The sequence below is a fragment of the Streptomyces millisiae genome (genome assembly GCF_031845425.1).
In the GTDB taxonomy this organism is placed as follows: domain Bacteria; phylum Actinomycetota; class Actinomycetes; order Streptomycetales; family Streptomycetaceae; genus Streptomyces; species Streptomyces millisiae.
The window spans coordinates 114,008-171,678 of sequence record NZ_JAVREM010000003.1 but is presented as its reverse complement, the minus strand read 5'-3'; the positions used below and the strand labels follow the sequence as shown (position 1 = coordinate 171,678).

Annotated in this window: 44 protein-coding genes (2 of these 44 running past the window's edge); 8 read left to right on the top strand and 36 right to left on the bottom strand. The window is 75.5% G+C overall.

All coding sequences use genetic code 11. The annotated features are described in order from the left end of the window. Together RNC47_RS04850 and RNC47_RS04845 are read left to right on the top strand one after the other, a co-directional pair. Window positions 1-3,223, top strand: the 3' portion of a protein-coding gene (locus tag RNC47_RS04850; RefSeq protein WP_311595791.1) for a DUF6531 domain-containing protein. 1,265 nt of this gene lie to the left of the window's left edge; only the last 3,223 of its 4,488 coding nucleotides appear in the window; its start codon lies beyond the left edge, outside the window; its stop codon occupies window positions 3,221-3,223. Then, entirely contained in the window at window positions 3,220-3,645 is a 426-nt protein-coding gene (locus RNC47_RS04845) for a hypothetical protein (protein ID WP_311595789.1), read from the top strand. Before RNC47_RS04850 ends, RNC47_RS04845 begins: the two co-directional genes overlap by 4 nt. 27 nt (window positions 3,646-3,672) lie before the next feature. On the opposite strand, the gene RNC47_RS04840 is transcribed toward RNC47_RS04845, so the two are convergent. Further along, complete coding sequence (locus RNC47_RS04840; protein WP_394814708.1) at window positions 3,673-4,722, bottom strand: LLM class flavin-dependent oxidoreductase; 1,050 nt, start codon at window positions 4,720-4,722, stop codon at window positions 3,673-3,675. A 111-nt stretch (window positions 4,723-4,833) separates the two neighbouring features. Between RNC47_RS04840 and RNC47_RS04835 the strand changes: the two genes are divergently transcribed. After that, the gene (locus RNC47_RS04835) at window positions 4,834-5,631 is read left to right on the top strand and encodes an alpha/beta fold hydrolase (protein WP_311595788.1); all 798 of its coding nucleotides are present in this window, start codon (window positions 4,834-4,836) and stop codon (window positions 5,629-5,631) included. A gap of 29 nt (window positions 5,632-5,660) precedes the next feature. Continuing rightward, window positions 5,661-6,323 (top strand): HAD family hydrolase, encoded by a 663-nt coding sequence (locus RNC47_RS04830; RefSeq protein ID WP_311595787.1) that lies wholly within the window; start codon window positions 5,661-5,663, stop codon window positions 6,321-6,323. On the opposite strand, the gene RNC47_RS04825 is transcribed toward RNC47_RS04830, so the two are convergent. From RNC47_RS04825 to RNC47_RS04805, 5 genes are read right to left on the bottom strand one after another with little or no spacing between them, the layout of a single operon-like run. Then, window positions 6,313-7,308 carry an alcohol dehydrogenase catalytic domain-containing protein gene (locus RNC47_RS04825; protein WP_311595786.1) on the bottom strand — a complete coding sequence of 332 codons (996 nt, stop codon included), beginning with the start codon at window positions 7,306-7,308 and terminating at the stop codon, window positions 6,313-6,315. The two genes, RNC47_RS04830 and RNC47_RS04825, sit on opposite strands and share 11 nt — an antisense overlap. Further along, window positions 7,305-8,594, bottom strand: a complete 1,290-nt coding sequence (locus RNC47_RS04820) for an aspartate aminotransferase family protein (RefSeq protein WP_311595785.1) — start codon at window positions 8,592-8,594, stop codon at window positions 7,305-7,307. Before RNC47_RS04820 ends, RNC47_RS04825 begins: the two co-directional genes overlap by 4 nt. Next, window positions 8,587-10,032, bottom strand: a complete 1,446-nt coding sequence (locus RNC47_RS04815; RefSeq protein WP_311595783.1) for a trehalose-6-phosphate synthase — start codon at window positions 10,030-10,032, stop codon at window positions 8,587-8,589. Before RNC47_RS04815 ends, RNC47_RS04820 begins: the two co-directional genes overlap by 8 nt. Continuing rightward, the gene (locus RNC47_RS04810) at window positions 10,029-10,940 is read right to left on the bottom strand and encodes an SDR family oxidoreductase (RefSeq protein WP_311595781.1); all 912 of its coding nucleotides are present in this window, start codon (window positions 10,938-10,940) and stop codon (window positions 10,029-10,031) included. Before RNC47_RS04810 ends, RNC47_RS04815 begins: the two co-directional genes overlap by 4 nt. Then, window positions 10,937-12,091, bottom strand: coding sequence for an MFS transporter (locus RNC47_RS04805; protein WP_311595779.1), 1,155 nt, complete (start codon window positions 12,089-12,091; stop codon window positions 10,937-10,939). The genes RNC47_RS04810 and RNC47_RS04805 overlap by 4 nt, the downstream gene beginning before the upstream one ends. 163 nt (window positions 12,092-12,254) lie before the next feature. On the opposite strand from RNC47_RS04805, the gene RNC47_RS04800 reads away from it, so the two are divergent. From RNC47_RS04800 to RNC47_RS04790, 3 genes are read left to right on the top strand one after another with little or no spacing between them, the layout of a single operon-like run. Beyond that, window positions 12,255-13,247 carry a BadF/BadG/BcrA/BcrD ATPase family protein gene (locus tag RNC47_RS04800; protein WP_311595778.1) on the top strand — a complete coding sequence of 331 codons (993 nt, stop codon included), beginning with the start codon at window positions 12,255-12,257 and terminating at the stop codon, window positions 13,245-13,247. Continuing rightward, complete coding sequence (locus RNC47_RS04795; RefSeq protein WP_311595775.1) at window positions 13,244-14,224, top strand: sugar phosphate isomerase/epimerase family protein; 981 nt, start codon at window positions 13,244-13,246, stop codon at window positions 14,222-14,224. The genes RNC47_RS04800 and RNC47_RS04795 overlap by 4 nt, the downstream gene beginning before the upstream one ends. Beyond that, on the top strand, window positions 14,221-15,339 hold the full coding sequence (locus RNC47_RS04790; protein WP_311595773.1) for a sugar phosphate nucleotidyltransferase: 1,119 nt from the start codon (window positions 14,221-14,223) through the stop codon (window positions 15,337-15,339). The genes RNC47_RS04795 and RNC47_RS04790 overlap by 4 nt, the downstream gene beginning before the upstream one ends. Before the next feature lie 2 nt (window positions 15,340-15,341). Here RNC47_RS04790 and RNC47_RS04785 read toward each other — a convergent pair whose 3' ends face one another. The 24 genes from RNC47_RS04785 to RNC47_RS04670 form a co-directional block, all read right to left on the bottom strand. Next, on the bottom strand, window positions 15,342-16,196 hold the full coding sequence (locus tag RNC47_RS04785) for a TIGR03619 family F420-dependent LLM class oxidoreductase (protein WP_311595772.1): 855 nt from the start codon (window positions 16,194-16,196) through the stop codon (window positions 15,342-15,344). Continuing rightward, on the bottom strand, window positions 16,193-17,728 hold the full coding sequence (locus tag RNC47_RS04780) for a GMC family oxidoreductase (protein WP_311595771.1): 1,536 nt from the start codon (window positions 17,726-17,728) through the stop codon (window positions 16,193-16,195). Before RNC47_RS04780 ends, RNC47_RS04785 begins: the two co-directional genes overlap by 4 nt. Before the next feature lie 23 nt (window positions 17,729-17,751). After that, window positions 17,752-18,678: a carbohydrate kinase family protein gene (locus tag RNC47_RS04775; RefSeq protein ID WP_311595770.1), complete on the bottom strand. Its 927-nt coding sequence runs from the start codon at window positions 18,676-18,678 to the stop codon at window positions 17,752-17,754. Next, window positions 18,675-20,609 carry a glycosyltransferase gene (locus RNC47_RS04770; protein WP_311595769.1) on the bottom strand — a complete coding sequence of 645 codons (1,935 nt, stop codon included), beginning with the start codon at window positions 20,607-20,609 and terminating at the stop codon, window positions 18,675-18,677. The genes RNC47_RS04775 and RNC47_RS04770 overlap by 4 nt, the downstream gene beginning before the upstream one ends. Continuing rightward, window positions 20,606-21,940 (bottom strand): phosphotransferase, encoded by a 1,335-nt coding sequence (locus tag RNC47_RS04765; protein WP_311595768.1) that lies wholly within the window; start codon window positions 21,938-21,940, stop codon window positions 20,606-20,608. The genes RNC47_RS04770 and RNC47_RS04765 overlap by 4 nt, the downstream gene beginning before the upstream one ends. Next, window positions 21,937-22,734 (bottom strand): ABC transporter permease, encoded by a 798-nt coding sequence (locus RNC47_RS04760; RefSeq protein ID WP_311595766.1) that lies wholly within the window; start codon window positions 22,732-22,734, stop codon window positions 21,937-21,939. The genes RNC47_RS04765 and RNC47_RS04760 overlap by 4 nt, the downstream gene beginning before the upstream one ends. Beyond that, window positions 22,731-23,537, bottom strand: a complete 807-nt coding sequence (locus RNC47_RS04755) for an ABC transporter permease (protein ID WP_311595763.1) — start codon at window positions 23,535-23,537, stop codon at window positions 22,731-22,733. Before RNC47_RS04755 ends, RNC47_RS04760 begins: the two co-directional genes overlap by 4 nt. Continuing rightward, on the bottom strand, window positions 23,534-24,568 hold the full coding sequence (locus RNC47_RS04750) for an ABC transporter ATP-binding protein (RefSeq protein ID WP_311595762.1): 1,035 nt from the start codon (window positions 24,566-24,568) through the stop codon (window positions 23,534-23,536). Before RNC47_RS04750 ends, RNC47_RS04755 begins: the two co-directional genes overlap by 4 nt. After that, the gene (locus tag RNC47_RS04745) at window positions 24,565-25,917 is read right to left on the bottom strand and encodes an aspartate aminotransferase family protein (RefSeq protein WP_311595761.1); all 1,353 of its coding nucleotides are present in this window, start codon (window positions 25,915-25,917) and stop codon (window positions 24,565-24,567) included. The genes RNC47_RS04750 and RNC47_RS04745 overlap by 4 nt, the downstream gene beginning before the upstream one ends. Further along, a complete protein-coding gene (locus RNC47_RS04740; protein ID WP_311595759.1) occupies window positions 25,914-27,830 on the bottom strand; it encodes a radical SAM protein in 1,917 nt (638 codons plus the stop codon). Before RNC47_RS04740 ends, RNC47_RS04745 begins: the two co-directional genes overlap by 4 nt. Before the next feature lie 73 nt (window positions 27,831-27,903). Then, window positions 27,904-29,052, bottom strand: a complete 1,149-nt coding sequence (aroB, locus tag RNC47_RS04735) for a 3-dehydroquinate synthase (RefSeq protein WP_311595757.1) — start codon at window positions 29,050-29,052, stop codon at window positions 27,904-27,906. 116 nt (window positions 29,053-29,168) lie between these two features. Beyond that, window positions 29,169-30,860 (bottom strand): 2Fe-2S iron-sulfur cluster-binding protein, encoded by a 1,692-nt coding sequence (locus RNC47_RS04730; protein ID WP_311595756.1) that lies wholly within the window; start codon window positions 30,858-30,860, stop codon window positions 29,169-29,171. Continuing rightward, window positions 30,857-32,014 (bottom strand): NAD(P)/FAD-dependent oxidoreductase, encoded by a 1,158-nt coding sequence (locus RNC47_RS04725; protein WP_311595754.1) that lies wholly within the window; start codon window positions 32,012-32,014, stop codon window positions 30,857-30,859. Before RNC47_RS04725 ends, RNC47_RS04730 begins: the two co-directional genes overlap by 4 nt. After that, on the bottom strand, window positions 32,011-32,682 hold the full coding sequence (locus RNC47_RS04720) for a GntR family transcriptional regulator (RefSeq protein ID WP_311595753.1): 672 nt from the start codon (window positions 32,680-32,682) through the stop codon (window positions 32,011-32,013). The genes RNC47_RS04725 and RNC47_RS04720 overlap by 4 nt, the downstream gene beginning before the upstream one ends. A gap of 78 nt (window positions 32,683-32,760) precedes the next feature. Then, window positions 32,761-33,762, bottom strand: coding sequence for a proline racemase family protein (locus tag RNC47_RS04715; protein ID WP_311595752.1), 1,002 nt, complete (start codon window positions 33,760-33,762; stop codon window positions 32,761-32,763). Further along, entirely contained in the window at window positions 33,759-34,667 is a 909-nt protein-coding gene (locus tag RNC47_RS04710; RefSeq protein ID WP_311595751.1) for a dihydrodipicolinate synthase family protein, read from the bottom strand. The genes RNC47_RS04715 and RNC47_RS04710 overlap by 4 nt, the downstream gene beginning before the upstream one ends. A gap of 107 nt (window positions 34,668-34,774) precedes the next feature. After that, the gene (locus RNC47_RS04705) at window positions 34,775-36,214 is read right to left on the bottom strand and encodes an aminopeptidase P family protein (protein WP_311595750.1); all 1,440 of its coding nucleotides are present in this window, start codon (window positions 36,212-36,214) and stop codon (window positions 34,775-34,777) included. Then, a complete protein-coding gene (locus tag RNC47_RS04700) occupies window positions 36,211-37,515 on the bottom strand; it encodes an alpha/beta fold hydrolase (RefSeq protein ID WP_394814705.1) in 1,305 nt (434 codons plus the stop codon). The genes RNC47_RS04705 and RNC47_RS04700 overlap by 4 nt, the downstream gene beginning before the upstream one ends. After that, window positions 37,512-38,363 (bottom strand): ATP-binding cassette domain-containing protein, encoded by an 852-nt coding sequence (locus tag RNC47_RS04695; protein ID WP_311595749.1) that lies wholly within the window; start codon window positions 38,361-38,363, stop codon window positions 37,512-37,514. The genes RNC47_RS04700 and RNC47_RS04695 overlap by 4 nt, the downstream gene beginning before the upstream one ends. Further along, window positions 38,360-39,220, bottom strand: a complete 861-nt coding sequence (locus RNC47_RS04690) for an ABC transporter ATP-binding protein (RefSeq protein ID WP_311595748.1) — start codon at window positions 39,218-39,220, stop codon at window positions 38,360-38,362. Before RNC47_RS04690 ends, RNC47_RS04695 begins: the two co-directional genes overlap by 4 nt. After that, entirely contained in the window at window positions 39,217-40,212 is a 996-nt protein-coding gene (locus tag RNC47_RS04685; protein ID WP_311595747.1) for an ABC transporter permease, read from the bottom strand. The genes RNC47_RS04690 and RNC47_RS04685 overlap by 4 nt, the downstream gene beginning before the upstream one ends. Continuing rightward, entirely contained in the window at window positions 40,209-41,165 is a 957-nt protein-coding gene (locus tag RNC47_RS04680) for an ABC transporter permease (protein WP_311595746.1), read from the bottom strand. The genes RNC47_RS04685 and RNC47_RS04680 overlap by 4 nt, the downstream gene beginning before the upstream one ends. A 1-nt stretch (window position 41,166) precedes the next feature. Continuing rightward, a complete protein-coding gene (locus RNC47_RS04675) occupies window positions 41,167-42,888 on the bottom strand; it encodes an ABC transporter substrate-binding protein (RefSeq protein WP_311595745.1) in 1,722 nt (573 codons plus the stop codon). An 83-nt stretch (window positions 42,889-42,971) separates the two neighbouring features. Beyond that, entirely contained in the window at window positions 42,972-44,915 is a 1,944-nt protein-coding gene (locus tag RNC47_RS04670; protein ID WP_311595744.1) for a glycoside hydrolase family 127 protein, read from the bottom strand. A gap of 219 nt (window positions 44,916-45,134) precedes the next feature. Here RNC47_RS04670 and RNC47_RS04665 point away from each other — a divergent pair, with 219 nt between their 5' ends. After that, window positions 45,135-45,683: a TerD family protein gene (locus tag RNC47_RS04665; protein ID WP_311595743.1), complete on the top strand. Its 549-nt coding sequence runs from the start codon at window positions 45,135-45,137 to the stop codon at window positions 45,681-45,683. Here RNC47_RS04665 and RNC47_RS04660 read toward each other — a convergent pair. The 6 genes in view from RNC47_RS04660 to RNC47_RS04635 are tightly spaced (at most 31 nt apart) and all read right to left on the bottom strand, a layout consistent with a single transcriptional unit that may run on beyond the window. Beyond that, a complete protein-coding gene (locus RNC47_RS04660; RefSeq protein WP_449657345.1) occupies window positions 45,646-47,502 on the bottom strand; it encodes an ABC transporter ATP-binding protein in 1,857 nt (618 codons plus the stop codon). The genes RNC47_RS04665 and RNC47_RS04660 overlap by 38 nt on opposite strands. Window positions 47,503-47,533: 31 nt before the next feature. Beyond that, a complete protein-coding gene (locus tag RNC47_RS04655; RefSeq protein WP_311595740.1) occupies window positions 47,534-48,730 on the bottom strand; it encodes a glycosyltransferase in 1,197 nt (398 codons plus the stop codon). Continuing rightward, window positions 48,727-49,539, bottom strand: a complete 813-nt coding sequence (locus tag RNC47_RS04650; protein ID WP_311595739.1) for an alpha/beta fold hydrolase — start codon at window positions 49,537-49,539, stop codon at window positions 48,727-48,729. The genes RNC47_RS04655 and RNC47_RS04650 overlap by 4 nt, the downstream gene beginning before the upstream one ends. A gap of 8 nt (window positions 49,540-49,547) precedes the next feature. Beyond that, entirely contained in the window at window positions 49,548-49,871 is a 324-nt protein-coding gene (locus RNC47_RS04645; protein ID WP_311595737.1) for an acyl carrier protein, read from the bottom strand. 1 nt (window position 49,872) lies between these two features. After that, window positions 49,873-54,240 carry a beta-ketoacyl synthase N-terminal-like domain-containing protein gene (locus tag RNC47_RS04640; RefSeq protein ID WP_394814704.1) on the bottom strand — a complete coding sequence of 1,456 codons (4,368 nt, stop codon included), beginning with the start codon at window positions 54,238-54,240 and terminating at the stop codon, window positions 49,873-49,875. After that, window positions 54,237-57,671, bottom strand: the final stretch of a protein-coding gene (locus RNC47_RS04635) for an SDR family oxidoreductase (RefSeq protein ID WP_394814716.1). Its footprint extends 3,471 nt past the window's final position; 3,435 of the gene's 6,906 nt are visible here — the last part of the coding sequence; the start codon falls outside the window, past its right edge; the stop codon is at window positions 54,237-54,239. Before RNC47_RS04635 ends, RNC47_RS04640 begins: the two co-directional genes overlap by 4 nt.

The following is a 57,671-nucleotide window of genomic DNA, read 5'->3' as shown; positions in this document are numbered from 1 at the left end:
CCCCCACCCCAAGCAGCCGGGCTTCGCCGTGCTGCCCGAGACCGGCCCCCGCTGGCCCCTCACCCGGCAGGAAGACGGCGGGTACACCCTCACCGACCCGCTCACCGGCCACACCCGGCACTTCCGCCGCCCCGACGAGGACGGCGACTGCCGGATCCTGGGGATATCGGACCGCAACGGCAACCGCGTCGACATCGACTACGACCCCCACGGCGCGCCCACCGCCATCCGGCACTCCGGCGGCTACCACCTCACCCTCACCACCGAACACGGCCGCGTCACCGCGCTCGCCCTCGGCGACACCCTCATCCGCCGCTACGCCTACACCGACGGCAACCTCACCGCCGTCCTCAACCCCGCCGGCCAGCCGCTCCAGTTCACCTACGACCACCGCCTACGCGTCACCTCCTGGACCGACACCAACAACCGCCGCTACGCCTACACCTACGACGACCGCGACCGCTGCGTCGCCGAAGGCGGCGAGGCGGGGCACATCGCGCTCACCATCGCCTACGACGGCACCCACCCCGACTGGCCGGACGCCCGCGTCACCACCCTCACCACATCGCAGGGAGCGGTCAGTCGGTTCGTCATCGACGACCAGTTCCGGGTCGTGGCCGAGGTGGATCCGGCAGGGGGCGTCACCCGCGTCGAGTACGGGACGGGGCAGCAGCCGGTGTCCCGGACCGATCCACTCGGCAACACCGTTCGCTTCGAGCACGACCAGGTCGGACGGCCCCTCAGCATCGTCTACCCGGACGGCGGCACCACCCGCTACGGCTACGACGAGGCGGGCAACCCCGTGGCGGCCACCCTGCCGGACGGCAGCACCTGGCGTCGGGCATACGACGGCCACGGCAACTGCACGGCGGTCACGGACGCCGCCGGAGCCACCACCCGTTACACCTACGACGGCGCCGGCCGTCTCAGTGCCATCACCAACGCCGTCGGGGACACCACCCGGGTGGTGTGCGATGCCGCCGGACTTCCCCTGGAGATCACCGACCCGCTCGGCAACCGCACGCTACGCAGGCGCGACGCGTTCGGTCGGGTCGAGGCGTACGTCGATCCGTTGGGCGCCCAGACCCGGGTGTGGTGGACGGTCGACGGCCGACCCGCCCGTCGGGTCGGCCCGGACGGGGGCGAGGAGAGGTGGGAGTACGACGGCGAGGGCAACTGCGTCTCGTACACCGACGCCAACGGGAGCACCACGCGATACGAGTACGGCCACTTCGACGTGTGCACGGCACGGACCGGGCCGGACGGCGTGCGCTATGAGTTTGAGCACGACGCCTTCCTCCGGCTGACCCGGGTCGTCCACCCGCGCGGCCTGGCATGGGAGTACAGCTACGACGCGGCAGGCCGGCTGACCGGCGAGAAGGACTTCGACGGCCGCCGTGTCAGTTACCGGCACGACGCCGCTGGCCGACTGACGGCGAGGACCAACCCGGCCGGCCAGACGGTCGCGTTCGAACACGACGCCCTGGGACGCCTGATCGGCAAGGTGGTGGACGGCAGCCGCTCCGCCTTCGAGTACGACGCGGCCGGCCGGATGCGGCGGGCCACGGGACCGGACTGCGAGATCGTCTGGGAACGCGACCCGGTGGGGCGGATCCTCAGTGAGACGGTCGACGGGGCTGTCACACGCTTCGACTACGACCAGGCCGGGCGGCGCGTGAGCCGGACGACGCCCACCGGGGCTCGGGCCGAGTACGGCTACGACGGGGTGGGGCGGCCGGTCGAGCTGACGACCTCGGGGCACCGCATCGCGTTCGGCTACGACGCCGCCGGGCGCGAGGTGGAGCGGCTGATCGGCGACTCGCTCACCCTCGTCCACGGCTGGGACCCGACCGGACGCCTCCTGGAGCAGACGGTCACCGCGGGCGACGACATGGTGCAGCGCCGCTCCTACACCTACCGTCCCGACGGGATCCCGACCGGCGCCGAGGACCGCCTGCGCGGCGCGAGCCGCTTCGTCCTCGACCAGGTCGGTCGGGTGACCGGCGTCGAAGCCCAGGACTGGCAGGAGACGTACGCCTACGACGCCGCCGGCAACCAGACCAGGGCCGTCTGGCCCGAGCACCACGCCGGAGTGGAGGGCCAGGGAGACCGCGTCTACCGGGGTACCCAGGTGACCCGGGCCGGCGCCATGCGCTACGAGCACGACAGGGCGGGGCGTGTCATGACGCGCCGCAAGGCCCGGCTCTCGCGCAAGCCCGACGTTTGGCACTACCGGTGGGACGCCGAGGACCGACTGACCTCGGCGACCACCCCGGACGGCACCGTCTGGCGCTACCTGTACGACCCGCTCGGCCGCAGGATCGCCAAGCGGCGACTCGGTGCGGACGGCTCGGTGGTGGAGGAGACCAGGTTCACGTGGGACGGCTCGCGCCTGGCCGAGCAGACCACGACGGGGGACGCCATGCCGCACCCCGTGGTCCTCACCTGGGACCACGACGGGGTGGTTCCGGTGGCACAGACCGAGCGGCTGCTCAACGCGGCCTCCCAGGAGGAGGTCGACGCCAGGTTCTTCGCCATCGTCACCGACCTGGTGGGCAGCCCGGCGGAACTCGTCGACGAGACGGGCGCCGTCGCCTGGCGCGCACGCAGCACCCTGTGGGGCGTGACCGCCTGGCCGAGTGACAGCGCCGCCTACACGCCGCTGCGGTTCCCCGGGCAGTACCACGACACCGAGACCGGCCTCCACTACAACCACCACCGGTACTACGACCCCGAGACGGCGCGCTATCTCTCGCAGGACCCGTTGGGCCTCGCACCGTCGCCGAACCCGCTCGCCTACGTGGTCAACCCGCACGTGCTGGCCGACCCGCTGGGCCTCGCGCCCTACCAGCGGTACCGGAGGGACAACCGTGCGCCCGACCAGATCTTCGACAACGGCTTGGCGCCTCTGGGCGACAACATGAATCTGGAGGAGCACGTCGCGGGTGTCACCGGCCAGTACGGGATCCCGGAGTCCGGGTTCGTGGCCACCACGGAGTCCATGACCCATGCGATGGACCGGCAGCGGAGGAGCGGCGGTTACGTCTACGACATCCGTGCGCGAGACGGTGGCCGCGACGTGAACGCCGAGATTCCCGACAACTCGAGCTTCGACGAGTTCGAGCACGCGTACCCTCGTTCGATCGATCCCTCCGAGATCGCGGGTGCGTGGGACACTTCGGGGAACTACACGGCCAATCCGAATTTCACAGGGGCGAGATGACAGAGCAGGTCCTTCTCGAAGCGGTGGGCGAAGACGGACGCACGGAGACCGTGCGGATCGACTTCTCCGAGACGCCGCCCTACGTGCTGCGTGTGCGGCGCGGGGCGGGGGATACCTCTGCCACCTATGAGGCGAATGACCTCTTCGCCGCCCTCATCAACCTGCGGCTCGCGCTGGAGGCCGAAGGACTGCTCCTCTGCTGCCAAGGGGCCAGGGTTGATGTGACGTCCTCGGGCATGGAGAAGCAGGCGGGTGGCCGGCATGTCTTCCCGTTCACGCTCGAGCCCCGCCAGGTGCACCATGAGCGGAGCGTCGACATCTTCGCTCCGGCCGCCCCCGACGAGGTGGTCACGGTGGAGGAGCAACGGAAGGCGATCTTCGCCCTTCACGGTCTGCGGGACACCAGGGGGAAGCCGTCCTGAGGTCCGGCTCCCCCGGACCGCGGCCCGTCAGGCGAGCGCCGGCATCAGGTGGTCGGCGATCAGGCGGAGTTGGGTGTCGACGTCGGCCGCCGCGGGGAGGTCGCGGCCGGTGAAGGCGTTGACCAGGGCGCGGTCGGTGATGGCGCAGATGAGGTGGTTGACGCCGGCGGGGGCGAGTTCGCGTTGGACCTTGGCCAGGCACTCCTCGGGGGTGCCGGCGATGGAGAGGCGGTCGGCGATGTCGGGGGTGGTGAGCTCGATGCCGCGGGCCAGGTCGCCGGCGGCGATGGCGTCGATGACGGGGGCCAGTTCCTCGGGCTCCACGCCGTTGCGGCGTAGCTGTTCGGCCGGCATGGAGGAGGCGTAGATGCCGACCATGCTGCGGGCGGCCTCCTTGGCGGCGGCCGAGTCGGGTCCGGTGGCGAAGACGACCCAGGCGCCGATGTCGAGGGTGCGCCAGTCGCGGCCGGCGCGTTCGGCGCCGGTGCGGAGGTGGGTGACGGCGTACTCGTAGGCCGCGCGGGTGTAGCTGAGGGCGTGGTGGACGCCGTCGGAGAGCTCGCCGGCGGCCTGGAAGGACTTCGGGCCCCGCATGGCGCCGAGGAGCAGCGGGACGCGGTCCTGGACGGGGCGGGCGAAGGTGAAGAGCCCGTCGTAGGTGTAGAAGTCGCCGCGGTGGGTGATGGCGCCCTCGTCGAGCAGGGTGCGGACGACGTGCAGGGCCTCCTTGACGCGGGTGAGGGGCCGGTCCTTGGCCCAGTCGATGCCGTACTGGGCGAGGAGCCCGAAGTTGCCGCTGGAGAGGACGCCCTCGGCGCGGCCGTCGGAGAGCTCGTCGAGGGTGGCGAGGGACTGGGCGATCAGGCTGGGCTCGCGCAGCGTGACCGGGGAGACGCTGGGGCCGAGGCGGATGCGGCTGGTCTGTCCTGCGGCCACGGCGAAGAGCTGCCACAGGTCCTTGTGCCAGGTCTCGTCGGCGGCGTAACAGCCGTGGAAGCCGAGTTCGTCGGCGAGGCGGATCGAGGCGAGCGAGTCCCGCAGCGGGTGGTCGGGGAGCAGGGCGTAGCTGATCTTCATGGGCACCGCCGTCGGTAGGGATACGGATACGGGTGCGTGCGAAGTGCTGTGTCCAGCCCTATCCGGTGGCCCGGTCCGGGAAACCGCCGCTCGGTTAGGGTCGGGAGCGTGATGAGTGAGTCGATGGCGGTGGCCGGGGACGGGGTGGCCGTCGCGTACCAGGTCGGGGGCGTGGCGGGCGGCGATCCTTTGGTGCTGCTGGCCGGGCAGTCCAACAGCCACCACTGGTGGGACGGGGTCAGGGAGGACTTCGAGGGCCGGTTCCGGACGATCACGCTCGACTACCGGGGCACGGGGGCGAGCGACAAGCCGGACGAGCCGTACACGACGCGGGGGTTCGCGGCGGACGTGGTGGCGGTGCTGGACGCGCTGGGGGTGGCGCGGGCGCACGTGTACGGGACGTCGATGGGCGGGCGGGTGGCGCAGTGGCTGGCGGCGGACCATCCGGAGCGGGTGGGGGCGCTGGTGCTCGGCTGCACCTCGCCCGGCGGGGCGCACGGGCACGAGCGGAGCGCCGAGGTGCGGCGGGCGCTGGCGCAGCGGGACCAGCGGGCGGCGGGGCGGGCGCTGCTGGAGCTGATGTACACGCCGGAGTGGCTGGCCACGCACCGGGGTCCCTTCCAGACGGTGGGCGATCCGGCGATGCCGGCGTTCGCGCGGCGGCGGCACTTCGCGGCGAGCGCCGGGCACGACGCGTGGGACGTACTGCCGGCGATAGGGGCGCCGACGCTGGTGGTGCACGGCACGGACGACCTGTTCAACCCGGCGGCGAACGCCCCGCTGCTCGGCTCGCGGATCCCGGAGGCGAAGGTGGAGCTGATACCGGGGGCGCGGCACGCGTACTTCGAGGAGTTCCGGTCGGTGGCCGGTCCGCTGGTGTCGGACTTCCTGGCGGCCGTGGCTGGGTAGCCTCCTGGGTGTCTCGACGATTCGACGCCGTGTTGTTCGACTATTCGGGGACCCTCTTCGACGACGGGGCCGTGCTGACGCCGGCCGGGGTGTGCGCGCAGGCGGCGCGGCGCGGGGTGGCGCTGGCGCCGGGCGAGGCGGAGCGGGTGATCGCGGGGGCGCTGGCGGCGGTGGACTCGCCGTCGGGTCGTGCCGCGCGGGAGGGGTGCGACCGTTCGGCGGCGCGGCATCGCGCGGTGTGGACGGGGCTGATGGCGGAGTCGGCGCCGGGGGCGTTGGCGGACGCGGTGTACGCGTGTCTGGTGGATCCCGGTTCGTGGCCGGCGTACCCGGACGCGGCGGGGGTGTTGCGGCGGCTGGCGGGTGCCGGGCTGCGGCTCGGGGTGGTGAGCAACATCGGCTGGGATGTCAGGCCCTCGTTCACGGCGCTCGGGGTGGCGGACCTGGTCGGCTCGTTCGCGCTGTCCTGCGAGCGGGGGGCGGTGAAGCCGGAGCCCGAGCTGTTCCTCGCGGCGTGTGAGGAGTTGGGCGTGGCGCCGGAGCGGACGCTGTTCGTGGGCGACGACCCGGTGAAGGACGGGGCGGCGGCACGCCTGGGGATGCCGGTCTACCTGTTGCCGGCGGCGCGGTCGGCGGGCCGGCCGCGCGGGCTGGCGGCGGTGTCGGCGCTGGCGGGCGCGGTCAGGGGGTGACCAGGGTCTTGCCGAGGGGGCGGCCGGCCGCCTGCTCCCGGAGCAGGGCGGGGAGTTGGGCGAGGGTGGTCTCGTGGGTGACGAGGCGCTCGACGCGCAGCTCGGGCGAGTCGGTGAGGGCGCGCACGGCGGCCGGGAAGTCGGCCGGGGTGGTGCCATAACTGCCGCCGACGTGAAGGGGTTTGGTGCCCCAGCGGGTGGCGGTGGCCAGCTCGTGGCGGCGCACGGTGTCGAGGTCGACGTCGAGCCCCGGGAGGGTGTCGCCCGGCGCGGTGCCGCCGTAGAGGAGGACGAGGCCGCCGGCCGTGGTGAGGCGCAGGGCCTCGGTGAGTACGTCGGCGTGGACGAAGCTGGTGGCGACGACCGTGATGTCGGCGGTGTCGGCGGGGAGTTCGCTCGGCGGGTGGAGCGGGAAGGTGACGGCGTCGCGCCGGCGGAGGAAGTCGAGGCGGTCGGCGCTGCGGTTGGCGAGGGTGACGGTGGCGCCGCGGGTCTGGGCGAGGGCGGCGATCAGCACGCCGGCGGTGCCGGCGCCCAGCACGGTGAGGCGGGTGCCGGCCAGGTCGCGGTGGCGGTGGCGGGCGGCGGCGGTCAGGCAGTGGTGGGCGCAGGCCAGGGGCTCGCCGAAGACGAGGCGGCGGGCGGGCGCGTCGGATGGCAGGGTGGGGAGGGCGTCGCGCAGGGCGGTGGCCGGTCCGGCCGCCCACAGGCGGGTGGCGAAGCCGGTGGAGCGCGCGACGGGCACGTTGGGGTCGAGCCCGACGCGGCGTCCCGGGGGCAGCTCGGGGAGGGTGGACTCCTCGACGGTGCCGACGATCTCATGGCCGAACTGGCTGACGCCGTGCCGGTTCCCGACGATCTCCTTGAGGTCGGAGCGGCAGACGCCGGCCAGTTCGACGCGGACCAGGACGGCGTGTTCGCCGGCCGGGCGGGGCGGCGGGGTGGTGAGCGGCAGCGGTCCGTGCGGGCCGAGTTCGACCCTCACGCGGCGGCCTCCAGCAGTTCGAGCGCCTCGCCGAAGCCGTCGGCGATCAGGTGGGCCTCGGCGGGGGTGAGGATCAGCGGGGGCCGCAGCTCGATGACGTTGCCCTGGCCGTGCTCGGAGACCCGGGTGAGCAGGCCCCGGGAGTGCAGGGCGCGGTGCAGGGCGTGGGTCTTGGCGACGGCCTTGCCGCCGTCCGGTTCGACGAGTTCGACGCCCAGCATCAGGCCCAGGCCCCTGGCCTCCCCGATGACCGGGTGGTCCTGGGCGAGCGCGGTGAGCCGGTCCAGGAGGACGGCGCCGGCGGCGCGGACGTTCTCCAGGAACCCCGGGCGCTGGATGATCTCCAGGGTCTTGACGGCGGCCGCGGCGGACAGGGTGTGGCCGCCGTAGGTGAAGCCGTGCAGGGAACGGTCCCAGCCGGCCATCCGCTCCTCGGTGAGGATGGCGGCGAGCGGCAGGCCGCTGCCGGTCATGCCCTTGGAGAGGGTCATCATGTGCGGGGAGACGCCGAACTGTTCGGCCGCGAACATGGTGCCGGTGCGGCCGAAGCCCGTCTGTGCCTCGTCGAAGACCAGCACGATGCCGCGTTCGTCGCAGAAGCGGCGCAGCTCGGCGAAGTAGCCCGGCGGGGGCACGATGTTGCCGCCGACGCCGCTGATCGGCTCGATCAGCAGGCAGGCGACGCTGCCGGAGCTGGCGTGGGTGATGAAGTCGTCGATGCGCTCCACGCACAGCATGCCGCAGGTGGTGGGTTCCTCGCGGTAGAAGCAGCGGTAGCAGTAGGGGTCGGGGACGTGGACGGCGCCGGGCAGCCACAGCGGGAACGGGGCGCGCATCCTGCTGTGTCCGGCGAGGCTGGCGGTGGCCATGGTCTGGCCGACCTGGCCGCGGAAGGGCACGATGACGTCGCGGCGCCCGGTGAGGTGCTGGGCGATCTTGATGGCGCCCTCGTTGGCGGTGGAGCCGCCGGAGCTGCGGAGGTTGACCCGGGTGAGCCCGGGCGGGGCGAGCGCCACCAGCTGGCGCATCACGTCGTTGGTGGGGCCGGTCTGGAAGGAGGAGCTGGCGAAGACCAGTTCCTCGGTCTGCTCGCGGACGGCGGCCATCACCTCGGGGTGGTTGTGGCCGAGGATCAGGTTGAAGGTGCCGGAGACGCAGTCCAGGTACTCGCGCCCGTCCGAGTCCCAGCAGCGCACGCCGTCGCCGCGCACCAGCAGCGCGTCGCCGAGCTGGTACTGGGCGACCTGGGTGGGGTCGGCGAGGGGGTCGGGGGCCGGCTCAGGCATGGCGGTCGCGGTGGTCGGCGTCGAGCCCGTCGAGCTGGGCGCGCACCCAGCTCTCCAGGGTCCAGGGGCGGGCGGCGGCGCGCCTGCGGTGGGCGGCCTGGCGTCGCTCGTGGGGCTGTGCGGTGAGCCCCGCGACGATGGCGTCGGCCTGCTCGCGCAGGTCGAAGGGGTTGACGGTGCGGCAGACGGGGGCCAGCACCTCGGCGGCGCCGCACATCTCGGAGAGGATGACGTCGGCGTCGCGGGTGTTGACGAGCGGGGCCTCGAAGGTGGAGAGGTTCTGGCCGTCGACCGTGGAGTTGAACATCAGCAGGTCGGCGCGTTGGAAGCAGGCGATGGTGTGGTCGACCTCGTTGTCGCAGTGCAGCCGCACGGTGTCGGCGCCGAGGCGGGCGTTGGCGTCGGCGACCGCCTCCTCGACGCGGCGCACGTAGTCGGCGTTGGCGTCGACGTAGAGCCGGTTGGGGTTCATCCGGACCAGCATCCGGGTGCCGCGCAGCCGCGGGTCGGTGCGCAGGGCCAGGACGAAGGCGTGGACGGCGCGTTCGGCGTTCTTCATCGGGTCGGTGCGGCCGCTGTGCACGACGAGCGGGTCGTCGCCGGCCCATTCGGCGATGCCGTCGGGCAGTTTGGGGTCGCGCCCCTCCAGGGTGAGGGGGCTGTAGCCGAGCGGCATGGTGCGGACCCGGCTGCGGTGGCCGCGCCAGTCGACGGTGCCGGCCTCGCGGTCGACGCGGGCGTCGGGCAGCAGGTCGGCGACGCAGTCGAGGAAGTTGCGGCACCAGCGGTCGGCGAAGAAGCCGATGGTGGTGGCGGGCAGCATGCCCTCCAGCAGGCCGGTGCGCATGCGCTTGGGGAGGATGCGCCAGTAGTCGGCCGAGGGCCAGGGGATGTGGACGAACAGCAGGATCGGCGCGTCGGGGCGGGCCTGGCGTAACCGGGCGGGGACGCCGACGAGTTGGTAGTCGTGGACGAGGTAGGCCGGTTCCGCGGTGTCGGCCGAGGCGTCGAGCAGGGCGCGGGCGAAGTCGTCGGTGAACTCGGCGAACCGGTCCATCGCCTCGTGGGTGGCGTCGTCGAAGGCGGGGGTGGTCCAGCGGTCCCAGCCGTAGTTGTTGGCGGCCCACAGCAGTTCGGCGGTGAGGTGGTTCTGCACGATCTCGAAGGTCGTGCGGTCGTGGCGCAGCAGTCGGATGGTGATGTCGCGCCCGGAGGGCAGGCCGAGGGTGAGCCCGGTCGGGTTCTCGGTGGCGGCGCGGTGGTCGTCGTCGGTGTCGGCGCTGGCTATCCAGGACACGTCGAGCACGCCGGCCTGTTCGGCGACGACGTTGCCGGTGCCGCCCGGGGCGAGCCAGGGGCGGAGCCGGCCGGTGTCCGGGTCGGGCGCGTAGGAGACGGCGGCCCGCTTGCTTGCCAGGAACAGGTGTCGGTCGGTCATGGCGGCTGCTCCTCTCCCGCGGCTATCAGCCGGGTGCTGGCCTCGCGGACGTCGACGGGGTCGAGTCCCGCGAGTTCTGGGATGGTGGCGGCGCGTTCGCTGTGCAGGCAGGCGTTGCGTGGGCGGCAGGCGTAGGCGGTGTCGTCGCGGGGCGCGGGGCGGGCCAGGGCGGGGTCGGCGCCCTGGGCGCGGGCGATGTGGCGGGCCCAGTCGAGGCGGCTGAGCCGGGTGGGGCCGCCCAGGTGGAGTACGCCGGTCACGTCGGAGGTGAGCAGGGCGGCGGTCCAGGCGGCGACGTCGTCGGCGAGGACGGGGGTGTTCCAGTGGTCGTCGGGGACGCTGACGGGTTGGCCGGCGGCGAGGCGGAGGGCGCAGGTGGTGAAGAAGTTGGGGCGCAGGCCCGCGGTGTCCCAGCCGTAGACGAGGCTGACGCGCAGCGCGAGGGCGTCGCCGGTGGCGAGCAGGGCCTGCTCGGCGGCGAGCTTGGCGCGGCCGTAGGCGTTGGCGGGCGCGGTCGGGTCGGACTCGCCGTAGCTGGGGCGGTCGCCGGGGAAGACGTTGTCGGTGGAGATCATCAGGGCCCGGCGGCCTTCGAGGAGGGCGGCGATCCGGCGGGCGCCGCCGTGGTGGGCGGCGTCGGCGGCCTCCGGGTTGGCCTCGCACCAGGTGATGTCGGACGGGCCGTGGACGGTGACGACGGCGTCGGGTCGCGCGGTGGCGAGGAGCCGGTCGAGGGAGTCGTGGTCGAGAACGTCGGCGGGCAGCCAGTCCAGGCCGCGGGTGCCGGGCGTGTCGGGCCGGTGCCGGGAGCTGAGCACCGGGTGGTGGCCGAGGGCGGCGAGGCGCCGGCCGACCTGCCCGGCGATGTACCCGGCGCCGACGACGAGGACCCGACTCCCGCCGCTCATACCAGGGCTCCGGCCCTGGAGTCGCTGGCTCTGGGGTCGAGGAGGCGGGTGGCGCGGGCGCCGGCGACGACGAGCAGGCCGCCGAGCGCGACGAGGCCGAGCGCGGTGGGCAGGCCGAGCCAGCCGGCGAGGGAGCCGACCAGCGGCGGGCTGGAGAGGAAGCCGGCGTAGGAGGCGGTGGTGACGGCGGATACCGCGGTGGCGCGCTGCCCCGGCGCGGCGGCGCGGCCGGCCGCGCCGAGCAGGGTGGGCAGCACCGGGGCGAGGCCGATGCCGGCGACGGCGAAGCCGGCCAGCGCGAGCCAGGCGGTGTCGGCGAGGGCGGCGGTGGCGATGCCGAGGCCGCCGAGGGTGCCGCCGAGGGTGGCCAGGGTGCGGTCGCCGAGGCGGTCGCCGCGCCACTGGGCGAGCATCCGGCCGCCGGAGAGGCCCGCCATGTAGGCGGCGGGGCCGAGGCTGGCGAGCAGCGGCCCGGTGCCCAGCTCCTCCTCCAGGAGGATGGCGCCCCACTGTTCGACGGCGTTCTCCATGAACAGGACGGCGGCGCCGACGACGGCGACCAGCAGCAGCGGCCCGGTGAGGAACGCGCGGGTCCCCCGGGTCGGGCCTGGGCGGTTCTCGGCGGGGGTCTCGGCGCGCTCCTGCCAGCCCCGCGGGTCGACGGCGAGGAGGGCGCTGGCGGCGACCAGCAGGGCGATCAGGGCCAGCACGGTGAGCTTGGAGGCGCCGAGTTCGCGGCCGAGGCCGACGGCCGGCGCGGCGAGCACCATCACCAGCGGGGTGACGGCGTGCACCTTGTTGAACAGCCGGGTGCCGTCGCGCGCCTCGTGGGCGGCGGTGGTGGCGTTGAGCGCGACCTCGATGGCGCCGCTGGTGGCGCCGACGAGCAGCAGCGCGACGGTGAAGGTCCACCGGTCGGGGGCCAGGCCGACGACGAGGACGCTCACCGCGAAGAGCGCGGTCACCGCGGGCAGCACCCGGTGGCCGAGGCGTCTGGCGAGCCGCCCGGTGAGCAGCATGGCCGGCACGGCGCCGACCGGCACCGCGAACAGGGCCAGGCCCAACTGCTGGTCGCTGAGATCGAGATCGGACTTGATCTGGGGAATGAGCGGCGCCCAGCCGCCCCAGAAGAGACCCCAGCTGCCGGCCACCGCGAGAAGTCCTAAGACCCCGCCGTTCCCAAGCCGCACTCCACGCTCCGTTCACCCCGTTGTGATCCAGGTCGCACACCACTATCGCGCAGCCCCTGGTACAAAGCCAGGCCGCCTCGTAGCGTGAGGTAATGGACATGCCACCGACGGCGGCGGAGGCACCATGGACGATCGGGAAGACGGACGGTTCTGGGCGATCGACGCGGGGGGCAGTTCCACCACCGCGGCCCTCGACGACGGGTCGCGCCTCAGACGCGGCTCGGTGAACCCCGCCTCGGTGGGGGCGGTGGCCGCCGAGCGGGTGCTGCGTGAACTGCTCGGCGAGGTCGCGGCGCGGCTCGGCCCCGAGGGGGCGCGTACGGCCCGCGGCTGGTTGGCGACGGCCGCGCTGGACGCCGGCGCGGCGGCGGCGGACGTGGCGCGGATCGTCGCGTCGGCGCGGGCGAGCGGCCTGACGGGGCCGCTGGTGGTCTCGCGGGACGTGCTGCCGCTGCTGCTCGCTCCCCCGCTGGCCGGTCGCGGGGTGGCGGTGGTGTGCGGCACGGGCTCGGGCTTCCTCGCCTCGGACGGCTCGGGGCCGCCGGTGTCGGTGGGCGGCTGCGAGTACCTGGGCAGCGACGAGGGCAGTGCCTTCCAGCTCGGTCTCGACGGGCTGCGGGCGGCGGTGCGCGCCCTCGACGGGCGCGGCGCGCCGACCGCGCTCGGCGTCGAGCTGGCGGCCGAGTTCGGCTCGCCGGTACGGGAGTTGGCCAGGGAGCTCGCGGCGCGGCCGTTCCCGAAGTCGGCGGTGGCGGCGCTGGCCCCCGTGGTGTCACGGTGCTGGCTGGCCGGGGACGAGGTGGCCGGCGCGGTGGTGACGGGGGCGCTCGACGAGCTGGTGGCCGGGGTGCGGGCGGCCCGGGACCTGGCCGGTCTCCGGGGCGAGTGGCCGGTGGTGTTGAACGGCGGGGTGTTCCGGGGCTCGCCCGAGTTCGCCACCGCTCTTGGCCGGCGCCTGGTCGCCGAGTTGGGCGCCGCGGCGCCGCCGGAGCGGGTGGCCGACCCGGCCGGGCGGGTGCTCGCGGCGCTGCGCGCGCGACCGGCCGGTCCCTCGGAGGCGCTCGCCGGCTGGGCCTGGACCGTCGAGCGGGAGGCCGGGGAAGGGGTACGCGGATGACCGCGGAGGTGGGATCGACGGAAGGGCCGATCGAACTCGGCCTGTGTCTGGCCGCGTTGGCGCCGGCCGGACTGGAGGGCGCGCTGGCGGCGGCCGGCCGGGCCGGGGTGCGGGTGGTGGACCTGCCGGCCGACTCGACCTTCGGTCTGGTGGCCGCCGACCGGGCCGAGGACCCCGGCTACCACGCCGCGTTGCGCGCGCGGCTGGCCGCCGCCGGCGTCGCGGTGGGCTGCGTCAGCAACAGCCGGGACACCCAGCTGCTGCTCGGCCCGCACGGCCCGCAGACCGACCCGGTGCTGGCCGGCCCGGCGGAGGCCAAGCGGGCGCACGGGCTGCGGGCCGCGCTGGCCACGGTGCGGCTCGCGGCCGGCCTCGGGGCGCCGCTGGCGCGGCTGATGCTGGGGGTGCCCGACCTGTCGCGGTGGCTCTCCTGGTGGGGCAGCGACGTGAGTTGGCAGGACAACGTGGACGCCTGGGCGCGGGCCGCCGAGCCGATCCTGGAGCTGGCCGCCGCCTCCGGGGTGCGGGTGGTGGTGGAGCCGCACCCCAAGCAGGTGGCCTACGACCCGGCGAGCGCGCGGGCGTTGCTCGCGGCGGCGGCGGGCGTCGGGCTCTGCGTGGACCCGGCGAACCTGGCGGCGGTGGGGCACGACCCGGTGCGGGCGGTGCGCGGCTGGGGCGAGCGGCTGGCCGCCGTGCACGCCAAGGACCTCCAGTGGTGGCGCGAGCCGGGCGACCCGGTGGGTGCCGGCTGGTCGCGGTACGGCCCGGGCCCGGCGATCAGGTTCCGGGCGCTCGGCGCGGGCGAGCTGCCGTGGCCGGCGATCGTGGCGGCGCTGCTGGACGAGGGCTACCGGGGCGTGCTGTACGTGGAGCACGAGGACGCGCTGCTGCCGACCGCGCAGGGGGTGGCCAACTCACTCGCGCTGCTGCGCGGGTTGCTGCCGCACGCCACCGCCGAGGGGCGGACGTGGTGAGCCCCGCGACGGGCCTCCCAGGGGTGCGTGGGGCGCTGCTGGCCGGCGGTCTCGGGCAGCGGATGGGGCCGCTGACCGCTGAGGTGTGCAAGCCGCTGGTGCCGTACGCGGCGGCCTGCCGGCTCGTCGACTTCAGCGTGGCCAACGCGGTGCGCTCGGGCCTCGGCGAGCTGGTGCTGCTGTCGTTGCACCGGGAGTCGGACCTGGTGGACCACCTGCTGCGGCACTGGGACCACCATCCGGGCACCCGGCTGCACTTCGGGCCGCACGACGCGCTGCTGCGATCGGGCGGCGGCCTCGGGCCCGACGGGCGGCTGCCGGCGCGGCCGGCCGAACGCGGCACGGCGGACGCGCTGCTGGCCAACGCCGCGTACCTGTTCGCGCCGGGGGCGAGCGACCTGCTGGTGCAACACGCCGACCACGTCTACCTGTTCGACTACGCGCCGATGCTGGCGGCGCACCGGGAGTCCGGCGCGGACTGCACCATCGGGGTGCAGCGCGTCGAACGACGCTACGTACGGCTGTTCGGCATGGTGGAGGTCGACGAGCGGTGGCGGGTGCGGGCGCTGGTCGAGAAGCCGGAACACCCCACCTCCGACCTGGTGTTCACGGCGTTCTGCCTGTTCCGGATCGAGGCGCTGCGCGAGGTGCTGGACGAGTTGGCGGGGCGCGGCGCGGACGGCTGGCAGCACGACATCAGCCGGGACGTGCTGCCGGAGATGATCGCGGCGGGCCGTCCGGTGACGGCGTTCCCGGTCGCCGACTACTGGGCCGACATCGGCACCGTCGAGCGCTACCACTCCGAGCAGCTGCGGCTGCTGCGCCGGCCGCATCCGCTGCCGCCCGCCCTGCTGCCGCGCACCCTGTCGGGCGCGGCGCCGCGCTACGCGCCGGAGGCGGACAGCCTGCTCGGCGCGGAGCCGGCGGCCGGCGCCACGGTGCGCGGCAGCGTGCTGCACCCGGGCGGCCGGGTGGAGCCGGGCGCCCGGGTGGAGCGTTCCGTGGTGCTGCCGGGCGCCACGGTGGCGGCCGGGGTGAGCGTGTTGGACAGCGTGGTGCTGGCCGGCGAACGGCTGACCGCGGACCGGCACGGGCTCGCCTCACTGACTGCCTGACCTCACAGCGCGGCGGCCGGGCGTAGCAAGGTCGCGGCGAACTCCTCGAAGGCGTCGGGGAGTTCGTCCGGTGGCACGCTCGGCGGGTAGACCAGGGCGCGGGTGACGCCGAGCGCCGCGAGCTCCGCCACCCGCTCCGGGGTGGCCGGGGCGGCCTCGGCGATCAGCTGGATGGCGTCCGGGTCGCGGCCGGCGGCCTCGGCCGCCGCCCGGCACTCGGCGAACAGCGGCACCGGGTCGGCCACGGCCGGGAAGTAGCCGTCGGCGAGCCGGCCGGCGCGGCGGGCCCCGGCCCGGGTGTGGCCGCCCAGGATCAGCGGGATCCGCCCGGCCGGCTTGGGGTGGCAGCGGGCCCTGGTGAACCGGTGGTAGCGGCCGGCGAACGTCTCGTCGTCGCTCCACAGGGCGCGCAGCACCGCCACGTACTCCTCGAACCTGGCGGCCCGGTCGTCGAAGTCCACGCCCACGGCGGCGAACTCCTCGCGGAACCAGCCCATGCCGAGGCCGAGGTCGAGCCGCCCGCCGGAGAGGTGGTCGAGGGTCGCCGTCTCCTTGGCGAGCACCACCGGGTTCCGCTGGGGCAGGATCAGCATGCCGGTCACCAGGCGCACCCGGCTGGTGAGCGCGGCGGCGTGGGCGAGCCAGGTCAGCGGGTCCGGGTAGGGCCACTCGGCGGGCACCGGCAGCCGGCCGTCGTCCGCGTACGGGTAGCGGGTGGTGTGGTCGGCGGGCAGCACCACGTGTTCCGGCACCCACAGCGACTCGACGCCGTGCCGCTCGGCCAGGACCGGGAGCAGGCGCGCGGCCTCGGGCGAGTGGTGCGGCGGCATGTCGGGCGAGAGCAGTCCGATCCTCATGCGGCGGCCGCCCCCGTCGTGATGCGCTCGGCCAGCAGCGAGGCCACCGCCACGGTGGTGAGGTGGGTGTTGGCGCGGGGGATCACCGGCATCAGCGAGGCGTCGGCGACGTGCACGTTGGCCAGGCCGTGCACCCGGCCGTCCGGCCCGGCCACCGCCGTCGGGTCGTCCTCCGGGCCCATCCGGCAGGTGCCGACGGCGTGCCAGTAGCCGCTGGCGGCGGCCCGGACGGCGGCCGGTTCGCGGTCCGCCTCGGCGGCCGGCGGGGCGGCGGCGAGCGCGGTGAGGCGCGCGGTGGCGGCCAGGTCGCGGGCGAGGTCGAGGCCGTCCAGCACGACCCGGATGTCGTGGCCCTCCGGGTCGGTGAAGAAGCCGTGGTCGATCTCCGGCGAGGCAGCCGGGTCGAGGGAGGCGGCGCGGACCCGGCCCCGGGATCTGGGCGCCATCACGAAGACGTAGAGGCCGGCGGTGAGCGGCCCGTTGTAGAAGCCCTGGGCGTCCTCGGCCGGGCCGGCCGAGGGCACGATGTGGAGGTCCCAGTCCTCGTCGGCGGCCTGTCCTGAGCGGGCCTTGACCAGGCTCTGCGCGAAGTAGCCCGCGGCGGCGTCCGGCATCCGCTCGACGAGGGCGTCCGTGGGGGCCAGCATCAGACCGAGCGAGGAGTGGTCGGTGAGGTTCTCCCCCACCCCGGGCAGCGGCAGCGCCACCGGCGCGCCGATCCGGCGCAGTTCGGGCTCCGGGCCGACGCCGCTGCGCACCAGCAGCGGCGGGGTGCCGTAGGCGCCGCAGGCCAGCACCACCCGGCCGGCGTGGACGGTGAGCGGGCGGCCGGCGTGCACGGCGGCCACGCCGGTGGCCCGGTCGCCGGCCAGGATCAGCCGGTCGGCCAGGGTGTCGGGCAGGACCCGCAGGTTGGGGCGGTCGCGGGCCGGGTCGAGGTAGGCGAACGCGGTGTGCCAGCGGGTGCGGTCGACCGCGTTCAGCGGCACCCAGCCGATGCCCTCGCGGGCGTCGTCGGCGTTGATGTCGGGTAGGAACGGCAGGCCGAGCGCGCCGGCCGCCTCGATCACGGCGTGGTGCCAGGCGGTCTGGTCCCGCTCGGGCACCGCCCGCACCCGCAGCGTGGCCACCGCCTCGTCCAGGTGGGGGCGCAGCGCCCGGTGGTCGAACGCGCCACCGGATGGCGGGCCCCAGGCGTCGTAGTCGGCCGGGGCGCCGACGGTGGCCCAGCAGCCGTTGTGGGCCGAGGAGCCGCCGACGACGCGGGCCCTGGCGCAGCAGGGCGGGGCGGTGAGGTCCCAGTCGTGGCCGCGGGCCGCCGAGCGTGCGTCGAGCAGCTCGGCCGGCCAGCGCGTCGGGTCGAACGGGCCGTAGTCGGGGCCGGCTTCGAGCAGGAGCACCCGGTGCTCGGGGTCCTCGCTGAGCCGGGCGGCGACGACGCAGCCGGCGGCGCCGGCGCCGACGACCACGGTGTCGGCGGTCAGGGTGTCGGGTGGTTCTTGGGTGTCCGTGGGAGTGTCGGTGCCGTGCATCGGGGCTCCCTTCCGGGCCGGGGTCAGGACAGTGCGCGGGCCAGCTCCTCCTCGTCGATGAAGGAGGCGTGGGTGCCCGCGGTGGAGACGGCGTGGGCGCCGGCCGCCGAGCCGGCCCGCATGGCGGTGGGCCAGTCGGCGCCGCCGAGCCGGGCGTACAGGAAGCCGGCGACGTAGCTGTCGCCGGCGCCGTTGGTGTCGACCACCCGGCCGCCGGGGACGGGCGAGGCGGGCAGCCGGCGCAGCGGCTGCCCGGGCAGCGCGAGCAGGCTGCCGTCGCCGCCGGCCAGGGCGACCACGGCGGAGGCCCGGCCCTTGGCGAGGATGTCGCGGGCGACGTCCTCGACGCGGTCGCCGAGCGCGGCCGTGGAGACGAAGACCAGGTCGGCGCCGTAGGCGAAGTCGCGGTGGTGCTCGCTCTCGCCGTCCCAGTCGTGCAGGTCGGTGGAGGTGGGGAGGCCGGCCGCGACGGCGTCGGCCAGGGCGTGCCTGGCCCAGTCCATGATGGAGACGTGGACGTGCCGAACGCGGCCGAGCGCGGGCCGGTAGAGGTCGGGGTCGACCGTCATCCCGACGGGCTGCCTGGCGTCGTAGAGGGAGAGCCGGTGGCCGTGCCGGTCGACGAGGTTGACGCTGCGTCGGGTGCCGCTGGGGTGGATCCGGTGGTCGAAGGAGAGCCCGGCCTTGGCGTAGTGGGCGGTGATCAGCTCGCCCTCGAAGTCGGCGCCGATGACGTCGGCGAGGTGGGTGCGCAGGCCCAGCCGGTGGCAGCCGAGCGCGACCCCGTTGCCGGTGTGCGCGACATATCGCTCGATGGGCGGCACCATGACGGAGTCCCGCGGCGGCAGCGGGAGTTCGGGGACGCGGACGATGGTGTCCACGCCCACTCCCCCGATCACGAACACGTCGAACGGCGTCCGGTCGTCCCCGGCCTGGTCCCGATGGGTCACGTGGCGTCCCTCTCCTCGTCGCGCGCCGCCCCCGGCGCGTCCAGCACCTCCCAGCCGACCCGGCCGTCGGCGCGGGTGATCAGCAGCACGACGGCCGGCTCGGTGGCTGCCGGCACCGTACCGGTGAACGTGCCGTCGGCGTCGGCCATCAGCGGCGATGTCGTGGCGCCGCGCACCACGTCCACCGTCCTGGCGCCCGGGGCGCGGTACGCGACGTGCCAGCCGGCGGCGCCGGCCGGCCGCACGGTGCCGGTGCCCGGCGTGGGCGGCACGGGTGCCGGCGCCGGGCGGTGCGGGGTCAGGGTGCCGGCGCGGACGCCGGTGAAGACGGCGTGGAAGGTGGCGGCCACCCGCTCCCAGGTGAAGGCGCGGGCGGTGCGGATCGCGTTGGCCCGCAGCCGGGCCAGCTCCTCGGGCGGCGCCACGAGCAGCCGGTCGACCTCGGCCCTGATGGCGGCGGTCAGCGCGGGGTCGTCGGCGCGGAAGGAGCGGGGCAGCGCGGCGCCGGTGGCCTCGGGGTGGTCGGGGGGCCTGGTGTGGCCGAAGTGGGCCATGCCGAGTTGGGCGGTGGCGACGGGCACCGCGCCGCAGGCCATGGCCTCGCCCATGGCGAGCAGGAAGGTGTCCATCTCGAACTTGGAGGGGAACAGGCAGAGTTCGGCGGAGCAGGCCAGCTCGATCAGTTCGGCCTCGGGGATCGGTTCGGTGGAGAGCCAGACCGCGTCGGGGTGGGCGGCGGCCAGCCCGGTCAGCTCGGGGTCGGTCGGCGGCAGCGGGCTGAGGCAGTGCAGCACCGCGTTGAACCGCCGTCCCTCGTCCAGGAGTTGGCGCAGCGCGCGGGCGAGCTCGCGCTGTCCCTTGTGGTGGATGGCGTACCGGGCGTTGTGGTAGATCGTGGGCCGCGCGGGATCGAGGCCGCGGCGGCGCAGCACCGCGTCGCGGTCGACGCGGGCCCGGTCGGCGGCGAGCCAGGCGGGGCCGACGGCGCAGCCGCCGACGACCAACCGGTCCCGCGCGGCGGCCAGTTCCTCGCGCACCCGGAGCCGCTCGAAGAGGGCCTGGGCCGGGGTGTCGCGCTGGGTGGTGACGTGTTCGAGCTGCCCCGGGGAGAGGAAGTCCAGGGCGGAGGCGGTCCTGGCGACCAGGGCGAGGCCGCTGACGTAGTCGTGTCCCGGGCGTTCCGGGTACTCGTTGTAGAGGTGGGTGACGGGCAGGTAGGCGCGCATGGCCCGCTCCAACGGGCCGTCCAGCGGCGGGTCCTGGAGCCCGGCCACCGGCGCGTCCGAGGCGCCGAGGTAGCGCAGCAGGGCGCGGACCTCGGGGCCGTAGACCTTCTTGTTGACCGGCATGTTGCTCTGCACGGTGCAGACGGTCTCGGCGCCGGCGCGACGCAGCGGGGCCGGCATCAGGTAGTGGTAGTAGGGCTCGTGGAGGTGGACGACGGTGCCGGCCCGCACCGTCCCGGCCAGGTAGCGGGTGGCGGCGAGCTGGAAGAGCAGCGGCTTGAGGAAGCCGAGGTCGCGGCCCTTGGACTCGTAGGGCGGGTAGAAGGTCTCGGGGTGGGCGTCCAGCAGGCCGCCGGCGAGCAGCACCACGTCGATGCCGTCCACGGTGATCCGGTGGGCGGTGACCTCCGCGGTGAGCCGGGCGGCGGGGCCGTGGTCCGGCCAGACGGCGGGGTCGAGCGGGACCTCCACGTCGACGGTGTCGGCGTGGTCGAGGTCGGTGACGTGGTGGTGGCGGCGCAGTTCGGGGAGGGTGCCGTGGGCGGCGGTGAGGCCGCTGACGCGTAACCCGCGGTCGCGCAGGGCGCGGCTGAGGTTCCACAGGTAGACGGAGATGCCGCCCTTGACGAACCGGTGGTCGAAGCCACCGAACTCGAAGTGGCACTCGACGACGTCGATCGGCTCGGCGGCGGTGGGTCCGGTCACGCGCGCGGGCTCCTTCCGGTGGCGGCGACGAACGCCCGGAGCGAGATCCAGGTGAGGTCGGCGTAGTAGTCGGCGTCCTGGTCGCCGGCGCGTTCGCCGTGGTGGCGCAGCTCGTGCAGGGCGCGCAGCAGGTAGGGGACGCGCAGCGCGCCGGGCGCGGCGCCGGCGGTGAGGGGGGCGACGGCGCGGGCCGCCCAGTCGGCGCCCGGCGGCGGCAGGGGCCGGGCCGCGGTCGCGGGGGCGAGGGCGAGGCGGCGCAGCGCGGTGGCGTACCGGTGCTTGTGGTACGCGCGTCGGTGGGCGGTGCGGGCGACCTGCTCGTCGGCGGTGAAGCACTCGACGGCCCGGACGAGGGCGGCCAGGTCGTCGAGCGGGCCGGCTTCCGGCGCCGGCGCGCCGGCCGGGTCGACGAACCGCACCCGGTCGTCCGCGTCGACGAGCACATGGCCGAGGTGCAGGTCGCCGTGGACGGGCCCGACCGCCTGGAAGGTGCCAGCGGCCCACCGGTCGGCGAGCGCGGCGCAGCGGTCGAGCAGCCGGTGGCGTGGCCCGGTGGACTCGGGCAGGGTGCGGCGGACGTCGGCGATGGTGCCGGCGAGCCGCGGCAGCCGGTCGGCGAGCGGCGCCGGCCGTGGCGGGCGGAGCTCGGCGAGGGCGTGGTGCAGGTCGGCGAGTGCGGCCCGCACCCGCTCCAGCAGCGGGTCGAGCGGCTGGTCGGGGACGGTGCCCGCCCAGTGGGCGCGCAGCGCGGCCCGCAGCGGCACGTCGAGCGGGACGCCGGGGGCGACCCGGGTGACCAGCGCCAGGCAGCCCCCGGGACGGCCGTCGGGGGCGAGGTACTCGAGGTGGCCGACCGCCTCGGGCAGCGGCGCCCGCCGGCCGGCGAGCCGGGAGAGCAGGGCGAGTTCGCCGCCGCCGTCGCCGAGCGTCCGGTAGACCTTGAGGACCAGCTCCTCGGGCGGTCGGCCGGCGGTGACCCGGGCGACGGCGTTGGTGACGGTGGCGGTGAGCTGGGCGCCGAGGCGGGCGGCGGTCAGCGGTGGGCCGTGCCAGCGCACCCCGCCGCCGCGCGCGGTGGTCCAGGCCGGGCGGGCGGCCAGCGCGAGGACGGCGGAGAGCAGCGCCGGGTCGTCCTCGGCGAGCACGAGCACGGCGGCGGGCGCGCCGGTGCCGTCGGTGCCGTCGGTGCCGTCGACCGCCGCCCAGGTGACGGTGGTGGGGCCGGCGCACAGGTGGTCGAGCGGCCGGAGGCTCGCCGGGTCGAGGGTGGCGCGGGAGAACCAGGGGGCGCGCGCCACGGCCGCCCGCAGCCGTTCCGTGTCCGGGGTCACGGGCCCACCGCCTCGAAGCGCCGCACGCCGAGCGACCAGACGCGCAGCGCGAGGAGGGTGAGGGCGGCGCTGATCGGCACGGCGAGCCAGGTCAGCGCGGAAGGACCGTGCAGGAGGTGGTCGGCGGGCACGAAGCCGGTGAGCGCGAACGGCAGCAGGCTGGTGAGCAGCGCCCGGGCCGGCCAGGGGAAGACGTCCAGCGGGTAGCGGGCGGTGTCGGCGAGCTCGTAGACGGCGGTCATCACCTGGAGGCTGGTGGTGGTCCAGAACGCCAGCGCGGCCAGCAGGAGTTTGACGGCCGCGAGCACCAGCGCGCCGGCGAGCAGCAGCACCGCGAAGACCGCGATCCGGGTGGGGGCGAGGTCCAGGTCGAGACCGCCGGCCGCGTAGCCGATGACGGCGAGTCCCGCGACGGCCTCGCCGATGCCCTCCGGGTAGCAGAACCGCTCCGAGAGCAGGCTGAACAGCGGGTGCACGGGCCGCACCAGGTAGCGCACCAGCTCGCCGCGCTGCACCAGCTTGCGGCCGAGCTCCCACAGTTGGTCGGTGAAGGCGTGGTCGAGACCGCGCACCAGCATGGCGACGCCGAGCAGCAGCACCGCCTCGCGGAAGGTCCAGCCGGCGATGTCGGTGACATGCCGGTAGATCACGCCGAGCAGCAGCGCGTGGAGCACCACGCGCAGCGCGAACGCGCCGACGCCGACCAGGAAGTCGGCCCGGTAGGAGACCAGTCGGCGCAGCCCGACGCCGGTGAGCAGCGCGGCGAGGCCGGCGTACCGGCGCAGGACGGTCATCCGCCGCTCACCTCCCCCCTGCGCAGCGCGGTCCGCCAGGCGAGGGCACAGGCCAGCACGCCGAGCGCGGTCCACAGCAGTTGGAGGCCGAGCGCGCCCCAGGCGGCGGCGCCCTCGACCCGGCCCAGGAGCAGCCGCACCGGGGTGGCCACCATGGCGGTGAACGGCAGCCACTCCAGGGTGGATCGGGCGGCGGCCGGCATCAGTTCGAGCGGCACCAGCTGGCCGGAGCAGAAGGCGACGACGGTGCCCTTGAGGTAGCGCACCCCCCAGGTGCTGGTGGTGACGAAGCCGGCGAGGCCCACCAGCAGGTTGAGCAGGATGCCGAGGGTGGTGGCCAGCAGCGCGGCCGGCAGGAACCAGGCGAGGCCGGCGGGGGCGGGCGCGGCCAGCGGCACGGTGCCGAGGGCGCACAGCAGCAGCGGGGCGACGACCAGGAGCAGCCGAACGGCCAGGTAGGGCAGGGCGATGGCGGCGTGGGTGCCGAGGAAGCCGATCGGGCGGAGCATGCCGGTGACGTGGTCCCCGCGGTAGATGTCGCCGGAGAGGGTGTCGTCGACCCGGTTGGACAGCAGCACGGCCAGCAGGTTGCCGGCGAGCAGGTAGGTGGTCATGCCCGTGACGTCGTAGTCGGCGATCTCCCGCTGCTCGGCGTAGACGGCCTGCCAGACGGCGAGTTGGACCACCAGGGAGAGCGCGGTGGTGAGCGCGGTGAGCAGCAGCGCGCCCCGGTAGGCGAGGGCCGTCCGCCAGCCGGCGCCGAGCAGCGCGCCGTAGCCCCTGGCCCGCGCCGCGGTTCTCATCGGCGGCCCCGGCTCAGCTCGGGGGCGACGTACAGGGCGCGCAGCACCTCGCCGAGCGTGGGCTCCGGGGCGACCAGGTCGGTGACCGCGACGAGCGCCGAGGCGGCGGCCAACACCCGTTGCGGAGTGACGAGTTCGGGCGGGCCCTGGACGGTGACGCGACGCCGCCCGGCCACGGTGACGGCCGCCGGGCCGCCGAGTTCGAGCTCCAGCAGGCGGGCGAGCGGCTCGGCGTCGAGGTCGGCGTCGGCGGCGTACTCGAAGCGCACGGTGCGGGTGGGAGCCTGCCGCAGCAGGTCGTGCAGCCGGCCGGTGTGGACGACCCGGCCGGCGTCCACCACCACGACGTGCTCGCAGATGGCGCTGATGTCCGCGACGTCGTGGCTGGTGAGCAGCACGGTGGTGCCGCGCTCGGCGGCCACCCGGTTGACCAGCTCGTGCACGGCCTCCTTCAGCAGCAGGTCGAGGCCGATGGTGGGCTCGTCGAGCAGCAGCACGGCGGGGTCGTGGAAGAGGGCGGCGGCGACCTCGGCGCGCATGCGCTGGCCGAGGCTGAGGGTGCGCACCGGGCGGTCGGCGAGCTCGCCGAGGTCCAGGAGCTCGTCGAAGAGCCGCAGGTTGGCCTGGGCGACGGCCGGCGGCAGGTCGTGCAGCCGGGCCAGGATCCGGAACGAGTCGGCCACCGGCAGGTCCCACCAGAGCTGGGTGCGGTGGCCGAACACGACGCCGATGGCACGGGCGTGGGCGTAGCGGTCCTGGCGCGGCTCGCGGCCGGCGACCAGGCAGCGCCCGGAGCCGGGGGTGAGCACCCCGGCGAGGATCTTGATGGTGGTGGACTTGCCGGCGCCGTTGACGCCGAGGTAGGCCGTGCGCTCGCCGGCCGGCACGCGGAAACTGACCCCGTCCAACGCGCGGACCTCGGTGGTCTCCCCCGTGAACAGGCCGCGCACCGCGCCCCAGAGCCCGGGGCGGGTGGCGCGCACCCGGAACACCTTGGTCAACTCCTGTGCCTCGATCATGCCGTGGTTCATGCCCTTCCCTGGTGTACGTCGTCGATGGCCCGCCCCAACCGGCGTATCGCGTCGGTGAGTTCGTCGGGCTCGATGACGAAGGGCGGCGCGAGGCGCAGCGTCTGGCCGCCGGGCATCACCCGCACCCCGAGGTCCAGCGCGCGCCGGTACACCCGGTCGGCGGCGGCCGGGTCGGGCGCCCTGGTGGCCCGGTCGGCGACGAGTTCGACGCCCCACAGCAGGCCGAGGCCGCGCACCTCGCCCACGGCGGGGTGGTCGGCGAGCTCGCCGAGGGCGGCGGCGAGGACGGCGCCGAGCTCGGTGACCCGGGTCAGCAGGTCGTCGCGGCGCAGCACGGTGAGGGTGCTCGCGGCGGCGGCCAGGCCGACGGCGTGGCCGCCGTAGGTGGAGCCGAGGCCGCCGGCGGCCCGCCAGGTCCGCTCGTCCAGCACCCGGTGGCGGCCGGCGAGCACGGCGACGGGGTGTCCCGAGCCGACGCCCTTGGCGAGGGTGACCAGGTCGGGGCTGAGGCCGTAGTGCTCGGCGGCCAGGAAGCGGCCGGTGCGGCCGCCGCCGGTCAGCACCTCGTCGGCGATCAGCAGCACCCCGTGTTCGGCGCAGGCCCGGCCGACGACCTCCCAGTAGCCGGGCGGCGGCACGATCACCCCGGCGGCGCCCTGCACCGGCTCGGCGAGCAGGGCGGCGACGTCGGGCCTGGCGACGGCCTGCCGCACGGTGAGGCGGGCGCAGAGCAGGTCGCAGGAGGGGTAGCTGGCGTCGAAGGGGCAGCGGTAGCAGTACGCGGGGTAGCCGAGCAGCGCGGGCGCCGGCGGCTCGGTCCCCACGTCCCACTGGACGGGGGCGCGGGCGCCGCGGGTCTTGCCGTGGAAGCCGCGGCGCAGCGCGGCGATCCTGGTGCGGCCCGGGGCCGCGGCGGCGTGCGCGGCACGCAGCGCGGCCTCGACGGCCTCGGCGCCGGTGGTGAGGAAACCGAGGGCGCCCAGGTGTTCCGGCAGCATCCTGGCCAGCGCGCGGGCGGCGGCGAGCCGCGCCGGCGTCGGGTTGTCGTGCACGTTGACCAGCCGGGCCGCCTGCGCGGTGACGGCCCGCACCACCTCGGGGTGGCTGTGCCCGAGCGACTGCGTCATCGTCCCGGCCACGAGGTCCACGTACTCCCGCCCGTCCACGTCCACGAGCGTCGCGCCACGCCCGTAGGCGAACACCCGCCGCCCGAGCGACGTCTCCTGACTGACGGTCGGCGGCAGATACCCGGCCTCGGCGGCCAGGTGCGCCTCGCCGGCGGCACCGGGGGACGCGTCGTCGGGCTGTCCGCCGTCCGTTCCTTCCGGCGCTGCCGCGGGCGGTGTCATCGGGGGGTGCCCGTCAGCTCGGCGCGGAGGAGGCGGCGTTCGATGGTGGGGGCCGTGGCGGGGTCGGCGGCCGCCTTCCAGCGGCGCACGGCGGCGCGGAGGGCGGCGGTGTCGGCGTGCCGGAGCGCGGCCGTGAAGCGCGGCAGGTCCTCGCCGCGGCGGGCCGCCTCCGGGGTGGGGGGTGGTCCGGTCGGCGGCGGGTCGGCGATCGGGGGGCGGTCGCCGAGGAGCGCGGCGGCGAGCTCGGGGGAGAACAGCGGCGCGAGTTCGCGCCGCCGCTCCGTCGGGGCCAGGGCGCGCAGCAGCTTGACGGCCAGCGCCTCCTCAGGGTGGCCGGCGACGCCGCCCCAGGCGGCGATCGCCGCGGCCGGCAGGGCGCTGAACGCGGCCAGCAGCGCCACCGAAGCGGCCGCCGGCTGGCCGCGCAGCGCGCGGCCGGCGCGGTCGCACCAGGCGGCGAGCCCGGCGCCGGGTCCGGCGGTGGCCGTCGGGAGCAGGCCGAGCAGTATCTCCCAGCAGTCCAGCTGTACTTCCGGCAGCTCGGCCATCAACTCGGCCGGCAGCGACGCCGGTTGGATGTCGGCATAGAGCAGCCGCACCAGACGGTGCGGGGTGCGCTGGACGCGCCAGCAGTCCTCGTGGGCGTGGTCGGCGAGCAACTCCTCGACGGTGACCGGCTCGGCGGACAGGTCGGTGCGCACCCGCCCGTCCCCGGTGGCCTCGAAGTGGTACAGCTCGTCCAGGTGGCTGCCGCCCCGCAGCGGGGCCGCGTGCCGCTCGATCGCCGCGAGCAGCGCGTCGCCGCGCCGCAGCAGCGCGCCGCGGCGTTCCCCGGTGAGCGGGCCGGCGTGCCGCTTGAGCCGCAGCAGCTCCTCGGAGAACGCCTGCACCAGGAAGGGGGTGGTCAGCCGGTGGCTCATGGCCAGGCCCAGGTAGGGGAAGACGGCGCAGGAGCGGCATCCCGGGCGCCGCCCGACCTCGTGGTCGCGGACCCGGATCAGCTCGGGGTCCGCGACGAGCTGACGATAGGGCCGGTCCCAGGGCAGCGAGGCGTCCCACTCGTGGTAGCAGGGCAGCATGACCCGACCGTCCGGGCCGACGGTCAGAATCCGCGAGTTGGCGCCGCAGTGGGTCTCGGTGGTCGGGTCGAGGGTCCGCAGGTGGTGCAGGAAGGCGAGGCTGACGACGGTGTACGGCTCGTAGCGCAGTTCGGCGACGCGGCGGGCCAGTTCGGCCGTCGGCAGGCTGGGCGGCGGCGGGCTCGCCGGCTCGGTGGCCGGGTTGGCGCGGCCGTTGACGGCGGCGAGCTTGAGCATCCGGACCGAGCCGGCCGGGCGCAGCTCGCGTTGGGCGGCGAAGTAGCTGAACATCGGCGACAGGTAGACCGGCACCCGCGCCCGTTGGGCGTAGGAGACGATCTCCGGCAGCTCCGCCGCGTTCTGCCCGGACACCACGCAGATCAGCTTGACGTTGTCGGCGCCCGCCGCGCCGAGGTCCCGGACCAGGTCCAGCGTGCGGTCGAGCGTGTCGGTGCCGCGGATGCCGTGGTAGCGCTCGGCGTCGAGGGTGTCGAGCGAGACGTTGACGGTGCCGAGCAGCGGCACGATCTCGCGGGCCGCGGCCGGGAAGCGGATGGCGTTGGTGGTGAGGTCGACGGACATGCCGAGCTGGTGGGCGTGCCGGACGGCGGCGGTGACCTCCCGGTGCAGCGCCGGCTCGCCGCCGGTGATGTCCACGTAGCTGACGCCGAGTTCGGCGAGCTCGTCGAGACAGCGGCGCAGTCCGTCCGCGGTGAGCTCGCGGTGGCCGTCGAAGACCGGGTCCTGCCAGACGTTGCAGTAGCCGCAGCGCGCGTTGCACCGGAAGGTGATGTAGAGCCGGGCGTGCCGGAACCGGCTGACGGCTGGCGCCATGCGGACCTCCCAGGTGTGCGGCCCCCGGCTGAGCGGGCGCGGCGCGGACGCGGTGCGGCGGTGTGCGCGCGGGTCAGCGCGGCTCGGTGGTCAGCGCCGTGTGGATCTCGGCGTCGCTGACGTCGTCGGCGATCACCGTCTCCCCCAGCCCGACGGGGAGGACGAAGCGCAGCCGGCCGTCGCGGATCTTGCGTATCTGGCCGAGCGCCGCGACGGTGGCGGCCGGGTCGACGGGCGCGGGCAGCGCGCCCAGCGTGACGGGCAGGCCGACGGTGGCCAGCAGGGCGGTGATCCGCCGCAGGACCGCCGGGTCGAGCAGGCCGCGCCGCTCGGCGATGCGGGCGGCGCAGGCCATCCCGAAGGCGACGGCCTCGCCGTGCAGGACAGGGCCGTAGCCGGTGACGGTCTCGACGGCGTGACCGATGGTGTGCCCGAAGTTGAGGGGACGGCGCAGGTCGTTCTCGTAGGGGTCCTTGGCGATCAGCCGGCACTTCACGGCGCTGGCGCCGTGCACCAGCGCGGCACTGGCGGCCGGGTCGGCGGCCAGCAGCTCCCGGTACCGGGTCTCGATCAGCTCGAAGAGGGCGGGCGAGGCGATGACGCCCTTCTTGATGGCCTCGGCGAGGCCGGCCCGCAGCTCGCGCTCGTCCAGCGTGGCGAGGTAACCGACGTGTGAGACCACGGCCTTGGGCTGGTGGAAGGCGCCGATCAGGTTCTTGGCGGTGGCGTGGTCGACGGCGACCTTGCCGCCGAGCGCGGCGTCGACCTGGGCGAGCAGGGTGGTCGGCACGTTCACGTACGGGAGGCCGCGCATGTAGGCGCTGGCCACCCAGCCGACGGTGTCGGTGATCACCCCGCCGCCGACGGCGAGGATCACGTCGCGCCTGGCGAGGCGGGTGCCGGCCAGCCAGTCGAGCAGCGCGGCGGCGGTCGGCAGGCTCTTGCTGGCCTCGCCGGCCGGGATGGTGGTCGAGGCGACGTCGAGGCCGGCGGCGGCGAGGCCGCGGGCGAGCCGGTCGGCGTGCAGCGCGGCCACGTTGTCGTCGGTGATCAGGGCGACGCGGCGGCCGTCGATCTCGGTGCGTAAGCGGTGCACCGCGGCGGCCTCGTCCTGGCACACGTGGACGGGGTAGGTGTCGTGCCGGGTGGCCGCGCCGATGATCGGGTCGTCCGGGTCTGTGGGCAGGTCGAGCCGCTCGGATACGCGGACATACGTGGTCATGTATCCCCCAGACTCGGTGGTCAGGGCCGCCTCATCGCAGCCACCAATTCTCACCTGAGAACGATCCGGGGGCAACACTGCGGGCGTGCGCGCACCGGGCGGGCGCTGACCGGCCGTCAGTTCGCGGCGTCGTCCGCCTCCCCGGCGAGCTCGGCGAGCGGGACGGGGACGGCCAGCGGACGGGAGGCGGTGGCGCGCGCGTCGCCCTCGTCCGGCGACCGCCCGTCGAGGGCGGCGGTGAGGCAGGCGGCGGCGAAACCGCAGACCCGGCCCTGGCACCAGCCCATGCCGAGCCGGGTCAGCATCTTGACGGTCCTGGCGTCCGCCGCGCCGAGCTCGGCGTGCGCGGCGCGCACCGCGGCGTGCGGGACCTCCTCGCACCGGCACAGCAGCGTGTCGTCGGTGAGCCAGCGGGGCCAGCCGGCGGGGACCGGGTGGGCGCGGTGCATCGCGGCGGCGAACGCGCGGTGCGCGCGGATGGTGGCGCGCAACCGGCGGACGCCGGGCACGTCGGTGCGTTGCTCCCGGTCGACGTCGACGACGAGCGAGCCGTCGACGTCGAGGCGGGTGGCGACGCCGAGTTGCAGCGGGAGTTCGAGGGCCGGGGTGAAGCCCCAGCCGAGGGCGACCAGGTCGACCTCGACCTCGCCCGGCACGGCGCGCGGCACGCCGTCGCGGCCGACGACGGCGCGGCGGACGGCGCGCACCCGGTCGGTGCCGAGGATCTCGGCGACGGCGGTGCGGGGGCGGTAGGGGACGCGGTGCCGGGCGAGGGCGGCGGCGTAGCCGGCGGCCTCGGCGAGCTTGCCCGGCACGGGGAGCACGGCGCGGGCCTGCCGGGCCCAGCGGAGCGGCGAGTTGGCCTCCCAGACGCCGACGACGCGGGCGCCGGCACGGGCCAGCCCGGTGGCCACCGGCAGCAGGAAGGGGCCGGTGCCGGCGACGAGCACGCGCCGGCCGGCGACCGTGCGGTGCCCCTTGAGCAGCGCCTGGGCGCCGCCGGCGGCCACCACACCGGGCAACGTCCACCCGGGGACCGGCAGTTGCCGGTCGGCGCCGCCGGGGCACAGGACGACGGCCGCGGCCTCGACCGGCCCCGGCAGCGGCCGGACGCCGTCGTGCGCGGGCGTCGTCTCGACCCGGAAGCGGGCGTCGTCCTCGCGGGTCACCAGCCACACCTGTTGCCCCGGCCGGTAGTCGATCCGCCCCGCGGCCACCTGCGCCCGCAACCGCCGCCACCAGCCGGCGAACGGGCCGCGGACGTCGTCGTCCGCTGCATGCCGCCAGTACTGCCCACCGGGCCGCTCCCCCGCGTCCAGCAGCACCACCGACACCCCACGCTCCGCGGCCGTCACCGCGACCCCGAGCCCTGCCGGCCCGGCCCCGACGACGACTGCCTGCGGCGCGAAGGCCACGCCCGCCGAAGGCGGGCGGCCGCCGACCGGCCGTGACCCGGCCGGCGCCGGTGCCGACGCCTGCGGCGCGGCGCCCTCGGCGCCGGGAGGCGCGGTCGGCGGGGGGCCGGCCCACGCGCCCGGGGGCGGGGCCGCGGGCCCCGGAGGCTCAGGGACGGAGGCCGACGAGACCCGCATGCCGTCCCGCACAGGGACCACGCAGGTGCGTTGGGGTGGGGTGTCGTCGATGGTGGCGAGGCAGTCGTGGCAGGAGCCGATGCCGCAGAAGAGGCCTCGGGGGCGGCCCGCGTGGCGGGTGGTGCGCCAGGCGGGGATGCCGGCGGCGATGAGCGCGGCGGCGACGGACTGGCCGGGGCGGGCGGGTAGTTCGCGGCCCTCGTAGAAGATCCTCACGCGACGGGCTCCCAGCGTTCGGGCGCGAACGGCGCCAGGTCGAGGGTGGGTTGGGCTCCGGTGAGGGCCTGGGCGAGCAGCTGGCCCGTGCCGGCGGAGAGGCCGATGCCGGCGCCCTCGTGGCCGCAGGCGTGCCAGAGTCCCGGCAGCCGGGGGTCGGGGCCGATGACCGGCAGGTGGTCGGGGCAGTAGGGGCGGAAGCCGTGGTAGGCGCGCAGGGCGCGGACGCCGGCGAGGGCCGGGAAGAGGCCGACGGCGCCGCGCGCCAGCAGGGCGAGCGCCTGGCGCGAGGGGCGACGGTCGAAGCCGACGCGCTCCCGGGTGGAGCCGATCAGCACCGTGCCGGCCGGGGTGCCCTCGACGACCGGCGAGGACTGGAGCGCGGCGTCGGAACTGCCCACGTCCCCCACGTACTCCGCCGCGTAGACCTTGTGCCGGATGACGAGCGGCAGCGGCTCGGTGACCAGCACGAAGCCGCGCCGGGGCAGCACCGGCAGGTGGACGCCGGCGAGGGCGGCGACCTCGCCGGCCCAGGTGCCGGCCGCGTTGACCACGGCGGGCGCGTCCAGCCGGCGGGACGGGGTGGTGACGCCGACCACCCGGCCCCGGGCGCTGCGGATCGCGGTGACCGGGGCGCCCGTCAGCACCTCGGCGCCCGCCGCGCGGGCGAGCCGCAGCAGGTGGGCGACCAGCAGCACGGGCTGCACCTGGGCGTCCTCCGGGTAGTACGCCCCGCCGGCCAGGCCGGGGCGCAACAGCGGCTCGACGGTGCCGAGTTCGTCGGCACCGAGGTCGTCCACGCGGACGCCGGCGGCCCGTTGGCGGTCGGCCAGGGCGCGCAGCGCGGACAGGGAGCCGTCGGTGGCCGCCACCACCAGGCCGCCCTTGGACTCGAACTCCCAGTGGTGGCCGTGCTCGGCGAGCTCCGCGCGCCACACCCGCTGGGAGTGGCGGGCGAGGTCGAGCTCGGGGCCGGCGTCCTTGTCGGAGACCAGCACGTTGCCCTCGCCGGCGCTCGAGGTGCCGCCGCCGATCGGGCCGCGGTCGACGACCAGCACCCGCAGGCCGGCGTGGGCGGCGAAGTAGGCGGTGGCGGCGCCCACCGCGCCGGCGCCCACGACGATCACGTCGTACGACGATGCGGGAGACGTCACGTGCCGCGGGCCCACTTTCCTCTGACATGGCCGATGTGGCGCTCCATCAGCCGCTGCGCGCCGGCCGCGTCGCCCGCCTCGACCAGGTCGAGCAGCTGGTGGTGTTCGAGCGCCGACTCCTCGAGGCGGCCGGACTCCAGCAGCGGGGTGAGGCCCAGCAGGCGGGTGCGGGAGCGGAGTTCGGAGACGATGGTGGACAGCTGGGTGTTGCCGGCGTAGGCCAGCAGCGCCAGGTGGAAGACGCGGTCGGCGTTGATGTAGGCGACCAGGTCGCCGTCCCTGACCGCGTCCACGATGGCCTGGGCGAGCTCCCGCAGCCGCGGGAAGTCGGCCGCCGGGATCAACGGCACCACGTCCCGCACGGTGGGTGGTTCGAGGAGGAGCCGCACGTGGGTGACCTCGTCCAGCTCCTCGTCCGGCACCACCCGGACCCGGTAGCCCTTGTTGGGCAGCGCCTCCACCATGCCCTCGCGGACCAGGTCGAGCATGGCCTCCCGCACCGGCGTCGCGGAGATGCCGAACATGGTGCCGAGCGTCGGCGCCGAATAGACCGCGCCCGGCTTCATCTCCCCGGAGATGACGGCGGCGCGCAGCGCGTCGGCCACCATCTCGCGCAGCCGCTCGCGCTTGTTCAGTGGTTGCAGACCGGCGATGGGCGCCGTCTCCATGTCTCGTCTCCTCGTCGGACCCTGATCGGGTGTGCCACTCGCCGCGGGGCGAGTTCGCGAAATCGCGTACTGCCGTTCTTACATGAGGAACCCCGCGGGGAACGGATCGGTCGGGTCCAGAAGGTACTGGGCGGTGCCGGTGATCCAGGCACGGCCCGTGATGGTGGGCACCACGGCCGGCAGTCCGCCGACGGTGGTGGCCGCCACGAGCCGGCCGGTGAACGTGGTGCCGATGAAGGACTCGTTGACGAAGTCGGTGTCCAGCGGCAGTTCGCCGCGGGCGTGCAGCTGGGCCATCCGGGCGCTGGTGCCGGTGCCGCAGGGTGAGCGGTCGAACCAGCCGGGGTGGATGGCCATGGCGTGCCGCGAGTGCCGGGCGGTGGACCCCGGTGCCTCCAGGTAGACGTGGTGGCAGCCGACGATGTCGGGGCGCTCGGGGTGGGTGGGCGGGTGCCGCGCGTTGATGGCGGCCATCAGGTCGAGCGCGGTGTCGATCATCCGCGCGCCGGCGGCCCGTTCGAAGGGGATGCCGAGGTCGTCGAGGCGGACGATGGCGTAGAAGTTGCCGCCGAAGGCCAGGTCGTACCGGACCTGGCCGAGGCCCGGCACGTCGACGACCTGGTCGAGGGCGACGGCGAACGAGGGCACGTTGCGGATGGTGACGGAGGTGGCGGCGCCGTCCGCGACGGCGACCTCGGCGACGACGAGGCCGGCGGGGGTGTCGAGGCGGACTGTGGTGACCGGCTCGGTCACCGGCACCATGCCGGTCTCGACCAGCACGGTGGCCACCCCGATGGTGCCGTGCCCGCACATCGGCAGCACGCCGCTGACCTCGATGAAGAGCACCCCCATGTCGGCGTCGGGGCGGGTGGGCGGCTGGAGGATGGCGCCGCTCATCGCGGCGTGGCCGCGCGGCTCGTACATCAGGAAGGTGCGCAGCTCGTCCCGGTGTTCGATGAACCAGGTGCGCCGCTCGGCCATGGTGGCGCCGGGGAGCACGCCCACGCCGCCGGTGACGACGCGGGTGGGCATGCCCTCGGTGTGCGAGTCGACGGCGTGCAGGACGCGGCTGCTCCTCACCGGTGCCCCTGGGCGAGGAGTTCCTCGGTGAGGCGGGTGATGGCGGCGACGGCCTCGGCGGACAGCGGGCTCCGCGGCGGGCGGCAGGCGCCGCCCTTGCGGCCGGCGGCGTCCATGGCGACCTTGATGGCCTGCACGAACTCGGTCTTGGAGTCCCAGCGCAGCAGCGGGTGCAGCGCCCGGTAGAGGGGAAGCGCCTTGGCCACGTCGGCCGGGTCGCCCGAGGTGGCGAGGCGGTAGAGCTCGACGGTGCTGGCGGGCAGGGCGTTGGTGACGCCGGCGATCCAGCCGACGGCGCCGGCGAGGCCGAGTTCGAGGACGACGTCGTCGGAGCCGATCACCAGGTCGAGTTCGGGCGCGAGTTCCCGCAGTTCGTAGGCGCGCCGCACGTCGCCGCTGAACTCCTTGACGGCGACGATCAGTCCTTCGGCGTGGAGCCGGGCGAGCAGCCGCGGCGTGAGGTCGACCTTGGTGTCGATCGGGTTGTTGTAGGCGACGACGGGCAGGCCGACCGCCGCGACCTCGCGGAAGTGGTGGACGACGGTCTCCTCGTCGGCGCGGTACGAGTTGGGCGGCAGCAGCAGCACGGAGCCGGCGCCGGCCTCGGCCGCGGCCGCGGCCCAGCGCGCCGACTCCAGGGCGCCGTACGCGCTGACGCCCGGCATCACGCCGAAGCCCTCGGGGGCGGCGGCGACGGCGGTGGCCACGACGGCGGCGCGCTCGGCGTCGGTGAGCGTCTGGTACTCGCCGAGCGAGCCGTTGGGGCAGACGCCGTCGCAGCCGCCTGCGGCGAGGAAGGCGATGTGGTCGGCATAGGCGTCGTGGTCCACGTCGCCGGCCGCGGTGAACGGAAGGGCGGCGGCGACGTGCACGCCGCGCCATGCCTCGCGCGGGGTGGTGGGCACGGGGTGGTCTCCTGTCGGGTCGGGGAGCCTTCCCCCTCAGGGTGGCTCAGTACAATGTCACATGTCAAAAACGGTCCGGGGAATGGGCGGTTGACCCCGCCCGTCGCTCACAGCAGGCCCCGCACCCACTCCTCGACGCCGCCGGCCGAGATCGGCAGCGCGCCGGACAGCACCTCGGCGCCGTCCTCGGTGACCAGCAGGTCGTCCTCCAACCGCACGCCGACGCCGCGCAGTTCGGGCGGCAGCGTGAGGTCGTGCGGGTGGAAGTAGAGGCCCGGCTCCACGGTGAGCACCATGCCGGGCGCCAACGGCGCGCCCTGGTACGCCTCGTAGCCGGACCGGGCGCAGTCGTGCACGTCCAGGCCGAGATGGTGGCCGATGCCGCAGACCAGGTAGCGGCGGTGCTGCTGCCCGGCCGGCGACAGCGCCTCGTCGACGGAGACCGGCAGCAGCCCCCAGTCGTGCAGGCCCCGGGCGACCACCTCCATGGCCGCGAAGTGGAAGTCGGCGTAGGCGCGCCCGGGCGCCACCTGGGCAAGACCGGCCAGGTGCGCGGCCTCGACCAGGTCGTGCACCCGCCGCTGCGCCTCGGTGAACCGGCCGCCGGGCGGCACGGTCCTGGTGACGTCGGCCGTGTACAGCGACCTGGTCTCCACGCCCATGTCGAGCAGCAGCGGCTGGTCGGGCAGCACGGGACCGTCGCAGCGCACCCAGTGCAGGGTGGCGGCGTGCGGGCCCGAGCCCACGATGGTGGCGTAGCCGGGGCCGTTGCCCACGGTGCGGGCGTGCCGGTCGAAGGTGCCCTGGAGCCACCGCTCGCCGCCGGCGGCGACGGCCGTTGGGATCTCACCGACGACGGCGGCGAAGCCGGCCACGGTGTGGTCCACGGCCTGCCGGAGCTGCTCGATCTCCCAGGCGTCCTTGACCATCCGCAGGTCGGAGAGCGCGGTGGCGAGTTCGGGGTCGGCCTTCAGGCCGTGCCGGCGGACGAGGTCGGGTTCGGTGCCCGGGGTGGCGCCGGCGCCGGCGAGCCGGGAGAGGGCGGCGTCGAGGTCGGCGAGCGGGCGGACCTCGACGCCGAGCACCCGGGCCCAGTCGGCGACGCCCGGGGCGGGGCCGACCCACAGCTCGCCGTGGGCGGCGTCGGCGAAGAAGCCGGTCTCGCCGGGCCTGGCGGGCGGCGGGAGGTAGAGGGTGGCGGCGTGGTCCCGGGGGTCGCCGCGCCCCGCGGTGAGGACCAGCACGGCGTCCTCGACGGCGCAGCCGGTCAGCCAGACGAAGTCGCTGTCGGCGCGGTAGTCGTAGGCGGTGTCGTTGCTGCGCACCGGGGCGCGGCCGGCGCCCGCGACCACGGTGCCGGGGCCGAGGCGGGCGACGAGCCGGGCGCGGTGGCCGGCGGCGGCCTCGGCGGCGCCGGGCGGCAGCGGCACGGGGGTGTCCACCTCGGCCCAGCCGGTGCCGATGGCGGTGGTGAAGGCGGACACCTCGGTGAGGCGTGGGGGTCGGGTGCCGGCGTAGGGGGGCCGGCTCGGGGTCGGTTCCGTCATCTCCGTTCTCCTCCTCGGTCGCGCATCAGCTCGCGCAGCCGGGAGAAGACCCGGCCCGAGGCGAGCCCGTCGTGTTCGTGCTCGTTGGTGATCCAGACCTGGGTGTTGCCGACCCGGGCGGCGGTGGCCAGTTGGAGGTGGAAGTCGACGTACAGGTCGTCGTGGTAGAGGGCGGCGACCACCGGCACCTCGTTGGCGGCCAGCCGGTCCAGGTCGTACAGCGGCGGCCAGTCGGTGCGGGCGGCCAACTCCTCGCAGGCGGCGTGGAACGGGTGCAGCGCCCTGATCTCGGTCGTCATCCAGGGGTAGGCCATCTCGCCGGTGAAGAACAGCGGCCTGGCGTCCGGAGCGAACTCGGGGTGGTGGGCGCGTTCCCGCTGGGCGGCCCAGCCGGTGGGGCCGCCCGCGCCGTGGGCGTAGATGGACTCCTGGAGGGTCCAGAACAGCGGGCTGCCGGTGTTCGAGGTCCGGACCATGACCTGTTCGAGGAAGGTGTCGGAGAGCCGGCCCGGCGCGGCGAAGGCGTCCTCGAGCAGCCAGTGCAGCCGTTCCGGGCCGGGCTTCATGCCGAGGTCGAGACCGAGCGACTGGAAGCGGTGGACGGTGAGCCGGTCGCCGTCCGGCAGCCGCACGTCGTCCTCGGCGAGCAGGTCGGCGACGGCGGCGGCGAGCTCCGCGTCGCCCGGGTGGCGCCGGTAGAACTCGCGGTTCCTGGCGGCCACCCGGGGGTAGGTGCGGCGGTACACCTCGGCCGCGTCGGGCGGCAGCCCGGGCAGCCCGCCGGTGACGTAGCAGCCGGTCAGCGCCTCGGGGGCGCGGGAGAGATAGGTGAGGGTGACGAAGCCGCCGTAGCTCTGGCCGAGGGTGGCCCAGCGCCGGCCGCCGTAGACGGTGCGCCGCAGGTGTTCCGCGTCGGCGACGATCGAGTCGGCCCGGTGGAGGGCGAGGAGTTCGGCGCCGGCCGGGCCCGAGCCGAGGGCCGTCATGACGGCGCCGTCGATCGGGCTGGAGCGGCCGGTGCCGCGCTGGTCGAGCAGCACCACCCGGTAGTGGTCGAGCGCCTCGCCGAGCCAGCCCGACCGGTCCAGGGGACGCGGCGAGCGTCCGCCGGGCCCGCCCTGGAGGAAGAGCAGCAGCGGCAGTTCCTCGGCGCGCCGCTCGGGGTCGACGACCTCGCGGGCGAAGACCTCGACGGTGCGCCCGTCGGGCGCCGCCCAGTCGAGCGGGGCGGTCACCCGCTGCTCGGTGATCCACAGGCCGCGCAGCGGGTAGCCGGGGTCGGGTTCGGGTTCGGCCGTCACGCGTCGTCTCCTCGGTCACGGGCGCGGGCCCGGCGGGCGGCCTCCCACTCGGGGCGGATCCGCGGCACGGCGGCCAGCAGGGTGCGGGTGTACTCGTGTCGGGGGGCGCCGAACACGGCGTCGCGGTCGCCGCTCTCGACGACCCGGCCCTCGTGCATCACGGCGACGCGGTCGGCGAGTTGGCGGACCACGGCGAGGTCGTGGGCGATGAACAGGTAGCCGAGGCCCTCCTCGCGTTGCAGCCGCCGCAGCAGGTTGATCACCTGGGCCTGGACGGACACGTCCAGCGCCGAGACGGCCTCGTCGCAGATCACCACCTTCGGTCCGACGGCCAACGCGCGGGCGATGCCGATGCGTTGCGCCTGCCCGCCGGAGAACTGCGCCGGGTAGCGGGTGGAGTGGTCCGGGTCGAGGCCGACCCGCTCCATCAGGGCGCGGGTGAAGGCGCGGGCGCCGCCCGGCACTTCGCGGCCCTGGTAGGTGAGCGGCGCGGTCACGATGCGTTCGACGGTGTGCCGGGGGTTGAGCGAGGAGTAGGGGTCCTGGAAGACCACCTGGACGCCGGAGCGGAAGCGGTGCAGGGCCGCGCCGGTGCGGCGGGTGACGTCCTCGCCCTCGAACTCGACGGTGCCGGCCGTGGCGTCGAGGAGCCGGGCGACGAGCCGGGCGGTGGTGGACTTCCCCGACCCGGACTCGCCCACCAGGGCCAGGGTCTCGCCCGCGCACACCTCCAGGTCGACGCCGTCGACGGCGCGCAGCACGGCCCGCCGGGCGAAGGGGGCGCCGCCGCGCAGCGTGAACTCGCGGACCAGGCCGCGGGCGGTGAGCAGGGGTGCGGTGCCGGTCATCGTTCGCCCTCCCACGGGGTGTCGGGCGCCGCCGGCTCGACGGTGCGCAGCTCGCCGACCTCGTCGTCGAGCCGGGGCACCGCGTCCAGCAGGGCGCGGGTGTACGGGTGTCGTGGGTCGGAGAACAGCTGGGCGACCGGGGCGTGTTCGACGCAGCGGCCGGCGCGCATCACGACGACCTCGTCGACCATCTCGCTGACCACGGCCAGGTCGTGGGTGATGAGCACCAGGCCGGTCCCGGTGTCGCGCTGGATCTCCTTGAGGAGCGCGAGGATCTGCGCCTGCACGGTGACGTCGAGCGCGGTGGTGGGCTCGTCGGCGATCAGCAGGTCGGGTTCCGTGGAGAGCGCGATGGCGATCATGACGCGCTGCCGCATGCCGCCGGAGAACTGGTGCGGGTAGTGCCCGGCGCGGCGGGCCGCGTCGGGGATGCGGACGCGTTCCATGGCCTCGACGGCGACCCGCCGCGCCTGCCGCCGGGTGACCCCGGCGCGGTGGGCGCGGTAGGCCTCCTCGATCTGGAAGCCCACGGTGTAGTAGGGGTTGAGCGAGGAGAGCGGGTCCTGGAAGACCATGGCGATCCGGTCGCCGCGGATCCCCCGCATGCGGCGGTCCGGCAGTCCGGCGATCTCCTCGCCGGCCAGCCTGATGTGGCCGGTGAGCCGGGCGCCGGGCGGCAGCAGGCCCATGACGGCCAGGCTGGTCATGGACTTGCCGGAGCCCGACTCGCCGACGATGCCGAGCGAGCCGCCGGGCGGCAGGGCGAAGCCGAGGCCGCTGACCACCTCGGTGCTGCCGCCGGCGGGGGCGGGGAAGGCGATGGTGAGGTCCTGGACCTCCAACAGGGGCGTGGTCATGCGACGGTCAGCCTCACCCTCGGGTCGAGTGCCGTGTAGACGAGGTCGACGACGACGTTGCCGACGACGACGAAGGCGGCGGCCAGCAGGGTGACGCCCATGATCACCGGCTGGTCGTTGCGGCCGATGGCGTCGGCGGTCATCTTGCCGATGCCGTTGAGGCCGAAGACGGTCTCGGTGATGAGGGCGCCGCCGAGCAGCCCGGCGAAGTCCATGCCGAAGATGGTGGCGATCGGGGTGAGCGCGGGCCGCAGCGCGTGCCGGCGGATCACCTGTTGCCGCGGCAGGCCCTTGGCGCGGGCGGTGCGCACGAAGTTCTCGGCCAGGGTGTCGATGACGTTGGCCCGGGTGAGTCGCGCGTAGACCGAGGCGTAGGCGAAGGCGAGCACGATCCAGGGCATCAGGTAGCTCTGGAACCAGAGCGCGGGGTCGTCGCCGAAGGCGACGGCCTGTGGGAAGGGCAGCCATTCGAGCTCGACCACCAGCACGTACTGGAGGAGCAGCGCGAACACGTAGTTGGGCACGGAGAGGCCGGCCAGGGCCACCATCATGGCGCTCCGGTCCCACCAGGTGCCCTGCTTCAGGGCGCCGATCAGGCCGCCGACGACGCCGGCGAGCAGCCACAGCACGGCGGCGCCGACGGCGAGGGTGACGGAGACCGGGAGGCGGTCGGTGATCATCTCCCAGACGGGCTGGCTGGACTGGAACGAGTAGCCGAAGCAGGGCGCGGCGCAGTGCACGGCGCCCTCGCCCGTGCCGTAGGTACGGCCGGCGAAGAGGCCGCCGAGGAAGCTGGTGAACTGGGCGAACAGCGGCTCGTCGAGTCCGAGGTTGGTGCGGATGCGGTCGATCAGCTCGGGGGTGCAGTTCTTGCCGCAGATCTGCACGGCCGGGTCGGGCGAGAGGACGAAGAAGACGCCGAAGGTGAACAGGCAGACCAGCAGCAGGATCAGCAGGACGCCGGAGAGGCGCACGAACAGGTAGCGGGTCATCGGCGGGCCCCTCCCGGGTCGAGGACGGCGCGCAGCCGGTCGCCGAGGACGGTGAAGGAGAGCACCAGGAGGAAGAGGAAGGCGCCGGGGATGGCGAAGTAACTGGGCACGACCGTGTACCAGTTGACGGAGGAGGCGATCATCTGGCCCCAGGACGGGGTGGGTGGGACGACGCCGATGCCGAGGAACGACAGGCCGGCCTCGGTGCCGATGTAGCCGGGGATGGCCAGCGTGGTCAGCACGATGATGGTGGAGCGCAGGTTGGGCAGGATCTCGCGGAACACGACGGTGGCGGCGGAGGCGCCCGAGGCGCGGGCGGCCTCCACGAACTCGCGCTGGGCGAGCGACATGGTCTGGCCGCGCACGACGCGGGCCAGGTAGGGCCAGCCGAACAGCGAGATGACGACGACCAGGGCCACCGAGCGGTTGCTCGCGGGGAGCGCCGACAGGATGGCGATCATGAAGATCAGCGCGGGGAAGGCCATCAGGAAGTCCATGACGCGGGAGATCACCCAGTCGACGCGGCCGCCGAGGTAGCCGGCGAGCATGCCGAGGACGACGCCGAGCAGGGTGGTCAGCGCGGTGGCGGAGAGCGCGATCAGCATGGAGACGCGGGCGCCGTAGACGATGCGCGCGAAGATGTCGCGGCCGCTGCCGGGTTCGACGCCGAACCAGTGGTCCGAGCCGGCGCCGCCCCAGCCGCCGAGCGGCACGCCGGCGAGGTCGGGGTCGATGGCCTGCTGGTCGAACTCGTAGGGGCCCCAGCCGCTGAGCCGGACGATCAGCGGCGCGAACAGGGCCATCAGCACGATCAGCAGGATGTAGCCGCCGGCGAGCAGGGCTCCGGGGTCGCGGGTGAGGGCGCGCAGGGGTCGGGCGCCGGGCGCGCCGCCGGCCGTCGCCGGCGGCGCGCTCTGCTCCACGACCTCCAACTCGGTGGGGAGGACGGTCATCTCAGCCCCGCTCTGGGTCCCGCAGGCCGACGAGGACGAAGTCGATGCCGCCGCTGGCGGAGCCGGGGTTGGCGTAGATGCCGGTGATGTTCTCGCCGGGCAGGGTGATGCCGGACTCCACGGCGAGCGGCACGATCGGGGCGAGTTCCATGATCTCCTCGTCGAGCAGACCCCACTGCTCGTTGGCCGCGTCGAGGTCGGTCATGGCGCGGATCTCGTCGATGCGGGCGTTGATGTTCTCGTCGTTCAGCTGGGCGAGGTTGGGGTTGCCGACCTCGGTGATGCCGCGGCCGTCGAAGAGCGGCGGCAGGAAGGTGCTGGCCGAGGAGGCCCAGTCGGGGCACCAGCCGGTGATGGCGGCGTCGTGCTGGAGGGCCGGGGTGCCGATGGTCTCGTAGTAGGAGGAGACGTCGATGACGTTGAGCTCGATGTCGATGCCGAGCGGTTCGAGTGACTGCTGGATGGCCTCGGCCTGGGCCCGCATCTTCGGCTGGGAGCGGATGTCGAGGGTCATCTCGAAGCCGTCGCCGTAGCCGGCCTCCTCCAGCAGGGCGCGGGCGGCCTCCGGGTCGCCGCGGTGGCCCTCGCTCGGGTAGAGGTCGTACTCGCGGTACCCGGCGACGGTGGCGGGCAGGATGGTGGTGGAGATGTCGGCGAACTGAGTGCCGCCGCTGGCGTTCTGCACGGCCGCGCGGTCGACGGCGTAGTTGATGGCCTGCCGCACCCGGACGTCGTCGAACGGCTCCCTGGTGGTGTTGAGGCCCATGTAGGTCTGGCAGATGCCCTCCATCCGCTGCAGCCGGTCCTGGAGTTGGGGCGTCTGGACGCGGGGCAGGGTGGCGGGCTGGATGGTGAGGGAGATGGCGTTGGCGTCGGCGCCCTGGCCGGCGAGCAGCCGTTCGTCGATGGTGGCCGGGTCGAGGCCGATGACGAACTCCCAGCGGTCGGGGTAGGCCGCGCGGACCTCGTCGGTCTCGGGGTCCCACTCCTCGTTGCGGACCAGCTGGATCTCGCTGCCGGGCGTGTAGGAGTCGAGGCGGTAGGGCCCGGAGGCGATGATGTCGTTGATGAACTCGTCGCCGGCGCCGGTGCCTTCGGGGAAGGGCACGAAGCTGTTCTGGGCGACGACCGAGCCGAACTCGGGGTACGGCTCCCGCAGGTGGAAGACGATGGTGCGCTCGTCCGGGGTCTCGATGGTGTCGAGCGGGCCCGAGCGGTAGGGGCCCTCGTAGCCCTCGGGCGCGTCGATGACCTGCCGGGCGTAGGGCGAGCCTATGCCGATCTCCGGGTCCCAGGCGCGGGATACGCCGAACTTGACGTCGGCGGAGGTGATCGGGGTGCCGTCCTCGAAGCGCACGCCCTCCCTGAGGGTGAAGGTCCAGCTGAGGCCGTCCTCCGAGGGGGTGCCCAGGTCGGTGGCGAGGTCGGGGACGATCGCCGAGGGGTCGTCGGAGTTCCCGGGGGCCGGGGTGGTCAGGGTGCGGTAGACGAGGCGGTAGAAGTTGTTGACGCCGCCGTCGAAGCCGCGGGCCGGGTCCAGGTAGGAGAAGTCGGCGTTCTGCAGCACGCGGACGGTGCCGCCGGGTTCTGGGGTGTCCGTGTAGGAGACGGAGCCGCCGTCGGAGTCGGCGGCTCCGCCGCCCGGGCCGCCGTTGGAACAGGCGCCGAGGGTGAGCACGGCGGCGGTGATGGCCGCGGCCGTGGCGAGGTGGGTTCTCTTCACTCGGGTTCCTTTCGCAAGCCACTGGCGCCGGGGCGTTCCAGGGGGCGAGGGGGATCGGTCGTCTGGGGGTCGTGCTGGGGTCGTCAGAACCGGCGCAGCCAGACGCGCATGGCGCCGGGCTCGCGGTTGCCCCACAGGAAGTAGGGGACGAGGCGGACCGGCGCGCGGGGTGCCGGGGTGGGCCGGGGGTCTGGCCCGGGGTCGGGGGTGAGCTCGGGGTAGAGCGCTCGGCCGGCCGGCGGCGCGGTGGCCAACTCGGCGGCGAGGGTGGTGACGTCGGGGCCGAGGTCCGGGTCGCCGACGCCCTCGTGGAGGGACGGCAGGTCGTCCGGGGCGAGCAGCAGGTCGTCGACGGACGCGCCCGCGTCCTGCTGTTCGACGCAGTAGACGAGGGGGCCGCGGAGCAGGGCGAGGGTGCCGCGGGTGGCGTCGAGGTGGGGGTGGGAGGCGACGGCGCGGACCCGCGGCGGCAGGTCGAGGACGAGGCGGTCGCCGGGCCGCCAGAGGCGGGTGAGCCGCAGCCAGCCGGGGTCGGCGGGCACGGCGGGCCGGTCGCCGAGCGTCGCGGTGGCGCCGCGCGCCCAACCGGGGACCCGCAGCGCGAGGGTGACGGGCCGGTCGGCGGCCGCGTCGACCTCGACGGTCACCCGACCGTCCCACGGGTAGTCGGTGGTGACGGTGACGGCGAGCGGCTCGGTGCGCAGCCGGGCGGCGGCGTAGAGGCCGATGGTGAGGGTGTCGGCGTCGGCGGTGGCGAGGTGGTCCTGCAGCTGCGCGTTCCAGCGGACGATGTTGGGCGGGCAGCAGGGGCAGCCGAACCAGGCGCGGCGCAGGAGTTCGCCGCCGGACTCGGCGCCGCTGCGCTGGTCGTGGTCGGGGCGGCGCTGCAGCGGGTTGTCGTAGAAGAAGGCGCGCCCGTCGAGCGAGGTGCCGACGGCGTAGGCGTTGAACAGCACCCGTTCGACGGTGTCGAGGACGTCCGCCCTGCCGGTGGCGAGGAAGAGCCGCCAGCCCCACTGCATGGTGCCGATGGCGGCGCAGGTCTCGGCGTAGGCGCGCTCCGGCGGGAGTTCGTAGCGGTCGCCGACGGCCTCGTCGGAGTGGCGGCTGCCGAGCCCGCCGGTGAGGTGGAGCTTGGTGTCCACCATGTCGTCCCACAGCGCCGTCAGGTGGGCCAGGAGTTCGGCGTCGCCGGTCTCGACGGCGAGGTCGGTGGCGCCGGCCGCCAGATAGGTCATGCGGACGGCGTGGCCGGTGGCGGACGGCAGTTCGCGTAGCGGGAGGTGGTCCTGGAAGTAGGCGGGCGGGAAGACGCTGTGCTCCAGCCGGCCGGCGCCGCGGCGGTCGACGAAGAGCTGGGCCTGCCGCAGGTAGGCGGGCTCACCGGTCTCCCGGTGGAGCTCGACCAGGGCCATCTCGACCTCGGGGTGGCCGCAGTAGAAGGGTTCGCCGTCGTCTCCGTAGCGCTGGACGACGAGGTCGGCGAAGCGGCGGGCGACGCGCAGCAGTCGGTGGTCGTCGAGCTGGCGGGCGGCGGCGACGGCGGCCTGGGTCAGGTGGCCGAGGTTGTACAGCTCGTGGCCCCAGGCCAGGTCGGACCAGGGGGACTTGGCCGGATTCGGTCCCTGGAAGTAGCTGCCGAGGTAGCCGTCCTCGGCCTGGGCGCGCTCGATCAGCCGGACGCTCTCGGCGTAGAAGGCCTCGCTCTCGGCGTCGGCGGTGCCCCTGGCCAGCTCGTAGGCGAGGCCCTCCAGCGTCTTGTACACGTCGGTGTCGAGGAACGGGTAACGACCGTGGTAGGGCTCGTCGTCGGCCGTCTCGCCCGCCACCCGGCGGAGGTTGGTCAGGTTGCCGGCCCGGGTGATCTCGCGGACGGCGTGCGGCAGGGTGGCCTCGGCGTTGCGGCGCTGCCACGCGGCGAGGAGGCCGCCGGTGAGCCGCGCCTCGCCGGCGCCGAGCGGCCGGCCCGCGGGCGTGGTCGCGAGCACCGCGGGGGCGGGCGAGTGGGGACGGTCGGAAACGGGCATGGGGCTCCCGTCGGAAGGGATGAGGGGGCCGCCGCGACGGCCAGTAGCGGGTGACATTGTACTGTCACAGGCTATTTCTGCACCGGGTCGTGCGGGAAACTTCCGCGTTACGGTCGGCGCCGTGCGCGAGCGTGACAGTATGGGCAACGGGGCGTGGCGTTCCGGCTGTTCAGCGGGGCGTGCGGCCCGAGGTCACTGACAGTTCGGAGGGGAGTTTCCGTGGGCGGTGCAAGCGGCGGCGCCAGCAAGGGCATCGGCAAGGTCGAGGTGGCGGTCAGGTGGGATCCCGCGCCGCTGGGCGCCCCGGCCCTGGACGTCGACCTCATCGGCGCGACCTACCGGGCGAACGATCCCCACGGTCAACCGGCCTATCTGGTGCACTTCGACAGCCGCTCCCCCGACGGCACCATCACCCTCAGCCGGGACAGCCGCACCGGCCAGGGCTTCGGCTACGACGAGGTGATCGTCCTGGAACTGGACCGCCTGGCGCCGGAGTTCGTCCGGGTGGTGGTGGGCGTGGCCGTCCAGCAGCGGACCGGCCGGGTCACCTTCGGCGACCTCTCGGGCGCCGGCTTCCGGGTCCGCGAGGGCTACACGGTGCTGGCGGAGAGCGACTTCGAGGCCGTCGCGGGCTCGACCGCCGCGACCGTCGCCGAGTTCACCAGGGACGCGCTGGGCGCCTGGTCGTTCCACGCGGTGCTGCGCGGCTTCGACGCCGACCCGGACGCCTTCACCCGGCTGATGGGCGGCGAGCCGGCCGCCGGCTGAGCGGCGGGGCCCCCGGCCCTCCGTCCTCCTCCCCCACCAACAGCTGGGAGGCGGCCAGTTCGCGGTAGAGCGCGTCGGAGGCGACCAGCTCCTGGTGGCCGCCCACGGCCCGCACCCGGCCGTGTTCGAGGACCACGATCCGGTCGGCCCCGGTGACCGTGGAGAGCCGGTGGGCGATGAGGATGACCGTGCAGCGCCGGGCCGCCGAGTCCACCGCCTCCCGCAGCGCCTGCTCGTTCCTGGCGTCGAGTTGGGCCGTCGCCTCGTCGAGCAGCAGCACCTCGGGCCGGCGCAGCAGGGCCCTGGCGATGGCGAGGCGCTGCCGTTCGCCGCCGGACAGGGTGACGCCCCGGCTGCCGACGGGGGTGCGCAGCCCCTCGGGGAGCCGCGCCACCAGCGCGTCGAGGCGGGTCAGCCGCAGCGCCTCGGCGATGTCCTCGGGCGGGGCGTCGGGCTCGGCGTAGCGCAGGTTCTCCTCCAGGGTGCCGGCCATCACCGGCGCGTCCTGCTCGACATAGGCGATCCGCCGGCGGACCTCGGCACGGCCGAGCTCGGCGATGTCGACGCCGCCGATCCGGATCCGTCCCGCGGTCGGCTCGTAGAAGCGCTGGAGCAGCGCGAAGGTGGTGGTCTTGCCGGCGCCCGAGAGCCCGACCAGCGCCGTCTGGCCGCCGGCGGGGGCGGTGAAGGAGACGCCGCCGAGCGCGGGGCCGCGGCCCGGGTAGGAGAACCGGACGTCGTCGAACTCGACGGCGGGCGGCGGGCCCTGGACCGGTCGCGGGGCGTGGTCGACGTCCTCCTCCACCGGCATCCGGCCCACCTCCTCGACGCGGCCGACCGCGCCGAGACCGAGTTGCAGGGTGCCGAGCCCCGCGACCAGCGAGCCGATGGGGCCGGCCAGGTAGAAGACGTAGAGCAGGAAGGCGATCAGCGCCGGGGCGGTCAGCTCGCCCGAGGCGACCAGCGCCCCGCCGACCCCGAGCACGGCGAGGAAGGCGGCCTGGACCGAGACGCCGGACAGCACCCGGACCCAGGCGGCGTAGCGGGCGCCGGTGAGGCCGGCCCGGTAGGCGCCGTCGATCGCCTCCTCGGCGGCGGCGGTCTCCCTGGCCTCGGCGCCGTTGGCCTTGACGGTGCGGGCCGCGCCGAGGGTGCGGTCCAGGGCGGCGCCGACCGCGCCCACCGACTCCTGGGCGCGGGACACGGCCCGCCGGATGCGCGGCAGCACCACCGTGAGCAGGGCGGTGACGGTCCCCAGCACGGCTACGGTCACGCCGAGCAGCCCGGCGTGCACGGTGCCCATCAGGACCAGGGCGCCGGCCATGCTGAGCGTGCCGTTGGCGACGTTGACCAGGCCCTCGGTGGCGGCGTTCTGCAGCAGGGTGCTGTCCGAGGTGACCCGGGCGATCAGGTCGCCGGGGGCGCGGCGGTCCAACTCCGGCACGCGCAGCCGGATCAGCCGGAAGACCAGGTCGCGGCGCACCTGGCGGACGACCCGCTCGGCGGTGCGCTGCTGCCACCAGGACTGCAGCCCGGTGAGGCCCGCGCCGGCCACCACGAGGGCGGCCAGCCAGGCGATCGGTCCGGTGGCGCTGTCCCCGGCCGCCAGGGCCTCCAACACCCGCTGCGCGACGAGGGGTTGGACGAGCCCCGAGACGCTGGCGGCCAGCACGAGCAGCAACGACGCGGCCAGCACCAGGCGGTGCGGGCGGGCGTAGCCGAACAGCACCCGCAGCGGGCCGGGTTGGGCGGCCGGCGACGGGGCCGCGGCGGGTGGTGGGGGTGAGGGCGGTGCGGTCACGGAGGCGGCCGTTGTCATCTGTGGTCCCGGGGTCGCGGTGGGGCGCGGATCAGTGGGGCGTCGGAACTCCGGCGTGCTGGGCGGCGATCGTCTCCAGGTGGTCGGCGGCCGCCGTGGCGCCGCCGGCCGCGCGGAAGCCGCGGCCGATCGCCGCCGCGGCGGCCCGGTGGCCGCCGGCGGGGTCGAGGACGGCGTCGATCGCGGCGCCGACGCGGGCCGCGTCGGCCCGGCCGAAGCGCAGCCGCACGCCGGCGCCGGCGGCCACCACCTGTCCCGCGACCAGGGGTTGGTCGTCCCTGATGGGGGCGACCACCAGCGGGACGCCGTGCCACAGCGACTCACAGACGGTGTTGTGCCCGCCGTGGCAGACCACCGCGTCCAGGTGCGGCAGCAGGTCGAGTTGCGGCACCCGGTCGAGGACCAGCGGGTCGCCGGGCCCACTTCCGAGCTCGGCGGGCAGGGTGTGGCCCGGGTCGAGGACGATGCCCTGGACCCGCTCGCGGGCGGCCCGCAGCGCGGCGAGCGACTCGGCGAGGAAGCGGCCGCCCACGTCGACGTTGGCGGTGCCCAGGGTGACCAGCACGGCCCGGCGGCTCGGGTCGAGCCGGTGGAACGGGAAGGCGCCGGCCGCCGGTCGGGGCGCGATGACGGGCCCGACGAGTCGGACCCGGTCGTGCGGCAGCGGCGCGTCGCCGAGGAGTTCACGCCCGGTGAAGGCGACGATGCCGTGCGGCGAGAACCGGGGGTCGCCGGTCGCGGCCGGGTCGCCGATCCGGCCGCGCAGCGCGCCGAGCAGCCCGGCGAGCCAGGCCCCGACCTTGGGCAGGCCGGCCAGCGGTTCGGCGAGTTCGGCCGAGGTGGTGGCCGAGGTGACGTACGGGAGGCCGCGCCGCTCGGCGACCAGCGCGCCGGCCACCGCGTGCTGGTCGGTGACGACCAGGTCGGGCCGGAAGGCGTCGACGGCCGCGTGCACGCCGGGTGCCATGAGGTCGGCCAGCGGCACGAAGACGTCCCGCCACAGGAAGCGGAACGCGGCGGGCCCGGTCAGCTCGGGCGGCCGGCGCAGCTCGGTGCCGGGGAGGTCGCAGTCGTAGGCGACGGCGTCGGCGCCGACCAGCCGGGCGAGCTGGCCGGCGTGCCCCGCCCAGGCCACCTGGTGGCCCCGCCGGCCCAGTTCGGCGGCGACGCCGACCAGCGGGTTGACGTGCCCGACCAGCGGCGGCACCACCAGCAGGAAGCGCGTCACCGCACCGCCGTCCCGGCCAGGGCGTGCTCCCTGACCCAGTCGAGGATCAGCTCGCGGGTCTCCTCGGTGCGCTCGACCAGCACCGAGTGCCCCTGCTCGGGCAGGACCACGGTGCGGCAGTCGGCGACCTTGGCGGTCAGCTCGGGGACCTGGGCCGCGAGCCCGGACTCGTCGCCGAAGATGGCCAGCAGCGGGCGGGTGAGGGCGCTGAGGTCGTCCGCGATCACCCGGCCGGCGGGGACGTCGTCGGCCAGGGTGGTGGTCTCCAGGATGCGGCTGGCGCCGCGCGAGAGGCGGGCGGTGTGCGCGCCGTGGTGGGCGGCGATCCAGTCGATGACCTCCGCCCTGGCCAGCCGCTCGCGCGCGTCGTCGAGCCCCGCGGCCATGTGCCGGGTCCACTCGGCGACCGGCGGCTCCGACTCGATCATGGTGACGGTGGCCACCCGCTCCGGGTGCCAGGCGGCCAGCGCGGCGGCCACGGTGCCGCCGAACGAGTTGCCCACCACGTGGACCGGGCGCCGCTCGCCCAACGCGTCGAGCAGCCCGGTGAGATCGCCGACGAACGACTCCAGCCGGTAGCCGGTGCGGGGCCGGTCGCTGCGGCCGTGGCCGCGCAGGTCGTACATGACGACGTCGACGCCGGCGGCGGCGAAGGCCGGGCCGAGGGTGAAGTAGTAGCTGGCGAGGCTGTCGGTGAGGAGGCCGTGCACGAAGACGACCACGGGGGGTTCGCCCGTCGCGTCGGCCCGGCGCGCGGCGTCGAGCCGCTGGACGTGGGTGGTGATCTCGCCGGTCGCGATCCTGGTCATCGGTCGGGTCAGCTCCGCTCGGTGGCGCGCAGCGAGCCGACGACGTGGTCCACGAGCTCGCCGACGGTGAGGGCGATGATCTCGTCGAGTTCGAGCTCGGCGATGAAGGTGGCGAAGTTGACGCGGTCGCCGTAGCGCTCGCGCAGCGCGCCGGAGAGCGTCACCAGGTCGATGCTCTCCAGCTCCAGGTCGTCGTGGAAGGTGGTTTCGCGGTCGATCTCGGCGTCGTCGAGGCCGGCGTCCGCCAGCAGGCTCCTGAGCATGTCGGCGATGTCGGCCAGCACCTCGTCGGGCTTCGGGGCGGTGGCCCGGGGGGTCCGGGTGGTGGTCATCTCACTCTCCAGTCGGGTGGTCGCCGGTGGTCCAGGCGACGGCGTACCGGCGCGGTGGCAGCGCCGGTGGGTTGCGCACCTCGGCCACCCGCACCTGGTGGGCGGCGTCGCCGACGCCGACCAGCAGCCGCTCGGGCTCGGCGGCCAGCACCCGGTAGTCGGCCGGCCGGCCGCGCAGGCCGGTGCCGCGGGCCTTGGCGACGGCCTCCTTGGCGGCCCAGAAGCGGGTGAACCAGGCGTGGGAGTCCGAGCCGTCGGACACCCGGTCGAGCAGGGCGCGCTCCTCGGGACCGCAGGCCGACTCGACGGTGGCGCGCGGGCGTTCGGTGATCTCCTCGATGTCGATGCCGCACGGGCCGCGGCCGGCGATGGCGACGCCGGCCTCGGCGCGGTGCGCGATGGACACGGTGAGGCCGGCCACGTCGCGGCCGTGCACGCCCACGGGGACCGGCCGGCCGGTCGGGTCGTTGCGGACGGCGATCTCGGCCGGGTAGATCTCGCCGGCGCCCTCGGCCCACAGCACGCGGCGCAGCGCGTCCTTGGCGGCGATCCGGCCGAGCAGCCACTGCCGGCGGCGGACCGGGGGCAGCGCCGCGTAGACGGCGCGCTCGGCGCCGCCGAGGACGTTCCGCATCAGCAGCTCGCGGGTCGCCAGGTCGGGCCAGCGCTCGTGCACCAGCGTCCAGCCGCCGTCCGCCGGCGTGGACAGGATGTGCCGGCCCGGGTAGCGGTCGACGGCCCTGATGCCGGGGTCGGTGTCGAACCGCCGGTCGGTCCAGCCGGTGAACTCGGCCCAGACCCGGCCCTGGTGGACCAGCTGCATGTCGGCGGTGAGGGTTGACTCGGTGACGGCGCCGATCCTGACCAGGCAGTCGAAGCGGGTGCCGGCCGCCGGCGGCGGGCCGTGGAAGGTGACGCGGTCCAGCCGCACCGGGAACACGGTGGTGCGCTCGGTGCGGCTGGCCATGATCCAGTAGCCGAGGAGCTGGCCGACGTTGTCCAGCAGGGCGCCCGGCGCGGCGGGGGCGGTGATGACGCCGCGCAGGTGCCGGTCGCCGATGGCGGTGAGCTCGGTGACGCCCTGGAACGCCGGGCCGTGGAACATCCACCGCTCGCGGTACAGCTGCTCGGCCCGCAGCGCGGGCACCCGCTCGGTCGCCGGGTCGAAGCGCCACGGGGCGGGCGGCGCGGGGTACTCGGCCGCCAGGCCGACGGTGGCGGCGGCGAAGCCGGTCAGCCCGACCTCCATCTCGCCGGTCGCCGTCCGCCGGGCGGTGACGGGGAGTTCGACGGCCGGCACGGCCTCGATCCACTTCAGCAGCCGCACGTCCCGCACCGCCACGGCCCGCGCCGCGGGGCCCGCGGCCCGCTCGGCGACCGTCATGAGGTGCGAGACGACGGTCGTCGCCGGCACGACCGGCCACCGGTCCCCGTCGTCCGGCCATCCGGGCCGCTGCCGGAAGAAGCAGTGGTCGAGCAGGTACGGCATCTCGGCGACATCGACCCGCCAGGCCGCCGGCACGGCGGCGGCCAAGCCGCCTGCCTGCGGCGGCGTGGGCGGGCCGGCGGTAGCCGTTCCCGCGCCGGCCGTCGTGAGCACCGCGGCGGCCGTGGAGGCCGTTTCGGCGAGGAGCGCGGCGAGTTCGGCCGCCACGGGGTGGTCGACGGTGGCGAGCGCGCCGCTGGTCAGCAGGCCGCGCGCGGTCGGGGGGAGGGAGACCAGCGGGGCGCCGAGGGCGAGGCGGACCCCGCTTCGGTGGCGGGCGCGGAGCGGTGTGGTGTCGGGCTCCGCGCCGCCCACCCACAACGCCGTGACCACCCGGCTCAGTTGGGCCAGGCAGTCGCGGACGGGCGCGTGCGCGGCGACCACCACGCGGTCGCGGCCGGCGAGCGTGTCGTCGATCAGCGAGCCGAGTTGGCCCGCGCCCAGTTGGACGAAGGCGCGGAAGCCGGCGTCGTGGAGGGCGCCGATCAGCGGCCTGAAGCGGACCGGTTCGAGCAGGTGGCGGACGAACAGCTCCCGCACGGCCGCCGGTTCCGCCGGGTAGGGGGCGGCGGTGGTGGCCGACCAGACGGGCGTGGTCGGGACGTGCGGCGTGTAGGCCTCGGCGGCGCGCCGGATGGGGCCGAGGTAGGGGGCGAGCATCGGGGTGTGGAAGCCGGAGCGGAACGGCAGGATCCCCGCGATGACGCCACGCTCGCGCAGCGCGGTGACCAGTTCCTCGACGGCCGGCTCGGGGCCGCAGACCATCGACTGGTTGGGGGCGTTGTCGTGGGAGAGGACCACGTCCCGCCGGCCGGCCAGTTCCTCGCACGCCCGCTCGGCCGGCATGCCGAGCACCGCGAACGCCAGGCCCGGCACCCGCAGCGCGTCCGGGTCGAAGTCGGCGAGGAAGGCGTCCACTTCGGCGGCGGCGTGGATGCCGCCGCTGACCATCGCGGTCCACTCCCCCACGCTGTGTCCCGCGACCGCGTCGGGGACGACGCCGACCCGGCGCAGCGCCGTGTCGAGCAGCCGGCCGAGTTGGAGGACGGCGGCGCCGTGCCGCCCGAGGTCGCCGACCCTGGCCCGGGCGGGCGCCGGCCGCCCGAGCCACGCGGCGAGCGCGTCGGCCCTGGGCTCGAACTCGGCCTCCAGGCCGGGGAAGACGAAGGCGATCCGGCCTCCGGCGGGGCCGAGCAGCGGGCGCGGCCCGAACCAGACGTCGCCGCGGCCGCGCCAGGGCGCGCCCTTGGCGACGGCCTTGCGGGCCAGCGCGAGCCGGCGGGCGGTGGGGTCGACCACGCCGAGCCTGGCCGGGCCGGCGTCGCGCGCGGGGTCGTCGAGGCCGGCCGCGAGCACCGTGGAGTCGTCGGCGGCCAGCAGCGCCGCGAGCGCGTCGGCGTCGGGGGCGGCGAGTCGCAGCACGCGTTCGGGTTCCGTGACGGTGACGGCGGGCGGGCGGCGCGTGGCGGTGGTGGTGGGGGCCTCCAGGACGACGTGGGCGTTGATCCCGCCGAAGCCGAAGGCGTTGACGCCGGCCCGCCGGGGGGCGCCGTCGGCCGGCGGCTCCCAGGGGGCGGCCTCGGCGAGCGGCGCGAACCGGGTGGCGGCGAGGGCGGGGTGGGGTTCCTCGCAGTGCAACGTCGGCGGCAGCACCCCGTGGTGGACGGCGAGCGCGGCCTTGATCAGGGCGGCGATGCCGGCCGCCGGCATGGTGTGGCCGATCATCGACTTCACCGAGCCGACGGCGGCCCGCGGCCCGTCGGGTGGGCCGAACACCTCCGCAAGGGTGGCGAGTTCGGCCCGGTCACCGGCCGGGGTCGCGGTGCCGTGCGCCTCCAGGAGGCCGAGCGCCCCCGGGGCCCGCGGGTCGAGTCCGGCCGCCGCCCAGGCCAGCCGCACGGCGCGGGCCTGGCCGCCGGGGTCGGGGTTGAGCAGGCTGGCGGACCGGCCGTCGCTGGCCACGCCGGTGCCGCGTACCACGGCGTAGATCCGGTCGCCGTCCCGCTCGGCGTCGGCGAGCCGCTTGAGGACGACGACGCCGGTGCCCTCGCCGATCAGCACACCGTCGGCGTCCTGGTGGAAGGGGCGGATGCGCTCGCTCGGCGAGAGGGCGCCGAGCTGGCTGAAGACGCTCCACAGGGTGATGTCGTGGCAGTGGTGCACTCCGCCGGCCAGCATCAGGTCGCAGCGTCCGGTGGTGAGTTCGCGCACGGCGTGGTCGACGGCGACCAGCGAGGAGGCGCAGGCGGCGTCCACGGTGTAGGCGGGGCCGCGCAGGTCGAGGCGGTTGGCGACCCGGGACGCGGCGAGGTTGGGCACCAGGCCGATGGCCGACTCGGGCCGCTCGGGGCCGAGTTGGTCGGTGAACGACGCGCGGACGCGGTCGAGCCGTGCCTCGTCGAGCTCGGGCGCCAACTCGCGGAGGGTGTGGACCAGTTGGCTGGCGGTGCGGACCCGCTGGTCAAGGCGGACCAGGCCGGGGGTGAGGTAGCCGCCGCGGCCGAGGACGACGCCGGCCCTGGCCCGGTCGACGGGCAGCGCGGACTCGCCGCCGGCGTCCCCGACGGCCCGGTGGGCCACGTGCAGGGCGATCAGCTGGTCGGGCTCGGTGCCCGGCACCGACGCCGGCATGACGCCGAACCCGGCGGCGTCGAACTCGGTGGCCGCGTCGACGAATCCGCCGCGCCGGCAGTAGACGCGGTCGGCGCGCCGCGGCCCGGCCGGCCGGTAGTACTCGGCGTCCCAACGGTCCGCCGGGACCTCACCGATGGCGTCGACGCCGTGGGTGATGTTGTGCCAGTAGGTGTCGAGGTCGCCGGCGCCCGGCAGGAGCACGGCCATGCCGACGACGGCGACCGGGGGCTGTTCCGGCACGCGCGTCACCACCCGGACGCCGCGTAGACCACCGCGTGGGTCTCGGGAGCGCCCCAGGCCAGCTCGCGGAGCAGGGCGAGCGGGCCCTCCTCCGGGTCGATGAGGCCGATGCCGCGGGCGGCGTAGGAGCGCGCCAGCTCGGGGGTCACCATGCCGCCGCCCGTCTCGCCGGGCGCCCAGGGGCCCCAGTGGACGGTGAGGCCACGGCGTCCCGGCGCCGACCACTGGCGGCCGAGCTCCTGCAGGGCGTCGTTGGCGGCCGCGTAGTCGCTCTGGCCACGGTTGCCGAGGGCGGCCGCGACGCTGCCGAAGAGCACGGCGAACCGGGGGGCCCTGGGGAGCGCGCCGACGGCGTCGAGCAGGGTGCGGGCGCCGTCGACCTTGGTGGTGAAGACCCGCCGGAAGGACTCGGGCGTCTTCTCGGCGATCAGCTTGTCCTCGATGACGCCGGCGGCGTGCACGACGCCGTCGATCCGGCCGTGTTCGGCGTGGATGTCCTTGACGGTGGCGCGCACCGCCTCGGCGTCGAGGATGTCGACCGAGTGGTAGCGGACGGGGCTGCCGAGGGCGCGCAGCTCGGCGAGGGTGGCGCGGACCTCGCGTTCGGCGAGGGTGGCCGAGACGGCGCGCTCGACGGCGGCGGGCGAGGTGAGCCCGGCGGCGAGGTAGGCGGCGCGCAGCGCGGAGCGGTCGGCGGCGCCGGCGGTGGCCGGGTCCTCGGCGGCCGCGGGCACCGGGGTCCGGCCGAGGAGTTCGAGGCGGCACCGGCCGGCGGCGGCGACGGCCCGGGCGAAGCGGGCGGTGATGCCGCGGGCGCCGCCGGCGAGCAGCAGCACGGAGTCGCGGTCGAGGCCGATGGCGGCGGCCTCGGCGGCGCCGTCGCCGGCCGGTCCGGCGCCGGTGGCGGCGAGCGGGCCGAGGTCGGCCGGGGTGAGGCGGAGGGCGCGACGGCGGCCGCCGTCGGCGAGGACGACGGGTTCCCGGTCGGTCGCGGTGAGTTCGGCGAGTACCCGGTCGGCGAGCGCCTCGGTGGTCTCGGACGACCCGACGCGCAGCAGGGTGGCGTGCAGCTCCGGGTACTCGCGGGCGATGGTGCGGAACAGGCCGCGCAGCCCGGTGGCCGGTCCCGTGGCCCGCTCGACGGCGAGCAGTCGGCGGGGGGCGCGGGCGAGCAGGGTCTTGAGCAGGGGGAACGCCTCGGGCAGCGGGGACTCGGTGCCGTCCTGCGGGTCGAGGGCGTCGAGGTAGACGACGGTGTCGGCGGCGCCCTCCGGGAGCCGGCCGGTGGGGGCGACCTGGGCGGTGGCGCCGGCCCGGGTCAGCCGGGCGGCGAGCGCGGTGCCGAAGTCGCCGCCGCCGATGAGGTGGACGGTGGCGCCGGGCGGCGGACCGCCGGTGGGCTCGGGCAGTTCGTGTTCGGTGAACTCCAGCCGGCGCGGGGCCTCGACGCGGGGCGCCGGGGCGGCGGTCGCCCCGGCCGTGGGCTCCGCGACGGGGGCGGGCTCCGGGGCGGGTTCCCGGGCCCCGCCACCGAGGCCGGCCTCCAGCAGCGCGGCGAGGCCGGCCGCGGTGCGGGCGGTGCCCAGCTGGTCGAGGTCGGCGGCGGCGCCGGCCGGCAGGCCGAGCCGGCTCGCCAACTCGCCGGCGATCTCGGCCCGTTTGATCGAGTCGACACTGAGGTCGGCCTCCAGGTCGAGGTCCGGCTCGATCATCTCGGCGGGGTAGCCGGTGCGTTCGGCGACGACGGCCAGCACCGCGCCCAGCACGTCGCGCGGCGCGGCCGGCGTGGCGGACTCGGCGGGCCCGGGCGGCCGGGCGGCGGTGGCGGGCGCCGGCACGGCTTCGAGGGCCGGGGTGGGTGGGGCGGTGGGGGCCGGGGGGGCCGGCGGCGACGGGGGGCGGGGGGGGGGGGGGGGGGGGGGGCCCGGTGGGGCCGGCGGCGACGCGGGGGCCGCGCCGGCGCCGAGGTAGCCGAGCAGGACGTCGCGCTGGGCGGCGACCAGTTCCCGGCTGGTCCGCAGGAACTCGGCTATCAGGGCGTCGGGGCCCGACGGGTGGGCCCCGTGCTGCTGGGGGTCCTGGGGCATGATGCGCTCCGTGACGAGGCGTGGGGGTTGGAGGGCGCCGGGCACCGGGGTGCCGTCGGCGCGGCGGACGACCCGGCCGTCGACGGTCCAGCCGGGTGGGGTGGGGGTGGCGGCGGTCTCGGGGTCGACGGCGTCGCGACCGGTCAGGAGCCGCCCGGCGCGCACGTCGACGCCGGCGACGGCGAGTCGGGCGAGCGCGGTCAGCAGCCCCGGCAGTCCGGGGCTTCGGTGGTCGTCCAGGGCGACGGTGGTGTGCGGGCGGTCCTCGAGGATGGCGTCGACCAGGCGGCTGAGCACCCGTCCTGGACCGACCTCGACGAAGACCCGGGCCCCGGCGGCGTGCATGGCCTCGATCTGCTCGGTGAACCGGACCGGGGCGCCGATCCCCTCGGCCAGCCCGGCGATGACGGCCTCCGGGTCCCGGGGGTAGGGCGTGGCGGTGCGGTTGGCCCAGACGTCGAACGCGGGCGCGCCGACGGCGAGTCGCGACAGCTGGCGGGCGAAGACGGCTCCGGCGCCGGCGATCCGGGGACTGTGGAAGGCGCAGGCCACCCTGAGGGGTTTGGTGGCGAAGCCGGCGTCGCGCAGCACCGCCGTCGCCTCCGTCAGGGGGGCGGTGGGGCCCGAGATCACGGTCTGGCGTGGCGCGTTGTGGTTGGCGACGACGATCTGCTCGGCGGCGGCCGAGCCGCGCAGCGCCTCCGCGATCTGGGCCGGGGTGGCGGCGATGGCGGCCATGCCGCCCGGGTCGCCCGAGCTGACCTGGGCGAGGATGGCCTCGGCCCGGGCGGCGCTCGCGGTCAGCACGTCGGCGGGGGCGAGCGCGCCGGCGACGCCGAGCGCGACCAGCTCGCCGTAGCTGTGCCCGGCCGCCATGTCGGGCCGCACGCCGAGCTGGGCCAGCAGCTCGGCCGCCGCCGACTCGACCAGGCCGAGGGCGGGTTGGGCGACGGCGGTGTCGGTGATCCGGTCCTGCCGCAGCCGTTCGCCGGCCTCGTCGAAGGCGGCGGGCGGGTAGATCCGGTCGGCCCAGCGGGCGCCGGCCCTGAGGTGGCGCTGGAGTTCGGGGAAGGCGACCAGCAACTCGGCGAGCATGCCGGGGCGTTGGCTGCCCTGGCCGGGGAAGAGGAAGGCGAGCTTCCCGGGTTCGCCGGCGTCGGGCGGGGCGGTGTGGATGCCGTCGGCCGGCGCGGACTCGCCACTGGCGGCCCGGCGCAGCAGGGCGGGCAGGGCGTCGAGGCGGTCCACGACGAGGGCGAGGTGGACGGGTTCGCCGCGGGCCGCGGCGAGGTCGGCGCGGCGGGCGGCCTGCCGGGCGTAGTCGCGCAGCCGCCAGGGTCCGCCGCGTTCCAC

Excerpts from the sequence above, each read along its gene's own strand:
- RNC47_RS04845 (WP_311595789.1), top strand. The coding sequence starts at position 3,220 with ATGACAGAGCAGGTCCTTCTCGAAGCGGTGGGCGAAGACGGACGCACG.
- RNC47_RS04840 (WP_394814708.1), bottom strand. The coding sequence starts at position 4,722 with ATGAAGATCAGCTACGCCCTGCTCCCCGACCACCCGCTGCGGGACTCG.
- RNC47_RS04835 (WP_311595788.1), top strand. The coding sequence starts at position 4,834 with ATGAGTGAGTCGATGGCGGTGGCCGGGGACGGGGTGGCCGTCGCGTAC.
- RNC47_RS04820 (WP_311595785.1), bottom strand. The coding sequence starts at position 8,594 with ATGCCTGAGCCGGCCCCCGACCCCCTCGCCGACCCCACCCAGGTCGCC.
- RNC47_RS04815 (WP_311595783.1), bottom strand. The coding sequence starts at position 10,032 with ATGACCGACCGACACCTGTTCCTGGCAAGCAAGCGGGCCGCCGTCTCC.
- RNC47_RS04810 (WP_311595781.1), bottom strand. The coding sequence starts at position 10,940 with ATGAGCGGCGGGAGTCGGGTCCTCGTCGTCGGCGCCGGGTACATCGCC.
- RNC47_RS04800 (WP_311595778.1), top strand. The coding sequence starts at position 12,255 with ATGGACGATCGGGAAGACGGACGGTTCTGGGCGATCGACGCGGGGGGC.
- RNC47_RS04795 (WP_311595775.1), top strand. The coding sequence starts at position 13,244 with ATGACCGCGGAGGTGGGATCGACGGAAGGGCCGATCGAACTCGGCCTG.
- RNC47_RS04785 (WP_311595772.1), bottom strand. The coding sequence starts at position 16,196 with ATGAGGATCGGACTGCTCTCGCCCGACATGCCGCCGCACCACTCGCCC.
- RNC47_RS04780 (WP_311595771.1), bottom strand. The coding sequence starts at position 17,728 with ATGCACGGCACCGACACTCCCACGGACACCCAAGAACCACCCGACACC.
- RNC47_RS04760 (WP_311595766.1), bottom strand. The coding sequence starts at position 22,734 with ATGACCGTCCTGCGCCGGTACGCCGGCCTCGCCGCGCTGCTCACCGGC.
- RNC47_RS04755 (WP_311595763.1), bottom strand. The coding sequence starts at position 23,537 with ATGAGAACCGCGGCGCGGGCCAGGGGCTACGGCGCGCTGCTCGGCGCC.
- RNC47_RS04750 (WP_311595762.1), bottom strand. The coding sequence starts at position 24,568 with ATGAACCACGGCATGATCGAGGCACAGGAGTTGACCAAGGTGTTCCGG.
- RNC47_RS04745 (WP_311595761.1), bottom strand. The coding sequence starts at position 25,917 with ATGACACCGCCCGCGGCAGCGCCGGAAGGAACGGACGGCGGACAGCCC.
- RNC47_RS04740 (WP_311595759.1), bottom strand. The coding sequence starts at position 27,830 with ATGGCGCCAGCCGTCAGCCGGTTCCGGCACGCCCGGCTCTACATCACC.
- aroB (WP_311595757.1), bottom strand. The coding sequence starts at position 29,052 with ATGACCACGTATGTCCGCGTATCCGAGCGGCTCGACCTGCCCACAGAC.
- RNC47_RS04720 (WP_311595753.1), bottom strand. The coding sequence starts at position 32,682 with ATGGAGACGGCGCCCATCGCCGGTCTGCAACCACTGAACAAGCGCGAG.
- RNC47_RS04705 (WP_311595750.1), bottom strand. The coding sequence starts at position 36,214 with ATGACGGAACCGACCCCGAGCCGGCCCCCCTACGCCGGCACCCGACCC.
- RNC47_RS04695 (WP_311595749.1), bottom strand. The coding sequence starts at position 38,363 with ATGACCGGCACCGCACCCCTGCTCACCGCCCGCGGCCTGGTCCGCGAG.
- RNC47_RS04690 (WP_311595748.1), bottom strand. The coding sequence starts at position 39,220 with ATGACCACGCCCCTGTTGGAGGTCCAGGACCTCACCATCGCCTTCCCC.
- RNC47_RS04685 (WP_311595747.1), bottom strand. The coding sequence starts at position 40,212 with ATGACCCGCTACCTGTTCGTGCGCCTCTCCGGCGTCCTGCTGATCCTG.
- RNC47_RS04680 (WP_311595746.1), bottom strand. The coding sequence starts at position 41,165 with ATGACCGTCCTCCCCACCGAGTTGGAGGTCGTGGAGCAGAGCGCGCCG.
- RNC47_RS04670 (WP_311595744.1), bottom strand. The coding sequence starts at position 44,915 with ATGCCCGTTTCCGACCGTCCCCACTCGCCCGCCCCCGCGGTGCTCGCG.
- RNC47_RS04660 (WP_449657345.1), bottom strand. The coding sequence starts at position 47,502 with ATGACAACGGCCGCCTCCGTGACCGCACCGCCCTCACCCCCACCACCC.
- RNC47_RS04650 (WP_311595739.1), bottom strand. The coding sequence starts at position 49,539 with ATGACCAGGATCGCGACCGGCGAGATCACCACCCACGTCCAGCGGCTC.
- RNC47_RS04645 (WP_311595737.1), bottom strand. The coding sequence starts at position 49,871 with ATGACCACCACCCGGACCCCCCGGGCCACCGCCCCGAAGCCCGACGAG.